A 57671-nucleotide genomic window follows, 5' to 3' on the forward strand; every position below is an offset into this window, starting at 1 on the left:
GGTGGAAGCGGCGCAAGTCGTGGAGCTGACCGGTACTAATAGGCCGAGGGCTTGACTCACACAACACCCAGCCCTTTCTGCTAGATGTCTCGCGTCCACTGTGTGGTTCTGAACGTACGGAACCCACCCCCCACTCACCCCACATGTTCGTCGTGGTGGTGAGGCCGGTCGGGGTGGGCCCGATAAGTTCACAGCGTTACGGCGGTCATGGCGAAAGGGAAACGCCCGGTCTCATTCCGAACCCGGAAGCTAAGCCTTTCAGCGCCGATGGTACTGCCCCGGGGACGGGGTGGGAGAGTAGGACGCCGCCGGACACAACTCAACGAAACGGGGGTCGGAGCTTAATGCTCCGGCTCCCGTTTCGTGCGTTTGTCCGCTCTCGTCGACCGACCAGCCCCCCGCGCAGCGGAGGTGGGCCGCGTGCGATGCCGTTCAGGTGCCCCCACCGGGCGTGCGCCGTTCATCAGTGAGGTACGTACACACCATGACTTCTCCCCGACGCGGGCCCGCGGGCTCCGATCGAGGCCGCGGCAACAGCGGCGGCGGGAGTGGCGCTCCCCGACAGGGTGGCGCCGGCCGTCCCGCACGTCCGGCCGGTCACCGCGGGTCCCGGCCCACCGGGTACGGCGCAGGCGCTGGTGGTGCCGGTGGCTCCAGTGGCGGCTCCGGTTCGTCACGTGACGATGCCTACCGTGCTCGCGGTGGTGCTGCCGGCGGCGAGTGGGGAGCCCGCCCCTCCGGTGGTCGTCCGCAGCGCGGCCGACCCCAGGGTGACGGTGCCCCCCGGCGCGACGCACAGGACCGCGGCCCGCGCACCGACCGCCCGGCTGGTGCCGGCCGCCCCCAGGGCGACCGGCCGTCGTACCAGGACCGCGCCCCCCGTGGGGAGCGATCCACGGGTGGCGGACGCCCCGCCGGTGGTGCCGGACGTCCCAGCGCTGGTGGTCGCCCGTCCGGTGACCGCCCGTCGTGGCAGGACCGCCGTCCGGCGGGCGCAGGCCGCCCGTCGGGTGACCGTCCCTCCTGGCAAGACCGCGCGCCCCGCGGTGACCGCCCCCAGGGTGGTGGCCGTCCCTCGGGTGACCGTCCCACCGGTGGCCGCCCGTCCGGTGACCGTCCCTCCTGGCAGGACCGCGCGCCCCGTGGTGACCGTCCCCAGGGTGGTGGCCGTCCCTCGGGTGACCGTCCCACCGGTGGGCGCCCGTCCGGTGACCGTCCCTCCTGGCAGGACCGTCGCCCGGGTCAGGACAGCCGGCCCGGTCAGGACCGCTCCGGTGGGAGCCGGCCCGCGTGGCAGGACCGTCGCCCCAGTGGCGACCGGCCTGCTGGTGGTCGTCCCTCGGGTGACCGCCCCGCGTGGCAGGACCGCCGTCCCGCTGGGGACCGTCCCAGCGGTGGCGGTCGCCCGTCCGGTGACCGCCCGGCGTGGCAGGACCGCCGCCCGGGTCAGGACAGCCGGCCCGGCCAGGACCGCCGTCCCGGTGGGGACCGCCCCGCGGGTGGTCGCCCGTCGGGTGACCGTCCCGCGTGGCAGGACCGCCGTCCCGGCGGGGACCGTCCCGCCGGTGGAGGTCGTCCCGCTGGGGACCGCCCCGCGTACCAGGACCGTGCGCCGCGCGGTGACCGGCCGCAGGGCGACCGGCCCTCGTGGCAGGACCGTCGTCCCGGGCAGGAGAGCCGACCGGGGCAGGACCGCCCGGCCGGCGGTCGTCCCTCCGGAGACCGCGCACCGCGCAGCGACCGTCCCTCGGGCGACCGCCCGACATGGCAGGACCGCCGTCCCGGCGGCGACCGGCCTGCCGGCGGTGACCGTCCGGCGGCCGGGGGGCGCCCCTCCGGCGACACCCCCTCGTGGCAGGACCGCCGTCCCGAGCGCCGTCCGGCTGCCGGACGTGACGAGGAGGGCGGCAGCCGGCCCGCCGGCCCGCCGATCCCGGAGTGGGCCGACCCCCGCGAGCTCGACCCGGTGGTCCGCTCCGCGCTGCGCAGCCTGGACTCCCGCAACGCCGAGCTGGTCGGCAAGCACCTCGCCGCCGCCGGTGGTCTCGTCGACGACGAGCCCGAGCTCGCCCTCCAGCACGCCCGGGCCGCCCGTGACCGCGCGTCGCGCATCGCCCCGGTGCGCGAGGCCGTGGGCGTCGCCGCTTACCTCGCGGGTGACTTCGCCGAGGCCGCCCGGGAGATCCGCGCCTACGCGCGGATGAGCGGCGACCAGAGCTACCGCGCCGTGCTCGCCGACTGCGAGCGCGCCCTGGGCCGACCGGAGAACGCGCTGCGGCTCGTGGCCGAGGCCTTCGAGGCACAGCCTGACGACGAGGAGCTCGTCGAGCTCCAGCTGGTCGAGGCCGGCGCCCGGCAGGACCTCGGTGAGCTCCCCGCCGCGGCCCTGATCCTGGAGGCCGCGCTCGGCGGCCGGCCGACCCCGGCCGGTCTCGGGCACCCCGACCTCGGCAAGCTCCGGCTGGCCACCGCCTACGCCGACCTGCTCGCCGCCCGCGGCGAGGAGGAGCTGGCCATGGAGTGGTACGGCGCCATCGCCGCAGCTGACCCCGACGACCTCACCGGCGTCTCCGACCACTTCCTCGACGACGAGGACGAGGAGGGCGACGAGCTCGACGGTGACGTGCTGGACGACGACGTGCTGGACGACGACGTGCTGGACGACGACGACGATGTCGAGGGCGACGACCTCCCCGGTGCCGACGCCGACGGGTCCTCGGCCGACGAGCCCGTCGTCGCGCCGGCCGTGGCGGCCGCGGTGGCCGACGCAGTCGACGCCGCTGAGGACGCCGATGACGAGGACGACGTCGACGAGGACGAACTCGACTTCGTCGCCGACGACGACATCGAGGCCGAGGTCGCGGAGCTGCTCGGGGAGGCGCCCCCGCCGCCGGTGGAGCGGGACCACAGCCGGCTCTTCCAGCAGGCGACGGAGCAGCAGCCGCCGACGAACTGACCCGCTCCGTCCACACCGGCCGGCGTCGTCCACAGAGTCGTGGCGACGCTGGCCGGTGGGGGAGCGGGCGGCCAGGCTCGAGACATGAGCCTGGCCGTCATCGATCGGAACGACGTCGTGCTGCGGGGGCGGCTGAGCGCGCCCCCGGAGCTGCGCCCCATGCCCAGCGGGGACACGCTGCTGCTGTTCAAGCTCGTCGTGCGACGGGAGAGCCCGCGGCCACGCGGCCCGAGGTCCGACGTGATCACCTGCGTCAGCTACGCACCCGCCCTGCAGCGCTACGCGGCGGCCTGGACCGTCGAGGACGTCGTCGAGGTCGAGGGGTCGCTGCAACGCCGGTTCTGGCGCACGCCCACCGGCACGGCCGTCGCCTACGAGGTCAACTGCCGCCGCGGCCGCAAGATCAGTCGCGGGACGCAGCGCGCTCCGGCTCGACCTGCCTGACGGTCAGTCCTCGTGCGGACGCAGCACCAGGCCGGTGCGGGGCTTGGGCACGAACAGCGTCGACTTGCGGGGCATGCGGGCCCCGGCCCGTGCCACCGCGGCCACGTCCGAGGGCGACGGCGAACGCAGCAGCAGCGCCACCCCGGCGCGCTCCTGCGCCGAGCGCAGCGCCTCGGCCACGTCGTGGCCGATCAGCACCGACCCCGGGTCGTCCGGCAGACCCCACAGCCGCGACAGCACCGCAGCGTGGGCCAGCACGACGTCCAGCCCGCGCCAGGCCGCCGGTGCCTCCGCCGGCACGGCCGCGAGCATCTCCGGGGCGGGGTCGGACAGCTCGGCGACGCGCACGCCGTCGGTGACCAGGAAGGCCGGCGCACCGCGATGCGCGGTCCAGTCCTCGACGACCCGGCGCAGGTCGCCGTCGGCGGGGGACAGGTCCTGCACCCGGAAGCCGGCGGCGGCCGAGGCCAGTGCGGCGTCGAGGCCCAGGTCGGGCACGACCCGGTGGATGGCCTGCAGGCGCAGCCCGCCGGCGCCCATGGGGGTCAGCAGTGCCAGCACGCTGCCGTGCCCGCCGACGGACTGCTGGTGGTCGCGGGCGGCGGCGAAGCGGTGGTGCCCGTCGGCGATCACCGCCCCGGTGCCGGCCAGTGCCCGGGTCAGCTGCGCGAGCACCTCGGGGTCGGTGACCCGCCACAGCCGGTGCACGACCCCGTCGGGGTCGCCGACCTCCAGGGTGGGCGGGCTGCCGGCGGCGACCCGGCGGGTCAGCTCGGCGACCTCGGCGTCCGGGTCGTGCGCCAGCACGATCGGCTCCAGGTCGGTGTGGGTGGCCGCGAGCAGGGCGGCGCGTCCGGCCACGGCGGGGGCGAAGGTGTCCTCGTGCGGCAGCACCGCCGCCGACCCGGGCGGGGGCACGGTGACCGCGCCCAGCCAGCCCGTCGTCGGCGCGCTGCCCGGGGCGCTCATCTCGTAGCGCCACAGCGCGGGCTCCTCGTCGCGCACCAGCACGCCGTCGGCCAGCCAGTTGCCCAGGGTGGTCGCCGCGACGGTGGCCGAGGCGCGGTCCCGGCCGGCACGGGTGCCCTCCGGGGTCTCCACCGGGTCGACGTCCGGCAGGATGAGGCGGACGATGTTGTGCGGATCGGCCGCGGCCAGTCGTTCGCGGCCCGCCGCGGTCACCAGGTCGTAGGCCGGCGAGCTCACCCTCGCCAGGTGCCCGGCGTCCTGGTCGCGGTAGAGCAGGGCACGGAACGGCCGGACGTCGAGGCCCGCTTCGTCAGGAGGCGGGGCGTCCGCCGACGTCGAGGGCACGTACTCGATCGTAGGAGCGCGTCGGCACACGGCCCGCAGCGGCGTCGGCCGTGGCGGGCACCTGCTGCCGGTGCACGCCAGGGAGGAGCGCGGTGGTCGACCCAGGACAGCCCGACGGCGGGGTCTACGAGTGGTACCAGCGTGGCCTGCAGCTGCTGGGGGACCGCAACCCGGCGGCGGCCGCGACCCTGCTCGAGCGCGCCGTCGCCGCCGAGCCCACCTCCCGGAGTGCGCGCGAGGCGCTGGCCCGGGCACAGTACGACGCCGGTCGCTACCGCGACGCGATCGACAGCTTCACCCACCTCATCGCCGCCAACCCCACCGACGACTACGCCCAGTTCGGGCTCGGCCTGGCCGCCAGCCGGGCCGGCGAGCTCGAGCTGGCCGCCGAGCACCTCGCCCTGGCCGTGGCCATGCGCCCCGACCTCGACCACTACGCCCGCGCGCTGCGCGGGGTCCGGGCCCGCCGTGGCCTGGCGGAGGAGCTCCCATGACCTGCACCCACATCTCCACCCGCACCCGGTGGTCCCGACGGTGAGCGGCGACCACGTCCCGCTGTCCGCTGGCACCGACGCGCCGCCCACCACCACGCACGACGTGGCGCTGCTCGACCTCGACGGGGTCGTCTACGTCGGGCCGGCCGCCGTCCCCGGGGTGCCCGAGGCGCTCACCGCCGCCCGCGCCGCCGGCATGCGCCTGGGGTTCGTCACCAACAACGCCGCGCGCACCCCCGAGCAGGTGGCCACCCACCTGACCGAGCTCGGCGTCCCGGCCGAGCCCGGCGACGTGATCACCAGCTCGCAGGCGGCCGCCACCGTGGTGGCCGGACTGGTCGGCGCGGGCGGCCGGGTGCTGGCCGTGGGCGGTCCGGGGGTCGCGACCGCGCTGACCGCCGCCGGGCTGACCGTCGTCGAGCGCGCCGAGGACTCCCCGGCCGCCGTCGTGCAGGGCTACGGCCCGGCGGTCGGGTGGGCGCAGCTGGCCGAGGCCGTCGTCGCCGTCCGCGGCGGGGCGCGGCACGTCGCGACCAACACCGACGCGACCATCCCCTCCCCGCGCGGCGTGCTGCCGGGCAACGGGGCGTTCGTCGGCGTGGTCAGCACGGTCACCGGGCAGCAGCCGCTGGTCACCGGCAAGCCGGACCCGGCCATGCACGCCGAGTGCGTGCGCCGCACCGGTGCCCGCCGGCCGCTGGTCGTGGGCGACCGGCTCGACACCGACATCGAGGGCGCGCGGCGGGCCGGCGCGGACAGCCTGCTGGTCCTCTCCGGTGTCGCCACCCCCGCGCACCTGCTGGCCGCCGGGCCCGACCACCGGCCCGACCTGCTCGCACCCGACGCCGCGGGGCTGCTCATCGGGCACCCGCCGGTGACGGGCGCCGGGGACGGCTGGGACTGCCGCGGGTGGCGGGCGGCGGCGACCGACGGGGTGCTCACCCTGCACGGGGCCGGCGCGGACGGCGGACCGACCGATGGGCTCGACGGGCTGCGGGCACTGGCCGTCGCCCACTGGGCGCAGCACCCGGACGCGGGCGCGCCCGCGGTGGTCCGCAGCGGCGACGCCGCGGCCGCCGAGGCACTCCGCGGCTGGGGGCTGGCCGGGGACTGACCGGCGGGCCGTGCGCAGGGCCCGCCGGCTCAGCAGCGGCCGGCGGGCCGCCGGGTGCTCAGAGCAGGGAGCGCAGCCGCAGCATGTCGCGCAGCCCGGCCTCCAGCTTGACCCGGCCGGCGGCCCAGGCCGGGGCGAAGGCGAGCTCGCCGGAGGTCAGCGCCAGCAGGTCGTCGCTGACCATCGTCAACCGGATGTCGGCCTTGGGCAGGGTCGGGGAGTCGGGCAGCGCGGTCATGTCGTGCACCTGACCGAGGGCCAGCCGACCCTGCACCACCTGGCCGAGGTCGGTGAGCCGGCAGGACACGGTGCGGTCGAGGTCCCGGGCGCCCTCGGCGGCGGCCAGCTTCCTGACGAAGCCGTCCAGGGCGGTCGTGCACTGCTCCAGCGTGGCCACGTGCGGCGTTCCTCCTCGAGCAGGGGACCGGGTCGACCCGCCGGAGGGCCCGGCGGTGCCGTCCGGCCGGGTGCCCGGCCGGGTGGTCCGGGGCGCGACGCTACCGGCGGTGCCCTCCCGCCGCCGAGGTCGGGAGGGCCGGGGCAGGTCTGTGTCCACCGTCCCGGCCGTGCACCGCCGCCCGTCGGTCCCGGCCGGTAACCTCGGGTCGCGCCGCCCCCCGGCGGCCGGCCCGCAGTGCCGCAGCAGGTGACCCGGCAGCGACGGACGACGGACGAGGAGGAGCGCGTGAGCCAGCCCGACCAGCCCCGACCGGTCCCCGGCCCGGCTGTCCCGCGCCCAGGCGCCGTCCCCGGCCCTGCCGTCCCGCGCCCAGGCGCCGTCCCCGGCCCGGCTGTCGCGCGACCTGGCGCCGTTCCGGGGTCGCCCGTCGCACCCACCGGTGCCGTGCCCCGTCCGGCCGTCCCGCGTCCGGGCGCCGTCCCGGGTCCGGGTGCGCCGCGTCCGGCCGCCGTCCCGGGTCCGGCGGTGGGCGTCCCGGCCGGCCCGTCGCCCTTCGCCGGGCTGACCGAGCGCCCGGTGTCCGAGCACGTCGCCGTGTTCGAGGCCGAGCACGACCGGCTGCAGCGCGAGCTGGCCACCATCGACCAGCTCTGATGGCCCGCCGCAGCCGGCTCGACGCCGAGCTCGTCCGCCGCGGACTGGCCCGCTCCCGCGAGCACGCCGTCACCCTCATCGCCGAGGGCCGGGTCACCGTGGGCGGGCAGGCCGCCACCAAGCCCGCCACTGGCGTGGAGGCCGGCGCCCCCGTCGTCGTCCGCACCGACCCCGACCAGCCCAGCTGGGTGTCCCGCGGGGCGCACAAGCTGCTCGGCGCCCTGGATGCCTTCCCGGTCGCCGTCGAGGGCCGGCGCGCGCTGGACGCCGGCGCCTCCACCGGCGGGTTCACCGAGGTGCTGCTGAGCCGCGGCGTCGGGGAGGTCGTCGCCGTCGACGTCGGCTACGGCGAGCTCGCCTGGTCGCTGCGCACCGACGAGCGGGTCGCGGTCCACGAGCGCACCAACGTGCGCGAGCTGACCCCGGAGACGATCGGCGGCCCGGTCGACCTGGTCGTCGCCGACCTCTCCTTCATCTCCCTGCGCCTGGTGCTGCCCGCCCTCACCGCCTGCGCGCGCCCGGACGCGGACCTGTTGCCCATGGTCAAGCCCCAGTTCGAGGTGGGGCGCGAGCGGATCGGCGCCGGCGGCGTCGTCCGCGACCTCGGGCACCGGGCCGACGCCGTGTTGACCGTGGCGCGCGCTGCAGCCGAGCTGGGCTGGGGCACCGCCGGTGTCGTGGCCAGCCCGCTGCCCGGCCCCGCCGGCAACGTGGAGTTCTTCTTGTGGCTGCGCCGCGACGCACCACCACCGGAGCAGGCCGACATCGACCGAGCAGTTCAGGAAGGACCACCGTGACCCAGAGCACCGTCGCTCCGGCCGGTCAGCCCACCCGCCGCGTGCTCCTGGCCGTGCACACCGGACGGGCCGACATCGTCGAGCTCGCCCGGGACACCGCGGCCCGGCTGACCCGGGCGGGCATCGTCGTCCGGCTGCTGGAGGACGAGGCCGAGGACCTGGCCGTGCCCGGTGCCGAGGTCTGCCCGTTCGGGCCCGGTGCCGCCGACGACGTGGAGCTCGTGCTGGTCCTGGGCGGTGACGGCACCTTCCTGCGCGCCGCGGAGCTCGCGCACAACAGCGACGCGGCCATCACCGGGGTCAACCTGGGCCGGGTCGGCTTCCTGGCCGAGACCGAGCCCGACGGCGTCGACGAGATGATCGGGGCCGTCGAGCGCCGCGAGTACCAGGTCGAGGAGCGGCTCACCCTCGACGCGACCGTCTTCGACGCGGCGGGCCGGCAGGTCGGCGACACCTGGGCGATGAACGAGGTGTCCATCGAGAAGGTGGAGCGAACCCGGGTGCTCGACGTGGTCCTGGAGGTCGACGGGCGGCCGCTGACCAGCTTCGGCTGCGACGGCGTGCTGTGCGCCACCCCGACCGGCTCCACCGCCTACGCGTTCTCCGCGGGCGGTCCGGTCGTGTGGCCCGACGTCGACGCCCTGCTCGTGGTGCCCACCAACGCCCACGCCCTCTTCGCCCGGCCGCTGGTGGCGTCCCCGTCCTCGGTGCTCACCGTCGCCATCCCGGCCGACGGCAACCGGGCCCGGGTGTCGGCCGACAGCCGCCGCGTCGTCGACGTCCCCGACGGCGGACGGGTCGAGGTCCGCCGCTCCGCCCGGCCCGTGCGCATCGCCCGGGTCAACCCGACGACGTTCAGCGACAAGCTGGTGGCCAAGTTCGGGCTGCCGGTGCGCGGGTTCCGTGACGCCCGCTCGCACGGCCCCGGCCACGAGGCCCCGGTCTTCACCCAGAACGTGCTCACCCGCGGCATCGCCACCGCCGGCACCGTGCTCCCCGGCACCGTGCCCGGCGCCGGTGCCCCGACCGAGGAGGCAGCCGGTGGCCACCCGCACCGCACGGCCTGACCGGACGACGGCCCGGAAGACGGCCGCCGCACCCGCCGGCACCACACCGGCCGACACCGCACCTGCGGACACCGCTCCCACCGGCGCGGCTCCGACCGGCGGCGCGCCCCGCAACGGCGCGCTGTCCGAGCTGCACCTGCACGGGCTCGGCTCGATCGACGACGTCACGCTGGAGCTGGGCCCGGGCCTGACCGTGGTGACCGGGGAGACCGGCGCCGGCAAGACCATGGTCGTCACCGGCCTGACCCTGCTGTTCGGTGGCCGCGCCGACCAGGGGCGCGTCCGCGCCGGGGTGCGTGCCGGGGTCGAGGGCCGGCTGGTGCTGCCCGCCGACTCCCCGGTGTGGGCCCGGGCGGCCGAGGCCGGTGCCGAGCCCGACGAGGACGGCAGCCTCATCCTGGCCCGCACGTTCAGCGCCGAGGGCCGCTCCCGGGCGCACCTGGGCGGACGCAGCGTGCCCGTCGGCGTGGTGTCCGAGCTGGCCGAGCAGCTGGTGGCCGTGCACGGCCAGACCGATCAGCTGCGGCTGACCCGCCCGGCCGAGCAGCGCCGCGCGCTGGACCGGTACGCCGGACCCGCGCACCTGGCCCTGCTGGAGCAGCACCGCGCCGCGCACGCCACCTGGCGCGCGCTGGCCGAGGACCTGGACCGCCGCCGCAGCCAGGCCCGTGAGCTGGCCCAGACCGCCGACGTCCTGCGGCACGGCCTGGAGGAGATCGCCGCCGTCGCGCCCGAGGAGGGTGAGGACGACGCGCTCGACGCCCAGGCCCGCCGGCTCGGTGACGCCGACGCGCTGCGGTCGGCCGCCGACGCGGCCCGGTTCGCGCTGGTCGGCGACGTCACCGGTGACCTGGGTGGGGGAGGGGACGCCGAGAGCGACGCCTCGACCGCCCTGGCGGTCGCCGAGCGGGCGCTGGCCGGTTCCGACGACCCGGCGCTGGTGCTGCTGGCCCGCGACCTGGCCGACGCCGTCGCCGTGGTCTCCGACGTGGCCGTCCAGCTGGCCGGCTACGTGGCCGACCTGGACGCCGACCCCGCACGGCTGGCCGAGGTGCTGGACCGGCGGGCGGTAATCACCGCGCTGGTCCGCAAGTACGCCGACGCGGGCGAGGGGCTGGCCGGGGTGCTGGCCTGGGCTGCCGACGCGGAGTCCCGGCTGTCCCAGCTCGACGTCTCCGACGAGGCGTTGGAGGCCCTGCAGGCCCAGCGCGACGCGGCCCGGGCCGAGCTCGACGCGCTCTCGGCGCAGGTGACCGCCGGCCGGCAGGCCGCCGCCACCGGGTTCGCCGCGGAGGTCGGTGCCGAGCTGGCGGGGCTGGCGATGAAGAACGCGCAGGTGTCCTTCCAGATCGACACCGACCCCACGCACCCCGGCCCTGAAGGTGTCGACGAGGTGCTGCTGCTGATGTCGCCGCACCCCGGCGCCCCGACCCGTCCGGTGCACAAGGGCGCCTCCGGCGGTGAGCTCTCCCGGGTGATGCTGGCCATCGAGGTGGTCTTCGCCGGTGCCGACCCGGTGCCGGTCATGGTCTTCGACGAGGTCGACGCCGGCGTCGGTGGCTCCGCGGCCGGGGAGATCGGTGCGCGGCTGGCCCGGCTGGCCGCCGAGCACCAGGTCGTGGTGGTCACCCACCTGGCCCAGGTCGCCGCCTTCGCCGACACCCACCTGGTGGTCGACAAGTCCCCGGACACCGCGCAGGGCGTCACCGCCACCGACATCCGCGCGGTGCGCGGGGAGGACCGGGTGCGCGAGCTGGCCCGGATGCTGTCCGGTCTGGCCGACAGCGACACCGGCCAGGCCCACGCCCGCGAACTGCTCGCCGTCGCCGCCGAGCGCCAGTAGGGACTCGGCCCCGAGGGGACGGCGCGGAGGGTGTGCGTCGTGGCCGCGCAGGGTGCCACGATGCCCGCGTGACCCATGACGCCCCGGCGGAGGTCAGCGCTCTGGCCATCAACGTGACCATCCCCGAGCAGCTCCGGTGGACCGACACGCGGCGCGGTGAGGAGTTCGTGCTCACCACGCTCAACGTCCGGCTGCTGCCGGACGGGCACCTGGCGGCCAAGGCCTACGGCCGGCCGGTCGCCGGTGGGCGGGGCGGCTACGTCTCCTTCCCCGTGCCCGACACCGAGGAGCTGGCGGCCCTGCTGTCGGAGGCTGCCGGCCAGGCCGGGGCGCTGTGGACGGCGCACCGCGGCCTCGGCTGACCGGCCCGCCCGTCCTCGGCAGCCCGCGGGCCCGGAAACAGCCCGCGCATCGGGACGCCGGCCCGACGACGGACGGGTCCGTCCTCAGCGGCGCTTGGCGTACCCCGCCAGGCCGAACTGCAGCAGCGACAGCCCGCGCTGACCACGGGTGCGCAGCTCGGCGACCAGCGCCGGCCCCGACGCCCCGGCCAGGATGCGGTCGCGGGCCAGCTCCAGCAGCGACGAGTACAGCCCCAGCACCGCGTTGGCGGCCAGCCACGGCTCCAGCTCACCGGGCGTGGCCCGGGTCTCCAGGATGATCTGCTCGGCCAGCGACTCGGTCAGCGTGCCGAGGATCTCCCGCTCGCGCGCCTGGAGGGTGCGACTGCCCCTGATCACCCGCGCCATCTCCGTCATGCCCTCGGCCGCGGCAGGGGAGCCCAGCTGGCTCACCGCGGCGACGACGAAGCCCCCGGCGGCCGCGGCCACGGACTCCCCGGCGGGCCGCCGGCGGACGGCGTCGAGCAGGGCGGCGCGCATCGGCGGGTCGGCCTCGAAGACCAGGCCCTCCTTGACCGGGAAGTGGTTGAACACCGTCTTCTCGACCACGCCCGCGCGCTGGGCGATCTCGCTCACGCTCACGGTGTCGAAGCCGCGCTCGACGAACAGCTCGGCGGCCGCGTCGACGATGGCCTCCCGGGTGCGCTGGCGGCGCTGCTCCCGCAGGTTGGGTCCCCGCCGGTCGCGGCGGCGCGCACGGCGTCCGGGGCCGGGGGCGTCGGCGGGCACCGCCTCACCCTCGGCGACCTCGGCGGGCACCGCCTCGCCCTCGTCGGCCTCGGCTGCGGCCGGGACGTCGTCCGGCTGGGGTGCGGTGGTGTTCGGCTCGATGCCGGCCTGCTCGATGCCGGCCTGCTCGGGGGCAACGGCCACCTCAGTGGTGAGCACGGCCGCGGGCGGCGCAGCGGTGGGGGGCACGGACGTGACCGCAGGCTCGGGCACCGGCGGGCGCGAGCGCAGCTCCACCACGGCCGCGGAGGTCTCGGGCTGCTCCTCCGGGGGCGCCGGCTGGACGGTCGTGGCGCCGTCCGGGGTCTCGGCGGGGTCGTCGAACACGACAGTCGCTGTACTCCGGCGCGCGGAGGCCCCTGCAGTCACAGCAGTCACGCTAGTGACGGGCCGGTCCCGTCCTGCTGCAGCGACGCGCACCCAGATCACGGGCGTGTCGCGGTCACACCGGTGTCGTCACTGTGCGTGGTCGATTGCTCGCTGATGCGCGTCGGGATCATGGCCAAGGGCGCCCGTGGGAGCATCCCGCCATGCGGATCGGCACGGTGCGGCGCGGACGAGTGCCCGACCCGGGACCGGGCGTGAGCGGTCCGGCGCGGCTGGACCGACGGACGAAGAACCTCACCAAGCGCCTGCGGCCCGGCGACATCGCCGTCATCGACCACCTCGACGTCGACCGGGTGGCCGCCGACGCCCTGGTGTCCTGCCAGGTCGCCGCCGTCGTCAACGCCGCGCCCAGCACGTCGGGCCGCTACCCCAACCTCGGCCCCGGCGTCCTGGTCGACGCGGGGATCCCGCTCATCGACGGGGTCGGCAAGGAGGTCTTCACCCGGGTCAAGGAGGGCGCACGGCTGCGGGTCGAGGGCGACCGGGTCTTCGCCGGGGACACGCTGGTCGCGCAGGGTGTCGAGCAGACCCCGGACAGCGTGGCCGAGGCCATGGTCGACGCCCGCGCCGGGCTGTCGGCGCAGCTGGAGGCCTTCGCGGCCAACACCATGGAGTACATGAAGCGCGAGCGCGCGCTGCTGCTCGACGGCGTGGGCGTGCCCGACGTGACCACCCGGATCGAGGGCCGGCACGTGCTGATCGTCGTCCGCGGCTACGACTACCGGGAGGACCTGCAGGCGCTGCGGCCGTACATCCGCGACTACCGGCCGGTGCTGATCGGCGTCGACGGCGGGGCCGACGCGCTCAAGGAGGCCGGCTACCAGCCGGACATGATCATCGGGGACATGGACTCGGTCAGTGACGCGGTGCTCCGCTGCGGCGCCGAGGTGGTCGTGCACGCCTACCCCGACGGCCAGGCGCCCGGCCTGAAGCGGGTCACCGACCTCGGCGTCCCCGCGATCACCTTCCCCGCCGCGGCCACCAGCGAGGACATCGCGATGCTGCTGGCCGACGAGAAGGGCGCCTCGCTCATCGTCGCCGTCGGCACGCACGCCACGCTCGTGGAGTTCCTGGACAAGGGCCGCGGCGGCATGGCCTCGACCTTCCTCACCCGGCTGCGGCTGGGCGGCAAGCTCGTCGACGCCAAGGGCGTGAGCCGGCTCTACCGCAGCCGCATCTCCACCCTCGCCCTGGTGTTCCTCGTGGTCGCCGCGCTCGCCTCGATCGCCGCGGCCCTGGCCGTGTCCACCGCCGGCCGGGTGTACTTCGACCTGTTGATCGACCAATGGGACAGCTTCGTGTTCTGGCTGGAGAACCTCTTCACGTGATCGACTTCCGCTACCACCTGGTCTCGCTGATCGCGGTCTTCCTGGCCGTGGCGCTCGGGATAGTCATCGGCACCACCCAGCTCAACGGGCCGGTGCTGACGAACCTGCAGGGCCAGGTCAGCGCGCTCCAGACGGACAAGCGGGCACTGGAGGACCAGAGCCGGGAGCTGCAGGCGCAATTGGACGACGTCGGCAGCTTCGACGAGGCCGTCGGCCCGGCGCTGGTCGAGGGCAGCCTGTCCGGGCGCAGCGTCGTCCTGGTGGTCGGCTCCGAGGACGTGGCCCCCGACGTGCTCGAGGGGCTCACCGCCCTGCTGGGCAGCGCGGGCGCGACCGTGACCGGCACCATCCGGCTCACCCCCGGGTACGGCGACCCGGCCAACGACGCCGCGGTGGAGGCCTACGTCTCCGGCCCCGGCCGGCCGGCCGGCCTGGACCCGGCGGACGCCGGCGACCCCGCGGGCCTGGCCGCCGACCTGCTCGCCGAGGTGCTGATGGTGCCCCCGGCCGACGCCGGCACCGCCGGGCCGGTCCCCGCCTCGGCCACCTCCTCGGTGCTGGCCGGGCTGGAGGAGCTGGGGGTGCTCAGCCGGGACACCTCCTCGGTGACGCCGGCCGACCACGCCGTGCTGCTGACCGCCGGGGTGCTCACCGACGAGAACGCCCTGCCCCGCACCGAGGCCCTGGTGCAGCTGGTCACCGCCCTGGACCGGCGCGGTTCCGGCGCCGTGGCCGCGGGCGACCCGACCACCGTCGACGACGGCGGCCTCCTGCGGGCCCTGCGCGCCGACACCTCGGTCTCGGCGGTGGTCTCCACCGTCGACAACGTGACCGTGCCCGCCGGCCGGATCAGCACCGTGCTGGCGCTGGCCGCCGAGAGCCGCGGCACGACCGGTGCCTACGGGAGCGGCGAGGACACCCAGCCCGTCCCGCCGGCGTCGTGACCGGCCGCCGGGGTCTGACGGCGGCCGCGGCCGGGGTGCTGGGCGCCCGGACCGGGCTGGCCGTGGCCGGGCGCGTCCCGGGTGCGCGCTGGCAGCGCACCAACTTCGCCGGCCGGCCGGTGAGCCTGCTCGGCGGACCGGTGCTGGCCGCCGCCGCGACCGGCGCCGCCGTGCTCGGCGCCCCGACCGGGCACCGGGCCGCCGCAGCGGTGGTGGGCACGGTCGCCGGGCTCGTGGGCAGCTACGACGACCTGGCCGGCGCCCGCCCCGAGCAGGCCCGGGACAAGGGGCTGGCCGGGCACCTGGCCGCGCTGCGGGATGGCCGGGTGTCCGCGGGCGCGGTCAAGGTCGTCGGGATCGGTGCCGCCGCATCCGTCGCCGCGGTCCTCACCCGGCGGGGGAGCGCGGCCGACGCCGTCCTCACCGTCGGGCTGGTCGCCGGGACGGCGAACCTGGTCAACCTGCTGGACCTGCGACCGGGGCGGGCCGGCAAGGCCGCCGTCCTGCTGGCCGGGGCGACCCTCGGCGGTCCGGCCGGTGGGCTGTCCGCCGGGGCGCTGGGCGCGACCGCCGGACTGCTGCCGGCCGACCTCGGCGAGCGGGTGATGCTCGGCGACTGCGGGGCCAACGCGCTGGGCGCGCTGCTGGGGCTGCGGCTGGCCGACCTGCCCGGGCGCCCGGGCCGGGCTGGCCTGCTCGCGGTCGTCACCGCGCTGACCCTGGCCAGCGAGAAGGTGAGCTTCACCCGGGTCATCGAGTCGACCCCCGGTCTGCGCGAGCTCGACCAGCTCGGCCGCCGCAGCACGTGACCCCCTCCACCCGGCGGGCCCTGGTGCAGGGGGCGGCCGGTGCGGCCCTGCTGATCTCGGTGCTCACCGTGCTGTCCCGGCTGGCCGGGTTCGGCCGCACCGTCGTGTTCACCAACACCGTGGGCGCCGGCAGCACCGGGGACACCTACCTGGCCGCCAACACCGTCCCCAACGTCGTCTTCGAGGTCGTCGCCGGCGGTGCGTTGGCGAGCCTGGTCGTGCCGATGCTGGCCGGGGGGATCGCCGCCGGGGACCGCGAGCAGGTGCGGCGCACCGCCTCGGCGCTGCTGGGCTGGACCCTCCTGCTGCTGGTCCCGCTCGCCCTGGGCGTGGCGCTGCTCGCCCGGCCGATCGCCGCCGGGCTGCTGGGCGGCGGCGACCCCGCGCAGGTCGACCTGGCGGCGCGGCTGCTGCTGGTCTTCGCGCCGCAGGTCGTGCTCTACGGCATCGGCATCGTGCTCACCGGCGTCCTGCAGGCCCATCGCCGGTTCGCCGGGCCGGCGCTGGCGCCGCTGCTGTCCTCGCTGGTCGTCGCCGGCGCCTACCTGGTGTTCGCCGCGATCGGCGGCAGCCGGGACGTCGCCGGCCTGGGCACCGCCGCCGAGCTCGTGCTGGGCATGGGGACGACGCTGGGCGTGGTCGCGCTGAGCCTGTCGCTGCTCGGCCCGCTGCGCCGGCTGCGGCTGGGCCTGCGCCCGGCGCTGCGGTTCCCGGTCGGGGCCGCACCCCGGGTGCGCCGGCTCGCGCTGGCCGGGGTGGTCACGCTGGCCGGGCAGCAGCTGGTCACCGTGGTGGCGATCCGGCTGGCCAACGACGGCGCCCCCGACGGCACCCAGGTCGTCCTCGTCGCGGCCATGACGCTCTTCCTGCTGCCCTGGGCGGCGCTGGCGGTGCCCCTGGCCACCTCGGTCTACCCGGCGCTGAGCGAGCGCGCGGCGGCCGGCGACGAGGCCGGCTACCGGCGGGCGCTGGCCCCGGCCGCGGTGCTCACCGTGGTCACCGCGGCGGTCGCCGCCGCCGGGCTGGTCGCGGTCGCGGGGCCGGTCGCCCGGGTCTTCCTCGCCTCGGCCACCGACGCCGCCGCAGCACCGGCGCTGCGGGCCGCCGTCCTCGGGTTCGCCCCCGGGCTGGTCGGCTACGCGCTGGTGGCGCTGCTGTCCCGGGCGCTGTACGCCCGCGGCACGTGGCGGGCACCGACGGTCTGCCTCACCGCCGGCTGGCTGGTCGCGGTCGCTGCCGACCTGGTGCTCGCCGCCGCCCTGCCGCCCGCGGACCGCGCGCTGGCCCTGGGTGCCGGGCACAGCATCGGGGTCACCGTGGCCGGGGCGTCGCTGCTGGCCGTCGTCGTGCGGGTCGCCGGGCCCGGTGCGCTCACCGGCGTGCTGCGCACCGGGGTGCCCGCCCTCGGCGCCGCGGTGCTCGCCGGGGCCGCCGGCCTGCTGACGTCCGCCGCGCTGGGCGCCGACCCGGTGCCGCGTGGCGGGGTGGCGTCGGCGGTCGGCGTCGGCGTGGTGAGCGGGGGAGTCGTCCTGCTCGTCGCGGCCGCCGTGCTGGCGGCCACCGCCCGCCGGCCGCTCACCGCGGCCCTGCGGGGGCTGCGCACACCGGAGGGGGAGACGAGTGGCTGAGCTGACCGACCGACGGGTCACCGAGGTGCTGGCCACCAGCACCGGCGGCGTCGGCACCCACCTGCGCTCGGTGCTGCCGGCCCTGGTCGCGGCCGGTGCGGACGTCCGGGTGTGCGGCCCGCGGGCCACCGAGGAGCTGTTCGGCTTCACCGCCACCGGCGCGGACTTCCGCGAGGTCGGCGTCTCCGCCGGGCTCGCCCCGGCCGCCGACCTGCGCGCGGTCCGGGCGCTGCGCCGGACGGCCGCCGGCAGCGACCTGGTGCACGCCCACGGGCTGCGCGCCGGGCTGGTCGCCGCGCTGGCCGGCCACCGGCCCCTGGTCCTGACGCTGCACAACGCCGCCCCGCCCGGGGGCGGGCTCCGGCGCCGGGTGCTGGACGCCGCCGAGCGGGCCACCGTCCGCGCCGCCGACGTGGTGCTGGCCGCCTCGGCCGACCTCGCCGCCAACGCCGTCCGGCTGGGTGCCCGCGACGTCCGGGCGGCGCCGGTGTCGGCGCCCCCGCTGCCGCCGCCCACCCGCCCGCGGGCGCAGGTGCGCGCCGAGCTGGGGCTGGACGACGCCCGGCCGCTGGTGCTGGCCGTGGGCCGGCTGCACCCGCAGAAGGGCTATGACGTGCTGCTGGACGTCCTGGCCGCAGGTGTCGCCGGTGACCCGCTGGTCGCCGTCGCCGGGGACGGGCCGCTGCACGACGCACTCGCCGCGCGCGTCACCGCCGGGGGGCTGCCGGTGACCCTGCTGGGCCGCCGCACCGACGTCGCCGACCTGCTCGCCGCCGCCGACGTCGTCGTCCTGCCCTCGGTGTGGGAGGCCCGCTCGCTCACCGCCCAGGAGGCGCTGCGCTCCGGCGTCCCGCTGGTGGCCACCGCGGTGGGCGGCGTCCCGGAGCTGGTCGGGGACGCCGCCGTGCTCGTCCCGGCCGGGGACGCCGGTGCGCTGGCCGCTGCGCTGGGCGGGCTGCTCACCGACCCGGCGCGGCGCGCGGAGCTGGCGGCGGCCGGACCGCGGCAGGCGGCGGGCTGGCCGGACGAGGCGGCGACCGCGGCCCAGTTGGTCACCGTGTACGCGGAGCTGCTGGCCCGGCGCTGAGAAGTGCGGGGGAGCCCGTGTTAACGTCGGCGTCCGTGGGTCGACAGGCAGAATCCGGCAACCGTTCGCTCCCCAACTCCCAGCCGACGAAGTTCGTCTTCGTCACCGGCGGCGTCGTGTCGTCCCTGGGCAAGGGCCTGACCGCGAGCTCCCTGGGGGCACTGCTCTCCAGCCGTGGGCTGCGGGTCACCATGCAGAAGCTGGACCCGTACCTCAACGTGGACCCCGGCACCATGAACCCGTTCCAGCACGGCGAGGTCTTCGTGACCGAGGACGGCGCCGAGACCGACCTGGACATCGGGCACTACGAGCGGTTCCTGGACACCGACCTCACCGGCCGGGCCAACGTGACCACCGGCCAGGTCTACTCCGACGTGATCGCCCGGGAGCGGCGCGGGGAGTACCTCGGCGACACCGTGCAGGTCATCCCGCACATCACCAACGAGATCAAGGCCCGGATGCTGGCCGGCGCCGACTCCGCCGAGCGGGTCGACGTGGTGATCACCGAGATCGGCGGCACGGTCGGCGACATCGAGTCGCTGCCGTTCCTGGAGGCCGCCCGCCAGGTGCGCCACGAGATCGGCCGGGACAACTGCTTCTTCCTGCACATCTCGCTGATCCCCTACATCGCGCCCTCCGGTGAGCTGAAGACCAAGCCGACCCAGCACTCGGTGGCCCAGCTGCGCAGCATCGGCATCCAGCCCGACGCGATCGTCTGCCGTTCCGACCGGCCGATCAGCGAGGGCCTCAAGCGCAAGATCAGCCTGATGTGCGACACCGACGCCGAGGGCGTGGTGTCCTGCCCGGACGCCCCCTCGATCTACGACATCCCGCGGGTGCTGCACCGGGAAGGCCTGGACGCCTACGTCGTCCGTCGCCTCGGCCTGCCCTTCCGGGACGTCGACTGGACCGTGTGGGGTGACCTGCTCGACCGGGTCCACGCCCCGAAGCAGACCGTCACCGTCGCCCTGGTCGGCAAGTACATCGACCTGCCCGACGCCTACCTGTCGGTGACCGAGGCGCTGCGGGCCGGCGGGTTCGCCCACCGCTCCCGGGTGCAGATCCGCTGGGTGCCCTCCGACGACTGCGAGACCCCCGAGGGCGCCCGGGCCGCGCTGGCCGGGGTGGACGGCGTCTGCATCCCCGGCGGCTTCGGTGTCCGCGGCATCGAGGGCAAGCTCGGCGCCATCACGCACGCCCGGGAGAACGGCATCCCGACCTTGGGGCTGTGCCTGGGCCTGCAGTGCATGGTCATCGAGACCGCGCGCAACCTGGCCGGCATCGCCGGGGCCAACTCCACCGAGTTCGACCCGGATACCCCCGACGCGGTCATCTCCACCATGGCCACCCAGCTCGACGTCGTCGCCGGGCGCGGGGACATGGGCGGCACCATGCGCCTGGGCAGCTACCCGGCGACGCTGGCCAAGGGCTCGGTCGCGGCCGCCGCCTACGGCGCCACGGAGATCACCGAGCGGCACCGGCACCGCTACGAGGTCGCCAACGCCTACCGCGACCGGCTCACCGAGGCCGGCCTGGTCTTCTCCGGCACCTCGCCCGACGGCCTGCTGGTCGAGTTCGCCGAGCTGCCCGCCGACGTCCACCCGTTCTTCGTCGGCACCCAGGCCCACCCCGAGCTCAAGAGCCGCCCGACCCGGCCGCACCCGCTGTTCGCCGCGTTCGTGGCCGCCGCGGCCTCCTTCCAGGACGCCGCCCGGCTGCCGGTGCCCGACGAGGAGCCGGTCGGGATCTGATGAGTCACGACTACGAGGTGCTGTCGACCGAGACGGTCTACGACGGGCGGGTCATCTCGCTGCGGAGGGACACCGTGGCCATGCCCGGCGGGGGCGAGAGCGTCCGCGAGGTCGTGCACCACGGCGGCGCGGTCGGCATCGTCGCCCTCGACGACGAGGACCGGGTCGTGATGCTGCGCCAGTACCGGCACCCGGTCGGGGAACACATGTGGGAGGTGCCGGCCGGCCTGCTGGACGTCGACGGCGAGGCCCCCGTCGACGCCGCCCGCCGCGAGCTGGCCGAGGAGGTGCAGCTGTCGGCGGAGCGCTGGTCGCTGCTGACCACGCACCACCCCTCGCCGGGCTTCTGCGACGAGAAGGTGCTGCTGTACCTGGCCGAGGGCCTGGCGTCGGTCGACCGGCCCGAGGGCTTCGTGGTCGAGCACGAGGAGCTGGACATGACCGTCGAGCGCGTGCCGCTGACGGAGGCCGTGCAGTGGGTGTTCGACGGCACGATCCGCAACTCCCTCGCCGCCATCGGGGTGCTCGCCGCCGCCCAGGTGCGGGCCACCGCGCCGCGGCTGCGCCCGCTCGACGCGGTCTGAGCCCTCGGTCCCAGCCGCCTGCACCGGCGGACGGCCGCGCCACAGCGCGGCCGTCCGTGCGCCGGCCCGTGCCGCCGCGCGGGTCGAGCCGCTCCACCTGACGTTGAGCCGCGCCACGGCCCGGCTCAACGTCAGCTGAGGCGGGTCAAGCCGGTCGGTGGTGGACCCGGTCGGTGGTGGGGCGCCCGGTCGGTGCGGGTCGACCTGCACCGGGCGGGGTCCAGCCGCGTGCGCACGCGGCTCCACACTGCGCCGCCCGGGTCAACCCGGCTGGGTCGCGGCGCCCTCGTCGGTCGGCAGCGTCAGCCCGAGTCGCTGCAGCTCCAGCCCGGCCAGGGCCCGGACGGCGGCCGGGTCGCCGGCCCGCCACCCGGCGCCGGTGCCGGGGGGCAGCGCGGCCAGCCGGCTCAGCGGTGCGGTCGCCATCGCCCGCGCCGCGAGCAGCTCGAGGTCGCCCACGCCCTGCGCGCCGTGCGCCAGCAGCCGGTCGGTGGCCCGGGCCTCGCGCAGCCAGCCCAGCCGCCACGGCAGCCAGCGCAGCAGCAACCAGCCCACCGGCAGCACCACCAGGACCACGGCCAGCACCGTGGCCAGCGTCGAGACGGCGTCCTGGGCGCCCTGCCCGGCCCCGGTGACCTGCGCCCCGGCGTCCCCGAGGGCGTCGAAGGGCGTGGCGAGCTCGTCGCCGACCACCGGGACGCCGTCGGCCGCGCCGGCGGCGCTGCCCATGGTGTCCGAGATCGACCGGCCCAGGTCCGACAGCGCGCGGCCGGGCTCGGCCAGGACCAGCACGGCCCGGTGCACCACCCGGGCGACCAGCAGCCACGCCACCAGCCAGACCACCAGGCCCAGGTCGGCGGCCACCTGCCGGGCGCGGCGGTCGGGTCGGTCGGCGTACAGGCGCATCAGCGGGGCTCCCGGGAACGGGCGGGTGGGTCCCCGGCATGGTGCGGCACCCCGGCCCGGGACGGCGATCCGGGTGCGCAAGAACGGTCGGGCGCCGGGACCGCCGCGCGCGACAGACTGCCCGCATGCCCGAGGACACCCCGGCCGCCGGACGTGACCGGCTGCGCGAGCTGCTGGACGCCGTCCTGGACGAGGACAACCGCACGCTGACCGAGATGGCCGGCGACGCCTTCGCCTCACCGTGGCACTTCGCCCGGCAGGTGAGCCGCGGCGCGGGGGAGGCGCCGGTCGCACTGCGCCGCCGGGTGGTGCTGGAGCGCGCGGCCTGGCAGCTGCGCGAGGGCCGCAGCGTCACCGACGTCGCCTTCGCCGCCGGCTACGAGTCGGTGGAGGGCTTCAGCCGCGCGTTCAGCCGGGCCTACGGCTGCTCCCCCGGGCAGGCGGGGACGGCGCCCGGGCGGGACGCGCACTGGCTGCCGGCGCCCAACGGCATCCACTTCCACCCGCCGGCCTCGCTGTGGGTCACCGGCCGGCCGGGGCAGCGCGGTGGCGACGAGGTGACCGCACTGCTCGTGCACCACGACCTCGAGGACACCCGCGCCCTGCTGGAGATCGCGAAGGGCTGTCCGGAGGCGGAGTACCGGCGGGTGCGCGTCCCCGGCCAGCAGGTGCTGCCTTGGGACGGTCCGGAGGAGTCGCTGGCCGCGGTGCTGGAGCACCAGGTCTGGACGACCGAGGTGTGGCTGGCCGCCGTGGAGGGCGCCGACCACCCGGCCCGCGGCCGCGACGACCCGGCGGCCCTGCTGGCCCGGCACGACGCGGCCGCCCCCCGCTGGCTGGCGTTCGTCCGGGAGGTCTCCCGCCGCGGCGCGTGGGGCGACCGGCTGGTCGACGCCCTCTGTGACCCGCCGGAGTCGTTCGTGCTCGGCAGCGTCGTCGCGCACGTGCTCACCTACGGCGCCCACCGCCGGCAGCTGGCCCGGCACTGGTTCCGCGCAGCCGGCCTCGACGTGGACGCCGGCGACCCGATCGACTGGCTGAGCAGGAGGACCTCGTGACCCGCACCGTGTACTACACCGCCACGTCCCTGGACGGCTTCATCGCCACCGCCGACCACTCCCTGGACTGGCTGCTCACCCGGGACAACGACCCGGCCGGGCCGATGGGCTACGACGGCTTCATCGCCGGGGTCGGCGCGGTGGCCATGGGGGCGACCACCTACCGGTGGGTGCGGGAGAACGACCCGGGCTGGGTGCCCGAGCGGCCGACGTGGGTGTTCACCCACCGGGAGCTCGACCTCGTCCCGGGAGCGGACCTGCGGCCCACCGCCGACGACCCGGCCCGGGTGCACGCCGCGATGGTCGAGGCGGCCGCGGGCCGGGACGTGTACGTGGTCGGCGGTGGGGACCTGGCCGGCCAGTTCGCCGACCGCGGCCTGCTCGACGAGGTCGTGGTGGCCATCGCCCCGGTCACCCTCGGCGCCGGCGCCCCACTGCTGCCACGGCGGGTGGAGCTGGCGGTGCAGGAGGTCGACCGCAACGGCGAGTTCGTCGTCGTCCGGTACGCCGTCGTCCGGCCGGCCTGAGCTGCTGACCCACACGAACGACGTCCTGGCCGCCCGGACCGAGCACGACTCTCGCGACCGGCCGGAGAGTGCTCCCTGACACACCCGGGACACCCGCCGTGCCTAGACTCCGCCCGAGGCAGGCCCCGACCGGGCCGCCCGGACACGGTGGCGCCACCGACACCCTGGTGGTCGCGCACCGGGACAGTGGAGAGCTGCGATGCGCGTCGGGGTCGCCCGAGAGGTCAAGAACCGTGAGTACCGGGTCGCGCTGACCCCCTCCGGGGTCACCGAGCTGGTCGCCGCCGGGCACGAGGTGCTGGTCGAGACCGACGCCGGCGCGGGGTCCTCCATCCCGGACGCCGACTACGTCGCCGCCGGCGCGCGGATCGTGCCGACCGCCGACGACGTGTGGGGCGCGGCCGACCTGCTGCTGAAGGTCAAGGAGCCGATCGCCGAGGAGTTCGGCCGGCTGCGGGCCGGGCAGACGCTGTTCACCTACCTGCACCTGGCCGCGTCGCGGGAGTGCACCGACGCGCTGCTGGCCTCGGGCACCACCGCGATCGCCTACGAGACCGTGCAGACCGACGGCGGGGCGCTGCCGCTGCTGGCCCCGATGTCCGAGGTCGCCGGCCGGATGGCCCCGCAGGTGGGCGCGCACACCCTGGAGCGCGCCTCCGGCGGCCGCGGCGTCCTGCTCGGTGGGGTGTCCGGGGTGCATGCGGCCAAGGTCGTCGTCCTGGGTGCGGGGGTGTCGGGGATGAACGCGGCCACCATCGCCCTGGGCATGCAGGCACAGGTGACCGTGCTGGACCGGGACCTGGAGAAGCTGCGCGCCGCCGACCGGCTCTACCGCGGCCACCTGCAGACCGTGGCGTCCAACGCCCTGGAGGTCGAGCGTGCCGTGCTGGACGCCGACCTGGTCATCGGCGCCGTCCTCGTCGCCGGGGCCAAGGCGCCGGTGCTGGTCAGCGATGAGCTGGTGTCCCGGATGAAGCCCGGCTCGGTGCTGGTGGACATCGCCGTGGACCAGGGCGGCTGCTTCGAGTCGACCCGGCCCACCACCCACGACGACCCGACCTTCGGCGTCGCCGACTCCGTCTTCTACTGCGTGGCCAACATGCCCGGCGCGGTGCCGCACACCTCGACCTACGCGCTGACCAACGTCACGCTGCCCTACGTCATGGCGCTGGCCAACCGGGGCACCGCGGCCGCGCTGGCCGCCGACCCGGCGCTGGCCCGCGGGGTCAACGTCGCCGCCGGACGGCTGGTGCACGCCGGGGTGGCGGATGCGCACGCACTGCCGTCGGTGCCGTGGCAGGAGGTCCTGTCCTGACCGGCGCGACCCTGAGCAGTGCGACGTCGGCCGGCCCCGACGTCGCCCGCACCGTCACCGGCTACCTCGACCACCTCACCGTCGAGCGCGGGCTGGCGGCCAACACGATCAGCTCCTACCGCCGGGACCTGCGCCGCTACGCGGAGTTCCTCACCGCCGCCGGGGTGCGCGGGCTCGGCGAGGTGGGGGAGTCCGACGTGGCCGCGTTCCTCGTCGCCCTGCGCACCGGGGACGACGACCACCCACCGCTGTCGGCCACCTCGGCCGCGCGTGCGGTGGTCGCCGTCCGCGGGCTGCACCGGTTCGCCCTGCTCGACGGGCTGATCACCGACGACGTCGCCGCGGAGGTCAAGCCCCCGGCCCCGGCCCGGCGGCTGCCCAAGGCCATCCCGGTCGAGCAGGTGGTGGCGCTGCTGGAGGCCGCCGCCTCCGTCGAGGGCCCCCGCGGGCTGCGCGACCGGGCGCTGCTGGAGCTGTTGTACGGCACCGGCGCCCGCATCTCCGAGGCCGTGGGGCTGGCCGTCGACGACCTGGCGCTGGGCGCGGACCCCAGCACCGCGGCGGTGCGGCTGGCCGGCAAGGGCGGGAAGGAGCGCGTCGTCCCGGTGGGCAGCTACGCCGTCCGGGCCGTGCAGGACTACCTGGTGCGCGCGCGACCGGCGCTGGTGGCCAAGGCCCGCACCGGGGTGCGCGGGGGAGCGCTGTTCCTCAACGCCCGCGGCGGCCCGCTGTCCCGGCAGAGCGCCTGGACGATCCTGCGCGAGGCCGCCGAGCGGGCCGGGATCGGCGCCGAGCTGTCCCCGCACACCCTGCGGCACTCCTTCGCCACCCACCTGCTCGACGGCGGCGCCGACGTCCGCGTCGTGCAGGAGCTGCTCGGCCACGCCTCGGTGACCACCACCCAGGTCTACACGCTGGTCACCGTCGAGCGGCTGCGCGAGGTCTACGCCACCAGCCACCCCCGCGCGCTGCGCTGAGCCCACCGCCGGGCGGGCGGGGCAACTTGTCGACAAGTCGTCCCGCGTTCGGGTCACGGTCACCGCCCACCCTGCCGATGAGGGACGCAGGAGAACGGACCGGCGGCTTCCCCCCGCCGGGGACAGCGTCCTCCTCCCGCGACCGCCAGCCGGCGGACGCGGCAGCGACGGTCCAGGGAAGAGGCAGAAGCGATGTCGACACGAGCCGAGGCGGCGGCGTCCGCCGTCGGGCTCCCGTACGACGGGGGCCTGTCCGGCGGTGCCGAGATGGGTGCCCCGACGAGCCGGGTCGACCCTGCCCGGGCCCGGCAGCGGAAGCTGACCGAGCCCAAGCGCCTGACCTCCCACGGTCCGGCGCAGGTCATCGCCATGTGCAACCAGAAGGGCGGGGTCGGCAAGACGACCTCGACCATCAACCTCGGGGCCGCGCTGGCCGAGCACGGCCGCAAGGTCCTGCTCGTCGACCTGGACCCGCAGGGTGCGCTCTCGGTCGGCCTGGGCATCCCCTCGCAGGGCCTGGACCGCACCATCTACAACGCGCTCATGGAGCCGGCCACCACCCTGGCCGACGTCCGGGTCGCCACCGGCATCCCCGGCCTGGACCTGGTGCCCAGCAACATCGACCTGTCCGCCGCCGAGGTGCAGCTGGTCAGCGAGGTCGCCCGTGAGCAGACCCTGCTGCGGGTGCTGGCGCCGATCCGGGCCGAGTACGACTACGTGCTCATCGACTGCCAGCCCTCCCTGGGGCTGCTGACGGTCAACGCGCTCACCGCCGCCCAGGGCGTGATCATCCCGCTGGAGTGCGAGTTCTTCTCCCTCCGCGGCGTCGCGCTGCTGGTCGACACCATCGACAAGGTCAAGGAGCGGCTCAACCCGTCGCTGGAGATCTCCGGCATCCTCGCCACGATGTACGACACGCGGACCGTGCACTGCCGCGAGGTGTTCAGCCGGGTCGTCGAGGCCTTCGGCGACACCGTGTTCCAGACCGTCATCTCCCGCACCGTGCGCTTCCCGGAGACCACGGTCGCCGGGCAGCCGATCACGCAGTGGGCCCCGACGTCCGGTGGCGCTGCCGCCTACCGCGACCTGGCCAAGGAGGTCCTCGCCCTGTGAACGAGCGAGCGAGTTCACCGATGGGCACAGCACCCGTCACGCCGACGACGAGCGCCAGCGAGGAGGACGCGTGACCCGCCGTCCTGTGCTCCCCGGTGCGTCCGAGCTGTTCCGCCGGACCGACACCCCGGCAACACCGCCGCCGGCCCCGGTCACCGAGCTGCCGAACCTGGCCGCCACGACCTCCTCGCCTGCGCTGCGCGGGTCCTCCGCCGCGCGCGAGGCCGAGGCCGGTGCCCCGCCGCTGACGCTGGTGCCCGACGTCGCCGGTGGTGCCCCGCGCATCGTCGTCGACGAGCTGGCCGCGCACCGGTCCACGCTGCCGGCCGCGCCGGCCCAGCGGACCCGCGGTGCCGCGGACAAGAACCGCACCCGGCACGAGGAGAAGATCACCGTCTACTGCTCGGCCGACGAGCTGCTGGCCCTGGAGACCGCGCGGCTGACCCTGCGCGGGCAGCACGGCGTGGCCGCCGACCGCGGCCGGATCGTCCGCGAGGCGATCAACGTCCTGCTGGCCGACCTCGAGGTGCACGGCGAGGACTCCGTCCTCGTCCGCCGCCTGCGCAAGCACTGAGGACAGGCGGGACCTGTCAGGGGTCCCGCTTAGGCTGGTGCGGTGACGACGGTGGCGGTCCCGGAGGCGGGCACCGGGCGGTTCACCGTCCGGCTGACCAACTTCGAGGGCCCGTTCGACCTGCTGCTGCAGCTGATCGGCAAGCACAAGCTCGACGTCACCGAGATCGCCCTGTCGGTGGTCACCGACGAGTTCATCGCCCACCTGCGCGACCTCTCCGACGAGCTGCACCTGGACCAGGCCAGCGAGTTCCTGGTCGTCGCCGCCACGCTGCTGGACCTCAAGGCCGCCCGGTTGCTGCCCGCCGCCGACGTCGAGGACCCCGACGACCTCGACGTCCTGGAGGCCCGCGACCTGCTGTTCGCCCGGCTGCTGCAGTACCGGGCCTACAAGCAGGCCGCCGCCTTCCTGCGCACCCGCGAGTCCGAGGCCGCCCGCCGGTACGCCCGCGACGCCGGCCTCGAGCCGCAGTTCGCCCAGCTGCTGCCCGAGGTGCTCCTCGGGGTGACGCCCGAGCAGTTCGCCGCCCTGGCGTTCGAGGCGCTCACGCCCAAGCCCCCGCCCACGGTCAGCGTCACCCACCTGCACGCCCCGGCGGTCAGCGTCACCGAGCAGCTGGTCCTCGTCCGCAGCCGGGTCGCCGAGGCCGGGACGGCGACCTTCCGGTCGTTGAGCCGCGACTGCGCGCACACCCTCGAGGTGGTCGCCCGGTTCCTCGCGCTGCTGGAGCTGTACCGCCAGCAGCTGGTGACCTTCGACCAGGCGGTGCCGCTGGGGGAGCTGCACGTGCGCTGGACCGGCCCGGCCCTGGTCGACGGCCGGCTGCCCGCCGACCTGTCGCTGCCCGCGGACCTGGACCTGGACGCGGACCTGCCCGAGGACGATCGATGACCGACGAGCCGGAGGCCCCGCGCCCGTTCTCCTGGGACGCCGTCGTCGCCGAGGTCGCCGCCGGCCTGGCCGAGGGCGAGGAGCGGGGCACCGCCCGGGACCAGGGCTGGGACGCCGTCGCCGCCCGGCTGGCCGCCGAGTTCGGCCGGCCCGAGGCGCGCAGCGACCCCGCCGACGCCCCGTCCTCCCGCGGGCTGGGCCGGGCACCCGCCGATCCGCCGGTGGAGCTGGTCGTCGTCCCCGAGCCGGAGGCGCCGGTCGAGGAGACCGTCGCCGCGGTGCCGGACGAGCTCCCGCTCGACCTCACCCCGCTGGACGACGTCGCACTGCACGGCGGACTGGAGGCGCTGCTGTTCGTCACCGACACCCCGCTGGACGAGCCCTCGCTGGCCGCGGCGCTGCAGGTGCCGGTCCACCGGGTGCGCGCCGCGCTGGTGGCACTGGCCGCCGCGTACGACGAGCGCCGGGCCGGCACCACGCTGCGCCGGGTGGGGGAGGGGTGGCGGCTCTACACCCGGGAGGAGCACGCCGCGGTGGTGGAGCGGCACCTGTTGGAGGGGCAGCGCAGCCGGCTGACCCAGGCGGCGCTGGAGACGCTGGCGGTGATCGCCTACCGGCAGCCGGTCACCCGCGCCCGCATCTCGGCGATCCGCGGGGTCGGGGTGGACGCCGTCGTCCGCACGCTCACCGCCCGCGGGCTGATCCGCGAGGCCGGCGCCGACCCCGACACCGGCGGCGGGCTGTACGTGACCACCCCGCTGTTCCTCGAGCGGCTCGGGCTCACCGGCCTCGACGAGCTGCCCGAGCTCGCCCCGCTGCTGCCCGACACCCGCACCCTGCTCGACGAGCACCCCGACAGCTGACGTCTGCCGACCGGTAGGAGCACCGGCGCGCAGGTGGGAGACTGGAGGGGATGGACACGACTGCAGACGACACTCCCACCACCTCCGGCGGTGAGGGCTGGTCCGAGGACATGGAGCTCGCACCGATCCGCCCCGGTGACGTCGAGGAGCCCCAGCACGACGACGACAGCCCCGGCGAGCGGCTGCAGAAGGTGCTCGCCCGCGCGGGTGTCGGCTCCCGGCGCGTCTCCGAGGACATGATCGACGCCGGCCGGATCAGCGTGAACGGCCAGGTCGTGCGGGTGCAGGGCATGCGCGTGGACCCCGACACCGCGGTCATCGCTGTCGACGGGCGGCGGATCGACATCCGCAACGACAAGGTCACCTACGCGATGAACAAGCCCGTCGGGATCATCACCTCGATGAGCGACGACCGGGGCCGCCCCACCGTCGGGGACATGATCGGCGACCTCGCCGTCGGGCTGACCCACGTGGGCCGCCTCGACCAGGACACCGAGGGCCTGCTGCTGCTCACCACCGACGGCGAGCTCGCCCACCGGCTGGCGCACCCCTCCTACCTGGTGTCCAAGACCTACCTCGCCCAGGTCACCGGCTCGGTGCCGCGCGACCTGCACCGCACGCTGCGCAAGGGCATCGAGCTCGAGGACGGCCCGGTCAAGGTGGACTCCTTCCACGTCGTGGACGCCCACGCCGGCCAGTCGGTCGTCGAGGTGGTCCTGCACGAGGGGCGCAAGCACATCGTCCGCCGGCTGCTGGCCGAGGTCGGGCTGCCCGTCACCCGGCTCACCCGCACCGCCGTCGGCCCGATCGAGCTGGCCCGGATGCGCACCGGCACCATCCGCAAGCTCACCCGCACCGAGGTCGGCGCCCTCCACGAGCTCGTCGGCATGTAGAAGGACCCCCTTGCAGGGCCCCACCGCTCGCGAGCTCGCGGCGGGGCCCTGCAAGGGGGCCGGAACGCACACCGGCCGGCGTCCCCTCTCGGGGACGCCGGCCGGTGTGCGTTGCGGGTGTTGATTACAGGGCGGTGATCTCCACCGGGGTGGTGAGCACGCGGTCGACGCCGACGACGCGGTCCGGGCCGGTGACCCGGACGGTGGTCTCCAACGGCAGGTCGGTGCTCGACGTGCCGACCTTGAGCACCAGGTCGCCGGACTCCACGATGCGGGTCAGCTCCCGGCCGGTGAACGACGTCCGGTCGGCGTGCAGGGTGAACGACACGCGCGCGCCCGCACCCGCGGCCAGCTCGACCCGGGCGAAGCCGGCGAGCTGAGTGACCGGGCGGACCACGCTGGCGACCGGGTCGTGCAGGTAGAGCTGCACGACCTGGGCGCCGTCCCGCTCACCGGTGTTGCGCACCGTCGCGGAGACCGTCACCGAGCCGTCGGTGGCCAGCTCCTCCGTCGCCGCGCCGTCGACACCGGCGACCTGCAGGTCGGCGAGGTCGAAGGTGGTGTACGACAGGCCGTGCCCGAAGGGGAAGGCCGGCGTGGGGTCGGCGGAGCTGATGCCGCTCTGCGCGCCGAGGATCGGGTGCAGGTAGGTGGCCGGCGACCCGCCCGGGGTGGCCGGCACCGAGACCGGCAGCCGACCGGAGGGGTTGACCCGGCCGCTCAGCACACCGGCGACCGCGCCGGCGCCCTCCTCGCCCGGGAAGAACGCCTGGACGATCGCGGCGGCCCGGTCGACGACGGCGCCCAGGGCGTAGGGCCGCCCGGTGAGCAGCACGACCACGACCGGCTTGCCGGTCTCCAGCAGCGCGTCCAGCAGCTCGCCCTGCAGGCCGGGCAGGCGCAGGTCGTCGGCGTCGCAGCCCTCACCGGAGGTGCCGCGGCCGAACAGCCCGGCGACGTCACCGAGGACGGCGAGGACGACGTCGGACTCACCGGCCACCCGCACCGCCTCGTCGATGCCGCTGCGGTCGAGCTCCTGCACCGGGACGCCGCGGGCGGTGGTGACCTCGGCGTCGGGGAACTCGGTGCGCACCGCATCGAGCAGCGTCGGCAGCTCGATGCCCAGCGGCATGTCCGGGTGCTGCACGCCCACGTGGTTGGGGAAGGCGTAGCAGCCCATCAGCGACAGCACCTCGTCGGCGGCGGGGCCGACGACGGCGAGCTTCGCCGGGGCCTGCAGCGGCAGCGCCGAGGTGCGGTTGTCCAGCAGGACGACGGACCGCTCGGCGAGCGTGCGGGCCAGCGCCCGCATGTACGGCGGGTCGAAGTCCAGGGTCTCCGCGCCCTCGCGCAGCACCGCGGGCTCGGGGTCCCAGCCGGCGTCGAGCAGGCCGAGCTCGCCCTTCTGCAGCAGCACCCGCTCCAGCGCGCGGTCGATGACGTCCATGCCGACCTCACCGGAGCGGATGCGCTCCAGCAGCGGCTCGCCGTAGCAGCGCACCGTGGGCAGCTCGACGTCGATGCCGGCCCGCAGCGCCTGCGCGGCGGCGTCACCGGGGGAGGAGGCCACGCCCTGGGTGGTCTCGAGCATGGAGACGGCGAAGTAGTCGGCGACCACGACGCCGTCGAAGCCCAGGGTCTCCCGCAGCAGGCCGGTCATCAGCGCGGGGTCCGCGGCCGGGGGCAGGCCGTCGACGGCGGCGTAGGAGTTCATCACCGAGCGGGCACCGCCCTCGCGCAGCGCGGTCTCGAACGGGGGCAGCACGATGTCGGCGAAGTCGCGGGGGCCCAGCCGCACCGGGGCGTGGTTGCGGCCCGAGCCGGAGCCCGAGTAGCCGGCGAAGTGCTTGAGGGTCGCGACGATGCCCGAGCTCTCCAGCCCGCGGGTGTAGGCCGAGCCCAGGACGGCGACGAGGTAGGGGTCCTCGCTGATGGTCTCCTCGGTGCGGCCCCAGCGGTGGTCGAAGCTCACGTCCAGCACCGGGGACAGGCCCTGGTGCACACCGACGGAGCGCATGAGCTCACCGATGCCGGCGGCCATGGTCTCGACCGAGGCGGTGTCGAAGGAGGCGCCCCAGGCCAGCGGGGTGGGGAAGACGGTGGCCTGCCAGGCGGTGAAGCCGGTCAGGCACTCCTCGTGGGCCACGGCCGGGATGCCGAGGCGGGAGTTGGCGACCAGGTCGCGCTGGGTCTGGGCGAGCACCCGGGCGCCGGTGAGCGGCTCCACCGGGCCGGTGCCGAAGACGCGGGTCAGCTGGCCGAGGCCCGGCTTGGTCAGCTCCTCCCACGGCGGGAGCGGCTCGGAGAACTCGTGCTGGTTGGGGGCCACCTCCTCGCCGTCGGAGATCGTCGTCCAGATGCCGTAGAGCTGGGCGACCTTCTCCTCGAGGGTCATCACGTCCATCAGGGCGCGGACGCGCTCGGGCAGCGGGCGCGCGGGGTCGCTCCACACGTCGGCGGCGGGGGCGCCCGAGTCGAGGTCGGACGGGGACGGTGACGAGGTCACGGGACGGGCTCCTGGGGTCGGTTCGGGCGCCGGAGGAGGCGCTGACTGGTCGCCGGTGTCGGCGCCGGAGGGCAGGGGAGGGGAGGTGGTCATGGGGTCAGCGGCGCGGGGGAGCGGTGGAGGCGCGGGTGACCAGGTGGGTGGCCAGCTCCATGCGCTGGCTGCCGAGCACCCGGCCGTTGACCAGGTCGTGCAGCATCCGCCCGGCCATCCGCCCCATGTCGGCCAGCGGCTGGCACACGGTGGTCAGGGGCGGGGAGGACCAGCGGGCCATCGGCAGGTCGTCGAAGCCGACCACGCTCAGGTCGTCGGGCACGGAGAGCCCGGCCTGGCGGGCGGCCTCCATGACGCCGAAGGCCTGCTCGTCGCTGCCGGCGAAGATCGCCGTCGGCGGGTCGGGCAGGGCCAGCAGCGCCTGCGCCTGGTCGTAGCCGCCCTGGTGGCGGAAGGTGCCGTGCACCACCAGCGTGGGGTCGACCGCGATGCCGGCCCGCTCCAGCGCTGCCCGGTACCCGTCGATGCGGGCCCGGCTGCACAGGTAGGCCTGCGGCCCGCCGACCACGGCGATCCGCCGGTGGCCCAGCTCGACCAGGTGCTCGGTGGCCGCCAGCCCGCCGGCCCAGTTGGTCGCCCCGACACTGGGGACGTCCTGGCCGGGCATGTCGACCGGGTCGATGACGACGACCGGCAGCTTGGACCGGCCCAGCCGGCGCTGGTCGGCCGCGGTGAGCCGGGAGGTGACGACCAGCGCGCCGCGCCGTCCGCCGGCGACCAGGGCCTGCACCCAGTCGACGTCCGACGTACGGGACTGGGAGGAGACCACGACCTCCAGGCCGCTCTCGGTGACCCCGCGGAGGATCTCCACGGCCCAGGGGCTGTCCAGTGCGGTGAAGACGACGTCGACCAGCAGGTCCTCGGCCGGGCGGCGGGTGACCGGCACGTAGTTGTGCGCGTCCAGCAGCTGCTGGACGTGGGCGCGGGTGGCCGGGGCGACGTCGGCCTTGCCGTTGACGACCTTGGACACGGTGGGCAGCGAGACCCCGGCAGCTGCGGCGATGGAGGCCAAGGTCGGTCGGCCCAGCTGGTGCGGTGGCACTGGACGGCCTCCCGGTCCGTTTGCGGTGGCGGCTCGGCACGGAGCCTGCCCCCGGCAGGACCGGTGCGGTCAGGCCGGCGTCGCTGTCGGCGTGACGCGCACGTTATCGAAACTTTCGGTACTTGGATAGCCATCACACCCGGAATCCGGCTGATCTGCGGGCTGACGTGGCGGCGGAGAGGTCACGGTTCGGACACGTCGACGTATGCCTGGCGGGACCGTTGACAGGTGCCGGTGACGTGGCTTACGTTCTCGCAACTGCTCGAAACTTTCGGTTTTCAACGACGAAACAGGAAGGTGGCGGTGGGATGTCCCCCCGGCGTCTGACCAAGGTGGCCGTGTCGGCCACCACCCTTGCTCTGCTCGGCTCGATGGCAGCCTGTGGCTCCGACAACACCGCCGGTGGTTCCGGTGGCGGTGAAGGCGGCGGCACGGCTGACGTGTGGGCCCTGCAGGACACGACCCTCAACCCGATCGAGGAAGCCTCGATCCAGCGCTACAACGACGGCGACGGTCCGGGCTCGGTGAAGCTCTCGACCTTCGGCAACGACCCGTACAAGCAGCGGCTCCGCACGGCGATCAACTCGCCCCAGGCGCCCGACGTCTTCTTCAACTGGGGCGGCGGCTCCCTCAAGGAGTACGTCGACGCCGGCAAGATCGAGGACCTGACCCCGATCCTGGACGCCGACCCCGCGCTGCGCGACGCGTTCCTGCCCAGCGTGCTGGCCGGTGCCGAGATCGACGGAAAGCAGTACGGCCTGCCGATGCGCGGTGTCCAGCCGGTGCTGATGTACGGCAACAAGGAGGTCCTGACGGCCAACGGCATCGACGGGATGCCCGCCACCTGGGACGAGCTCCTCGCCGACGTCGCGACCCTCAAGGCCGCCGGGCTCACCACGCCCATCGCGCTCGCCGGTTCGCAGTCGTGGACCGAGCTCATGTGGGCGGAGTACCTGCTCGACCGCGTCGCCGGCCCGGAGGTCTTCCAGGCCATCCGTGACGGCGAGGGCCAGGGCTGGAACGACCCGGCCGTGCTCGAGGCGATGACCATGCTCAAGCAGCTCATCGACGCCGGCGCGTTCGGCACGGCGAACGACTTCTCCGCGACCGAGTACGACGCGGGTGGCACCACGCAGCTGCTGGCCAACGGCGACGCGGCCTTCCACCTCATGGGCTCCTGGGAGTTCACGAACCAGAAGGGCACCAACCCGGACTTCGTGTCGGCCGGCAACCTGCTCTACGCGCCGTTCCCGGCCGTCGAGGGTGGCGCGGGCGACCCGAGCAACCTGGTCGGCAACGTGTCGAACTTCTACTCGGTGACCAGCGCGTCCCCGAACAAGCAGGCGGCGCTGGAGTACGTCAAGACCCAGCTCAACAACCCCGACTACGTCTCCGAGCTGATCGCGGCCGGCGACGTGATGCCGATCGCGGGGGCCCGCGAGCAGCTGGCCGCCACGGAGGACGGTGACTACCTCACCACCGTCTACGACCTCACGGAGAACGCGAGCAACTTCCAGCTCTCGTGGGACCAGGACCTGAGCGCCGACGAGGCGACCAAGATGCTGACCGAGCTGAGCAACCTGTTCCTGGGTGTGCAGACGCCGGAGGGCTTCGTCGCAGCCATGGCTGGCTGACGCACACCCTCCCGACCGCACCGCTGACTACACAGAGGACCTGATCTTGGCTGTCACGGGACGAGAGCGTCCTTCCGGCTGGTACATGGCACCGGTGTTGACCTTCTTCGGGGTCTTCGCCGTCCTGCCCATGGTGCTGGTCGTCTACCTCAGCTTCACCGACTGGGACGGCTTCGGCTTCCCCTCGCTCTCGGGCGGGGGGAACTGGAGCCGGGCCCTGCAGGACCCCGAGGTGGGGCGCTCACTGGTGCTGACGCTGGTGTTCATGGTCCTCGGCTGGGTCGTCCAGACCCCGATCGCGATGATGATCGGGGTCTGGGCGGCCGGGCGGCAGCGCAACCGTGCCGTCCTCAGCTCGATCTTCTTCCTGCCGGTGCTGCTGTCCACCGCTGCCATCGCGCTGCTGTGGAGCGCCGTGCTCGACGGCAACTTCGGGCTCACCCAGCAGCTGCCCTTCCTGGACCGGTTCAGCTTCCTGGGTGACCAGAGCCTGGTCATCTACACGGTCGCCTGGGTCCTGACCTGGCAGTACGTGCCCTTCCACACGCTGCTGTACCAAAGCGCGGCGCGCGGCATCCCGGTCTCGATCTACGAGGCCGCGACCATCGACGGCGCCGGTCGGTACAAGCAGTTCTTCCGGATCACGCTGCCGCTGCTGCGGTACACGCTGATCACCTCGACCGTGCTGATGCTGGTCGGCTCGGTCACCACGTTCGACACCATCCTGCTGCTCACCAACGGTGGGCCCGGCACGTCGACCCGGATCGCGCCGCTGTACATGTACATCACCGGCTTCGGCGCCTTCGAGTTCGGCTACGCCAGTGCGATCGCGGTCATCCTGCTGGTGCTCGGCGCCGGCCTGTCCCTGGCGGTCACCCGGCTCACCGGCTTCCGCAAGATGTCCAGCCAGCAGGAGGGCTCGTGAGCATCACCCAGTCCGGCACCCCGATGGCCAGGCCGCCGGCCTCCGCCGGCCCCTCCGCCTCGGTCATCGGGCCCAAGCGGCGCAAGGTCGGCCGCGAGAAGCCGAACTACCTGGCCGGAGTGCTGTCGGCGATCTGGCTCGTCCTGGTCGTCGTGCCGCTGTACTTCATGATCAGCAGCAGCTTCCGCACCCGGCAGGACTACCTGCGCGACAACCCGCTGAAACTGCCCTCCAGCCCGACGTTCGAGAACTACCAGTCGGTGTTCACCGGCGGGTTCGGCCGGTACTTCCTCAACAACATCATCGTCACGGTGGGCACGGTCGCCATCGTGGTCGCGCTGGTGGTGCCGGCGGCCTACGCGGTGGCCCGCAACCCCTCGCCGATGGTGCAGCGCGGCTTCTCGCTGATGCTGGTCGGCCTGGCCGTGCCCGCGCAGGCCGTGATCATCCCGGTGTACCTGCTGATCAACCAGATGCAGCTCTACGACACCCTGCTGGCCATCATCCTGCCGACGGCGGCGTTCGCGTTGCCGGTGGCGATGCTGGTGATGACCAACAGCCTGCGCGACATCCCCAACGAGCTCTACGAGGCACAGACCCTCGACGGCGCGGGTGCGCTGCAGACGCTGCGCAACCTCGTCCTGCCGCTGGCGAAGCCGGCGATCACGACGGTGACGGTGTTCACCGCCATGAGCGCCTGGAACGGCTTCCTGTTCCCCCTGGTGCTGACCCAGTCGGCCGAGCAGCGCACGCTGACCCTGGGGCTGCAGACGTTCTCGAGCCAGTTCGGCACCAACGTGCCGGGACTGCTCGCGGCCATCACGCTGTCCCTGCTGCCGATCTTCTTCGTCTACCTCTTCGGACGGCGGTACCTGCTGGGCGGCCTGACGGCCGGTTTCGGCAAGTAGCGTCGCCCGCCCACCCGGCCCGTCGGATCAGCTGATCCGGCGGGCCGGGTGCGTGAGGACGTCCTCCAGCACCTGCAGGGCGGCGCCGCTGGCACCGGCCGCGGGCGGTCCGGGCACGCTGACCACCCGCGGCCGGCGCCAGCGGGCGGAGAGCACTCGCGCGGCCAGGTGCTCCTCCAGTGTCGGGCGCAGCAGGTCGGCCAGTTCCGCGAGGTGCCCGCCCAGCACGACGGTCGGGATGCCGACCACGTTCACCACCCCGGCCAGGGCCACGCCGAGGGCCCAGGCGCTGGCGTCCAGCGCCGCCACCGCGGCCGGCTCGCCGGCCGCCGCCAGCCGGGCGAGGTCACCGGCAGGGGTGTCCAGGGGCAGACCGGCGGCCCGCAGCAGTGCGTGCCGGCCCGCGAAGAGCTCCAGGCACCCGGTCGAGCCGCAGCTGCAGGCCGGACCGTCGGGGTCGACGCACACGTGGCCCACCTCCCCGGCCCACCCGGAGCTGCCGGTGACCCGGCCGCCGAGGACGACCGCGCCGCCGATGCCGATCTGGCCGGAGAGGTACACGAAGTCGCGGTGCGGGCCGGGGCGGCCCGGTGCCTCCTCGGCGACGGTCCGGGCGGCGAGGTCGGCCTCGTTGCCGAGGACGACGTCGAGCCCGGCCGGGAGGTGGCCGGCCAGCAGGGCCGCGGGCCGGAGGTCCGACCAGCCCAGGTTGGGAGCACGCAACAGCACCCCGGCCTCGGCGTCGACCACGCCGGGCAGCGCCAGGCCGGCCCCGACCAGCAGGGAGTCGGAGGGCAGCTCGGTGAGGACGCCGGCGGTCAGCGCACCGAGGGCGGCCAGCGTCTCGGCCGGGTCGCTGCCGCGCAGGTCGCCGGGCTCGACGCGCTCGGCCACCACCCGGCCCCGCAGGTCGACCACCCGGGCGGCGAGCAAGCCGGCGTCGGACTGCAGGCCCAGCGCGGTGAACCGGGCACCGGGCACCAGCGGGGTGGCCGGCCGGCCACGGCGGGGGACCGGCTCGCGCTCCAGCTCGTCCAGCAGCCCGCCGGCAACCAGCTCGTCGGCCAGCCGGGCGGCCGTGGCCCGGGTCATCCCCGTGACGCCGGCGATGTCGGCGCGGGAGAGCGGCCCGGTCGCGGCACACACCGTGCGGAGCACCAGGGCCAGGTTCGTCGTCCGGACGGTGGACTGGCGGGCACTGCTCGGCGCTCCCGCCAGTCGCTGCGTCACCGCTTGAGGTTAGCGGCTCCGTGCCTTATGTTTCAGGGCAGAACAAAAGACCGCCCGGGTGGGCGACACGCTTCGGCCCCCTCACCCGCGCTCCCGGCACCCCCCGCGAGAGGAACTCACTGATGAGCACCCCCCAGGCCACCCCCGAGGACAAGTTCACCTTCGGCCTCTGGACGATCGGCTGGACGGCCCGCGACCCCTTCGGTGACGCCACCCGCGACGCCGTCGACGTGGTCGAGTCCGTGCACAAGCTCGCCGGGATGGGCGCCTACGGCGTCACCTTCCACGACGACGACGTCATCCCCTTCGGCAGCGAGGCCGCGGCCCGCGACAAGGTGATCGCCCGCTTCAAGGGCGCCCTGGAGGAGACCGGCCTCAAGGTCCCCATGGTGACCACCAACCTGTTCACCCACCCGGTGTTCAAGGAGGGCGGGCTCACCGCCAACGACCGCGAGGTCCGCCGCTACGCCATGCGCAAGGTCATGCGCAACATGGACCTCGCCGCCGAGCTGGGTGCCGAGACCTACGTCCTGTGGGGTGGCCGCGAGGGCACCGAGGTCGACACCGCCAAGGACCTCATCGCCGCCCTGGACCGCTACGCCGAGTCCATCGACACCCTGGCCCAGTACTCCGAGGACAAGGGCTACGGCCTGAAGTTCGCCCTGGAGCCCAAGCCGAACGAGCCCCGCGGCGACATCTTCCTGCCCACCGTCGGGCACGCCATCGCCTTCATCTCCAAGCTGCAGCACGCCGACCTGGTCGGGATCAACCCCGAGGTCGGCCACGAGCAGATGGCGAACCTGAACTTCACCCACGGCATCGCCGAGGCGATCTGGCTGGGCAAGCTCTTCCACATCGACCTCAACGGCCAGCACGGGCCCAAGTTCGACCAGGACCTGGTCTTCGGCCACGGCGACCTGCTGCAGGCCTTCAGCACCGTCGACCTGCTGGAGAACGGCGGCCTGAACGGCGGCCCGTCCTACGACGGCCCCCGTCACTTCGACTACAAGCCGCTGCGCACCGAGGACATGGACGGTGTGTGGCGTTCGGCCCAGGCCAACATCACCACCTACCTCCTGCTCAAGGAGCGGGCCGCTGCGTTCCGCGCCGACCCGGAGGTCCAGGAGGCCATGGCCGCGGCCCGCGTCGCCGAGCTGCGCACGCCGACCATCGGTGAGGGTGGCTACCAGGAGCTGCTCGACGACCGCTCGGCGTTCGAGGACTTCGACGCCGACACCGTGGGCAAGCGCGGCGCCGGTGTGGTCCGCCTCGACCAGCTGATGATCGAGCACCTGCTCGGCGCTCGCTGATCAGGTCGGGTCGGGCTCGGGCGAGGAGAGGTCTGTCGTGACGCTGGTGGCCGGGGTCGATTCGTCGACCCAGTCGTGCAAGGTCGTGATCCGCGACGCCGAGAGCGGCGCCCTGGTCCGTGAGGGGCGGGCGTCGCACCCCGACGGCACGGAGGTCGACCCGGCCGCCTGGTCGGCTGCGCTGGAGACGGCGATCGAGGCGGCGGGCGGCCTGTCCGACGTCGCCGCGGTCGCCGTCGGCGGCCAGCAGCACGGCATGGTGTGCCTGGACGCCGAGGGCGAGGTGGTCCGTCCCGCGCTGCTGTGGAACGACACCCGCTCGGCCCAGGCGGCCACCGACCTCATCGCCGAGCTCGGCCCGGGTGAGACCGGCCGCCGTGCGTGGGCCGACGCGGTCGGCCTCGTGCCGGTCGCGTCGTTCACGGTGACCAAGCTGCGCTGGCTGGCCGAGCACGAGCCGGCCAACGCCGAGCGCACCGCGGCGGTGTGCCTGCCGCACGACTGGCTCACCTGGAAGCTGGCCGGGGCGTCGGGTCTCGACGCCCTGGTCACCGACCGCGGTGACGCCAGCGGCACCGGCTACTGGTCCACCCACACCAACGAGTACCGCCCCGACCTGCTCGAGCGCGCGTTCGGCCGCACCCCGGTGCTGCCGCGCGTGCTCGGGCCGGCCGAGCAGGCCGGCACGGTCGCCGGCGGCGCCCTCGGTGCCGCCGGTGGCGCGCTGCTGGGCCCGGGCACCGGCGACAACGCCGCGGCCGCGCTCGGGATCAACGCCGAGCCCGGCGACGTGGTGCTGTCCATCGGCACCTCCGGTGTGGTCTCCACGGTGTCGAGCACGCCCAGTGCCGACCCCTCGGGCACCGTCGCCGGCTTCGCCGACGCCACCGGCAACTACCTGCCGCTGGTGGTCACGCTGAACGCCGCCCGGGTGCTCGACGCCACCGCGCGGCTGCTCGGGGTCGACCACGAGGAGCTGTCCCGGCTGGCGCTCACCGCGCCGGCCGGCTCCGGCGGCCTCGTCGTCGTGCCCTACCTCGAGGGCGAGCGCACCCCGGACCGCCCGCAGTCCACCGGCGCGCTGCACGGCCTCACCCTCGCCACCTCCGACCCGGCGCACCTGGCACGCGCCGCGGTCGAGGGGCTGCTCTGCGGCCTGGCCGACGGACTGGAGGCCATCGCTGCGCTGGGCAACCCGGTCCGCCGGGTGTTCCTCGTCGGTGGCGGTGCCCGCTCGGAGGCGGTGCGCCGGCTGGCGCCGGCCGTCCTCGGCGTGCCCGTGCTCGTCCCGCCGCCGGGGGAGTACGTCGCCGACGGCGCCGCCCGCCAGGCGGCGTGGGTCCTGGCCGGGGGCAGCACGCCGCCGGTCTGGCCGGCCACCAGCACCGAGGTGTACGAGGCCGACCCGGTCCCGTTCGTCCGGGAGCGTTACGCCGAGGTCCGCGAGATGACCGCCGACCGGGTGTGACCTGCACTACCCCAACGGCTCGCGAGCGGGCATGATCTGCACTGCACCACCCCGTCCCACCCACTCGGATCGTCCGGCACGTTCCTGCCGGTAGGAGGACTTCACAATGGCGTCTGTCACCTACGACTCCGCAACTCGTCGCTACCCCGGGTCAGACCGGGCCGCCGTCGACGCGCTGAACCTGACCATCGAGGACGGCGAGTTCCTCGTCCTCGTCGGCCCCTCGGGCTGTGGCAAGTCCACGTCCCTGCGCATGCTCGCCGGCCTGGAGGACATCGACGAGGGCGCGATCCTCATCGGTGGGCGTGACGTCACCGACGTCGCCGCCAAGGACCGCGACATCGCGATGGTGTTCCAGAACTACGCGCTGTACCCGCACATGACCGTCGCCGACAACATGGGCTTCGGCCTGCGGATGGCCGGGGTCAACAAGAGCGAGATCAGCACCCGGGTCCGTGACGCGGCCAAGCTGCTGGACCTCGAGCCCTACCTGGACCGCAAGCCCAAGGCGCTCTCCGGTGGCCAGCGCCAGCGCGTGGCCATGGGCCGGGCGATCGTCCGCAGCCCGCAGGTGTTCCTCATGGACGAGCCGCTGTCGAACCTCGACGCCAAGCTGCGCGTGCAGACCCGCACCCAGATCGCCCAGCTGCAGCGCCGGCTGGCCGTCACCACCGTCTACGTCACCCACGACCAGGTCGAGGCCATGACCATGGGCGACCGGGTCGCGGTGCTCAAGGACGGGCTGCTGATGCAGGTCGGCAAGCCGCGCGAGCTCTACGACCACCCGAAGAACGTCTTCGTGGCCGGCTTCATCGGCTCGCCGGCGATGAACCTGTTCACCCTCGACCAGACCGACGGCGGCGTCTCCTTCGGCAACACCGTGCACCCGGTCGGCCGTGACGTGCTGGGCCAGGCCGCGGGCAAGGAGGTCGTCGTGGGCATCCGTCCCGAGGACCTCGACATCGCCGACAACGGTCTCCCGATCGAGGTCGACGTCGTCGAGGAGCTGGGCGCCGACGCCTACATCTACGGGCGCACCCTGGTCGGCAACGGCGAGCAGCAGATCATCGCCCGCGTCGACGGGCGTCGTCCCCCGGCCAAGGGCGACCGGCTGTCGGTCCTGCCCCGCTCGGGTCACGTGCACCTGTTCGACCAGGTCAGCGGCGAGCGCCTCGGGTGACGGTGCTGCCCACCGGCGAGCAGTACACGCTGCGTCAGGCCGGAGCTGAGGCCGTCGTCACCGAGGTCGGCGGCGGCCTGCGGAGCTACCGCGCCGGTGGGCGGCACCTGGTCGACGGGTTCGGCGAGCAGGACATGGCCCCCAACGCGCGGGGCCATGTCCTGGCGCCGTGGCCCAACCGGCTGCGCGACGGTCGCTACACCTGGGACGGCGAGGAGCACGAGACGCCGGTCTCGGAGCACGAGACCGGCAACGCCATCCACGGCCTCGTGCGGTTCGTGGCCTGGCAGGTGGTGGAGCGCACGAGCGAGCGGGTCGTGCTCGAGCACCTGCTCCACCCCCAGCCCGGATACCCGTTCACCCTCCGGCTGCGGATCGCCTACGAGCTGTCCGCCGCCGGGCTGCGGGTGCAGACCACGGCCACCAACGAGGGCGACCGCGCGCTGCCGTACGGGGAGGGGCACCACCCCTACCTGGCGGCCGGCGCCGGGCTGCACGTCGACGACTGCATGCTCGTCGCCCCCGGCCGGACCCGGCTGGAGACCGACGAGCGGGCCATCCCGACCGGGGCGGTCGACGTCGCCGGCACCCGTTACGACCTGCGGGCGGGGGAGAAGGTCGGTGACCTGCTCATCGACCACGCCTTCACCGACCTCGAGCGGGACGGCGACGGCCTGGCCTGGGTGCGGCTGACCGCTCCCGACGGCCGGGGCGTGGCGGTGTGGATGGACAGCGCCTACGGCTACCTGCAGCTGTTCACCGGCGATGTGGTGCCCGAGCCGCGGCGTCGCGAAGGGCTGGCCGTCGAGCCGATGACCTGCCCGCCGAACGCCCTGGCCACCGGCGAGGCCGTGCTGCGGCTCGAGCCGGGGGAGTCCACGACGGCCGCGTGGGGGATCGCCCCGCTGGGCTGACGCCCGCCGTCCCGGTGCCCGGGCCCGGCCTCCGCGAGGAGCCGGGACCCGGGCACCGTCGTGTCCGGTCCCGTGGCCCGTCGGGGTGCCCGGCCACCGGGTGCCCGACTGCTGGCGCGGCGGGGTGGCGCGGCCTCCTTAGACTCGACCGAGGTGCCCGGCGATCCGGGTACCGCATCGATCGAGGAGAGTGCTGTGGCCGTCCGAGCCATCCGGGGTGCGACGCAGGTGGCCGCCGACGACCGCGCCGAGGTGCTGGGCGCCACGCGGGAGCTGGTGAGCGCGGTGCTGGAGCGCAACCAGGTCGACCCCGCCGACCTGATCAGCATCCTGTTCACCGCGACCCCCGACCTGGTGTCGGAGTTCCCGGCGCTGGCCGCGCGCGAGCTGGGCCTGGGCGACGTGCCGCTGATGTGCGCGACCGAGATCGCCGTCCCGCACGCGCTGCCGCGGGTGCTGCGGCTGATGGCGCACGTGGACACGCCCCTGCCCCGCGCCGACGTCCAGCACGTCTACCTGCGCGGGGCCGTCGCCCTCCGCCGGGACATCGCGCAGTGAGCGAGCAACGAGTGAGCGCACCGAGAGCAGTGAGTGGAGTGGACGTCGTGAGTGCAGAGCAGTTCCGCGGTCAGGTGACCCTCGACGGGCCCTCGGGCACGGGCAAGTCCAGCGTCGCCCGCGACGTGGCGACCCGGCTGGGTGCGGCGTACCTGGACACCGGCGCGATGTACCGCGCCGCGACCGTCGCGGTCCTGGACGCCGGTGTCGACCTCGACGACCCCGAGGGCATCGCCCGCGCCGTCGGCGCCGCCGACATCCAGGTCGGGACGACGGCCGACGTTGAGACCGTGACCGTGGACGGCGTCGACGTGGCCGAGCGGATCCGCGGCGCCGAGGTCACCCGCACCGTCTCACCGGTCTCCGCCGTCCCGGCCGTGCGCCGGATGCTGGTGGACCGGCAGCGCTCGCTGGTCGCCGCCGCGGATGCGGTGGTCGTGGAGGGCCGGGACATCGGCACCGTGGTGCTGCCCGACGCGACCGTGAAGATCTACCTGACCGCCGCCCCCGAGGCGCGGGCGCAGCGGCGGGCCGGCCAGCTCGGCGTGACCGACGCGGCCCGGATCGCCGAGATCGCCGCGGACCTGCGCCGCCGGGACGAGTACGACAGCAGCCGGGCCGACAGCCCGCTGCGCCCAGCTGCCGACGCCGTGGTCGTCGACAGCACCGGGCTGGACCGCGACGCCGTCGTCGAGCGTGTGCTCGACCTGGCGCGCACTGCAGTGGGAGAACTGGCATGAGCACCGACAACGACGCGCCCTTCGGCGGCGGCGACGAGCCCACCGGCCCGCTGCCGGTGGTGGCCATCGTGGGGCGGCCCAACGTGGGCAAGTCCACGCTGGTCAACCGCTTCCTGGGCCGCCGCGCCGCGGTGGTGCAGGACGTCCCGGGCGTGACCCGCGACCGCATCCCGTACCAGGCGCTGTGGAACGGCAAGAACTTCACCGTCGTCGACACCGGCGGCTGGGAGCCCAAGGCGACCGGCATGGCCGCCTCGATCGCCCGGCAGGCCGAGTACGCGATGAAGACCGCCGACGTGATCGTGCTGGTCGTCGACGCCTCGGTGGGCGTCACCGAGACCGACCTGGCGGCTGCGCGCGTGCTGCGCCGCAGCACCACCCCGGTGATCGTGGTGGCCAACAAGGTCGACGACGAGCGCGGGGAGTCCAACGCCGCCGAGCTGTGGTCGCTGGGCCTGGGCGAGCCGTTCTCGGTCAGCGCGCTGCACGGCCGGGGGAGCGGTGACCTGCTCGACCTCGTGCTGGACGCCATGCCCGAGGCGCCCCGGGAGACCGAGGACCTGGGCGGCCCGCGCCGCGTCGCGCTGGTCGGGCGGCCCAACGTGGGCAAGTCCAGCCTGATCAACCGGCTGTCGAAGGAGGAGCGCTCGGTCGTCGACTCGGTGGCCGGCACCACCGTCGACCCGGTCGACTCCATCGTGACGCTCAACGGCGAGGACTGGCGCTTCGTCGACACCGCCGGCCTGCGCCGCCGGGTCAACACCGCCAGCGGCACCGAGTACTACGCCAGCCTGCGCACCGAGGCCGCGATCGAGGCCGCCGAGGTCGCCGTCGTCCTGCTCGCCGCCGACGAGGTGATCAGCGAGCAGGACCAGCGGGTGATCACCCAGGTCATCGAGGCCGGCCGCGCGCTGGTCATCGCCTTCAACAAGTGGGACAACGTCGACGAGGACCGGCACGCCCAGCTGGAGAAGGAGATCGACCGCGACCTGGCCCGGATCCAGTGGGCCAGCCGGATCAACATCTCCGCGACCACGGGCCGTGGCGTGAACAAGCTGGCCGGTCACCTGAAGTCGGCGCTGGCCGGCTGGGAGACCCGGGTGCCGACCGCGGAGCTGAACACCTTCATCCGCACGCTGGTGCAGGAGACCCCGCCGCCGGCCCGCGGTGGTCGTGCCCCGAAGATCAAGTACGTGACGCAGGCCGACATCCGGCCGCCGCGGTTCGTCGTGTTCTCCACCGGGTTCCTCGAGGCGGGGTACCGGCGGTTCCTGGAGCGCAAGCTGCGTGAGCAGTTCGGCTTCCACGGGACGCCGATCGACGTCTCGGTCAAGGTCCGCGAGGGCCGGGAGACCGGCCGGCGCAACTAGGGCCGGAGTCAGGCCGGGGGAGGGCGTGCGGTAATCTCTCCCGGCAGCGATCGAGCGCACCGGGGGGTCTCCCGCCGGGGGGTTCGGAGCTCGGGCTGTAGCGCAGCTTGGTAGCGCACTTGACTGGGGGTCAAGGGGTCGCAGGTTCAAATCCTGTCAGCCCGACCGAGAAGTTGCAGGTGAGAGGCGGGTCGCCCGGATCGGGCGGCCCGCCTCTCGCGTTCGGTGCAGCACCACGCCGCCCGACCACCCCGAGCGGGGGGCCGGTCCCCCGGCCGTGCCAGGCCGCCGGGCAGTCCGGCCGCGGTCCCCGACGACGAGGTCGCGGTCGCGCCGGCCCTCGCCACGGACTCCCGCTCCGGCAGCCCCGTCGGCTCACCGGCGGTGCCCGCCCGTGATGCGGGGGCAGCGCCGCCCTCACACAGCCCGACGGCGGAGCGTGCGTCCCGTTGCTCGGGGCCGTGCGCCGCGCGCGGGGGGCTGCGTCAACGTCCGCCCTTGCCGCGCACAGGTGAAGAGTGCTTCACTTGTCTCGTCGTGGAGGGGAGTACCCCGCGCCACCTCGTCGTCAGCACGGCCCTCGGGCCCGGCGGGGTGGGGTCCCTGGTCTCGGGCCAGGGACAGGGGAGACCTCCGGTCGCAACCTGACCGGGAGGTGCCCTGTGAACGTCCCCCTCTGGACCTGGCTGGCCGTGCTGGCGGTCATCCTCGTCATGCTCGCCGTCGACCTGTTCGCCCATCGCCGAGCGCACGTGATCGGCGTGCGCGAGGCCGCCGTGTGGTCGGCGGTCTGGGTGGCGCTCGGCGTCGGCTTCGGCGCCCTCGTGTGGTGGCAGGCCGGCGCCGACTTCGGCCAGCAGTACTTCGCCGGCTACCTGATCGAGAAGTCCCTGGCCGTGGACAACGTCTTCGTCTGGGCGATCGTGCTCACGTACTTCGCCGTCCCGCGGGAGTACCAGCACCGGGTGCTGTTCCTCGGCGTGCTGGGCGCACTGGTGTTCCGCGGGGTGTTCATCGCCGCCGGGTCGGTCCTGATCGCCAGCTTCAGCTGGGTGCTCTACGTCTTCGCCGCCGTCCTGCTGGTCACCGGGGTGAAGATGATCCGGGCGCGCGACGAGCACCTGGACCCCGAGCGGTCCCGGGCGCTGCGGCTGTTCCGCCGGTTCGTGCCGATGGCCGACGCGTACCACGGTCAGCGCCTGGTCGTGCGGGTCGCCGGGCGGCTGGTGGCCACCCCGCTGCTGGCGGTGCTGGTGGTCATCGAGGTGACCGACGTCGTGTTCGCCGTCGACTCGATCCCGGCGATCTTCGCCGTCACCGACGAGCCGTTCCTGGTCTTCACCGCCAACGCGTTCGCCGTCCTGGGGCTGCGGGCGATGTACTTCCTGCTCGCCGACCTGGTGCACCGGTTCGTCTACCTGAAGACCGGCCTGGCCCTGGTCCTGATCTGGGTGGGGGTCAAGATGCTGCTCAAGGTCGACGTCGTCTACGTCCCGACGACGGTCTCGCTGGCCGTGATCGCCACGATCATCGGGATCTCGGTCGCGCTGAGCCTGCGGGCCACCCGCGGCCAGGGGCGGACCCCGGTGACCGTGGCCGGCGCGGCGCCCTTCCGGGTCGCCACGGCCGAGGAGACCGCGCAGCTGGAGCCGGTGCTGCGGCGGCGCCGGGAGTCGACGAGTGAGCAGGTGCGGTGAGCGCTGACCGGCCGTGGACCTTCCTGACCAACCACGCGCACGTCCTGCTCGCCGTCGCCGGTGCCCCGGACGCCCGGGTGGTGGAGATCGCCGAGGTCGTGGGCGTCTCCACCCGCTCGGCCCTGTCGATCCTGGGCGACCTGGAGGAGGCGGGCTACGTGACCCGGGTGAAGGTGGGCCGGCGCACGCACTACGCCGTGCGACCGCACCAGCCCTTCCGGCACCCCGCGGACGCGGCCCACGAGGTGGACGAGCTGCTGGCGGTCTTCCGGCAGCCGCCGGGGTCCGGCTGACCTGCGAGCGGACGCCCGCTGACCACCGGGAGCGCGCGCGGAGAGGGCCGCCTGCCGCTCGGCGTCGCCGTCGGTGGGCGGGACGATCTCGTGTCGGTAGGCTGACCGGTACTTCCGGCGGCCAGGGGAGCGGTTGCATGCCCAGTGAGCGGTTCACCGGGCTGGTCGCCGTCCTCGACGCGATCCGCAGCGGGCCCGGCATCACCCAGCCGGAGCTGACCGAGCGGGTGGGGCTGGGCCGCAGCGTGGTCGCGCAGCGGGTGGGCGAGCTCGAGTCGGCCGGGCTGGTGGCCAACGACGGACTCGGGCCCTCCACCGGAGGTCGCGCGCCGCGCCGCCTGCGCCTGCGCGCCGAGGCCGGTCACGTCCTGGGTGTCGACATCGCGTCCAACGAGCTCGTGGTCGGCCTGGCCGACCTGGCCGGCGACATCGTCGCCGTGCGGCACGAGCACGTCGACGTCACCAGCGGCCCCGAGCTGACCCTGGCCGCGGCGGAGCGGATGGGGGACGCCCTCGTCCGGGAGGCCGGGCTCACCGGCGGGGTCTGGGCCGTCGGCGTCGGGACGCCGGGCCCGGTGGCCTTCGAGCGGGGCGACTTCCTGGCCGGGCCGCACATGCCCGGCTGGGCGCGGTACCCGCTCCGGGCCCGCCTGGCGCGGCACTGGTCGGCGCCCACCTGGATCGACGACCGGGTGAACCTGCTGGCCCTGGGCGAGATGTGGCGCAACCCCGCGGCCGCCGACGCCGCCCAGCTGCTCTACGTGGGCGGTGGCACGACGATCGCCGCCGCCGTGGTCGTCGACGGCCGGGTGTACCGGGGCGCCAACGGCCTGTCCGGGGCCATCGGGCACATCCCGGTCGCCGGGTCGGGCGACGTCGTCTGCGCCTGCGGCCAGACCGGCTGCCTCGAGGCGGTCGCCGGCGGCACGGCGCTGGCGCAGAACGCCCGGCTGCTGGCCGAGTGCGGGCAGAGCGACGCCCTGCTGGCCGTGCTCCGCGAGAGCGGCCGGATCCGGCCGGTCGACATCACGATGGCCGCCGAGGCCGGCGACCAGGCCGCGCGCGCCCTGCTGCACCGCACCGGTCTGCTGCTCGGGGACAGCCTGGCGACGCTGGTGAGCCTGTTCGACCCGGAGCTGCTCGTCATCGGCGGTGGCATGGCCCGGGCCGGGGCGCACGTCCTGCCCTCGATCGGGGAGGCGGTGCGTGCCCGGGTGTCCTCGACGACCGGGCAGCGCCTGCGCATCGAGCTGTCCGCGGTCGACGAGGAGGTGGCCGGCGTGACCGGCGCCGTGCAGCTGGCGGTGGGGGAGCTCTTCTCCCGCGACCAGCTCTCCTCGTGGCTCGACGACCGGTCACCCGCCGGCCGGCCCGAGCTCGCCGGCGTCGACGCCGAGGACCTCTCCGCCTGACCCGCCGGCTGGGGTGTCACGGGGCGGCCTGGGCATCGACCGTTGCTGTGTGGGAGCAGTGTCCATCAGCGGTGCTGATGACGACCATCAGGAGGTCGGCGGCAGCGGTCCATTGACTTCTTCCGGTGGTAGGCAGAAGGCTGTGGTGGTCATCACGTAGTCCTGCACCGCAACGCCGCGGTGCACCACGAGAGGTCCCCCCATGACACAGCGAGGCCCCTGGCGTCTCCGCCGCGTGAGCGTCCTGCTGGCTGCACCGGCGGTCGGCGCCCTCACCCTCACCGGGTGCGGCGGCAGCGAGTCCGGCGGCGAGGCCGGCGGCTCGGCCGCAGCCGCTGACGGCTTCACCTTCACCTTCGAGAACGCCAGCGGTGGCGAGAGCCCGTGGCAGCTCCTGGCCGACGAGTACACCGCGGCCACCGGTGTCGAGATCGAGACCCAGGGGCTGCCGCCGGACAGCTACGGGCTGACCGTGCGCACCCAGCTCCAGGGCGGCAACGCCTCGGACCTGATGATGTTCTCCCCGGGTGCGGGCAACTCCAACGCGGTGATGCCGCTGGCCGAGGCCGGCTACATCGAGCCGCTGGGCGAGAGCTCCACCGAGCTCATCCCCGAGGGCAACGAGGACCTGTTCGTCCTCGACGGCAAGACCTACGCCCAGCCCACGGACCTCGTCCCGGTCGGCATGGTGTGGAACGCCGGCGCGGCGACCGAGGCCGGGGTCGAGGTGCCCGGCGACTTCGACGCCATGATCGAGGCCTGCAAGGCAGTCGGCGAGGGCAAGTCGCTGTTCGCCCTGGCCGGGTCGGTGCCGCAGAACGCCGGCCTGATGACCATGTCGATCTCGGCGACCCGGGTCTACGCCGAGGATCCCGACTGGAACAGCAAGCGCGCCGAGGGCTCGGTGTCCTTCGCCGACAGCAAGGGCTGGCAGGACACCCTGCAGACGGTCGTGGACATGAACGAGGCCGGCTGCTTCCAGGACGGCGCCGCCGGTGGCGGGTTCGACGCCATCACCCAGGGGCTGACCCAGGGCAGCGCACTGGGTGCCTTCGTGCCCGGCGCCGCCGCCACCGAGCTCGCCAAGGCCACCCCGGGTGCGAAGTTCGAGGTCGAGCCGTTCCCGGCGCCGACGGGTGCGGACCCCTACATGTTCGCCAGCCCGAACTACGCGCTGGCGGTCAACGCCAAGGCCGAGCCCGGGGCCAAGCAGGCGGCCATCGACTTCCTCGCCTGGGCCGCGCAGCCGGAGAACTCCAGGACCTTCACCGAGCTGCAGGGCGGCGTCGCGATCACCGGCCCGGACGAGAACCTCGCCCCGGTGTACGCCCCGGTGGCCGACCTGCTCGAGGCCGGCGACTACTCGCCGCTGCCGCTGCTGTCCTGGCCGAACCCGGGCGTCTACGACGCGCTGTCCACCGGTGTGCAGGGGCTGCTGACCGGTCAGGGCGACATCCCGTCCGCGCTCGCCGCCGTCGACGCCGCGTGGGACCAGTAGGACCCGACGTCCGACCGACCCGAGGGACTGACTGACGATGACTGCGACGATCCGGAAAGGCCCCGTCGTGGGAGAGGGCAGTTCGGCCGCCGGGGGTGGGGCAGTGTCCCGCTCCCGGCGCGCCCGGCCGCTCATCACCTACGGCCGGTGGTGGTGGGCGCTCCCGGCGATCGCGATGGTGGCGTTGGTCCACTACGCGGCGACCGCGGGTGGCGCGGTGTACGCGTTCACCGACTGGACCGGCATCGGGGACTTCGACTTCATCGGGCTGGACAACTTCCGGCGGATCTTCGACGACCCCAAGCTGATCGGCTCGCTGAAGAACACGCTCTTCCTGGCGTTCGGCTTCCTGGTGCTGACCAACGTGGTGGGGCTGTGTCTGGCCCTGGCCCTCAACCGCACGCTGAAGAGCCGCTACCTGCTCCGAGTGCTGTTCTTCATGCCGGTGGTGCTCAGCCCGCTGGCGGTCTCCTACGTCTGGAAGTTCATCTTCGACTTCAAGGGCCCGCTCAACGGCGTCCTCGGCTGGGTGGGCATGGAGCCGCGGACCTGGCTGGCCGACCCGACCCTCGCGCTGTGGGCGGTGCTGCTGGTGATGGCCTGGCAGACCACCGGCATGGTGATGGTGATCTTCCTCGCCGGCCTGGCCACCGTGCCGATCGAGATCGAGGAGGCCGCCGCGATCGACGGGGCCGGCACCTGGCGACGGTTCCGGCACATCACGATCCCCTCGATCCGGCCCTCGATCGCCATCGCCTCGACCCTGATGCTCATCCAGGGCCTGCGCGTGTTCGACCAGGTCATGGCGCTGACCGGCGGTGGCCCGGCCGGGGCCACCGAGACGCTGGCCACGCAGGTCTACAAGCAGACGTTCGCGCTGAGCAACTTCGGCTTCGGCGCGGCGCTGGCCCTGCTCCTCACCCTCATCATGCTCGTGTTCTCGGTGCTGCAGCAGGTGGCCACCCGAGACCGCTCACAGGGAGCGTGACCGCTGTGTTCCGTTACTCGCCGGCCACGGCCGTGCGCGAGGGCGTCGTCTGGGTCTTCGCGCTGCTGACCCTGCTGCCGTTCTACTTCCTGGTCGTCACCGCGCTCAAGCCCAGCGAGGAGCTGCTCACCACGAGCACCTCCGCGCCGCCGAGCCGCCCCACCCTGGAGAACTTCACCGAGGTGCTCAGCGGTGGCGGGGACAACAACATCCTGCTGGCCCTGGGGCACAGCGTGGTCATCACCGCGGCCAGCATCGTCGGGCTGGTGGCCTTCGGCTCGCTGGCGGCCTACGTGCTGTCCCGGACCACCCGGCGCTGGGGCACGATCACCTTCTACGGGTTCCTCATCGCCATCCTGCTGCCCACCCAGCTGGGTCTGGTGCCGCTCTACATCGGCGCCCGGCAGATCGGGCTGGTCGGGACGATGTGGGGGATGGTCGTCCTCTACGTCGGCACGCTGATGCCGCTGGCGGTCTTCCTCTACGCCGGCTTCTTCCGCAACCTGCCGCGCGACTACGAGGAGGCGGCGTCGCTGGACGGCGCCAGCCCGGGGCGGGTGTTCCTGCGGGTCGTGTTCCCGCTGATGTCGCCGGCGACCGGCACCGTGGCCATCCTGGCCGGGCTCATCGTGTGGAACGACTTCTTCTCCGCGCTGATCTTCCTGGGCGGCTCGGACAACCAGACCCTGCCGGTGTCGATGTACTACTACGTCGGCTCGCTGGTCTCGGCGTGGAACAAGATCTTCGCGATCGTGCTGATCTCGATGGTCCCGATCCTGGCCTTCTACCTCTTCGCGCAGAAGAAGTTCATCCAGGGCTTCGCCGGCGGGATCAAGTAGCCCGCACGACCGCCGCCGGGCCGCTGCCGCCGGTCCGCCACCGCCATCAGTCGCCCTGATGCCGGTCATCGACGGTGTGACGACGCGCGTCCTCGACTTCCTCCGAGTGTCGGCAGAAGAATGGGGACGTCGTCCCGTCTGAGGCGACGGGTGCCTCCCGCCGTCCGCCCACCACCCCCGGCCCGTCCTCCGGACAGGCCGTCACCCCCACCGCCCGGCAGCTCGCCGGCGCGGCAGCCTGAGACGAGGCCCCCATGACCACGCCCGCCCACCGCATCCAGCGGGGCGTCAGCCTGTACTCCTACCAGGAGGAGTTCTTCCTCCGGACCATGACGCTCGAGGACTGTGTCCGCGCCGCCGCGGAGTGCGGTGCCCTCGGGATCGAGATCATCCCCGAGCAGTCGATCCCCGGGTACCCGCAGCTGACCGAGGAGTTCCTGCAGACCTGGCACGGGTGGATGGCGCAGTACGGCACCCACCCGGCCGCGACCGACCTCTTCCTGGACACCAAGCGCCACCCGGGCCGCTGGCTGACCCTCGAGGAGCAGGTCGCCTCGGTCCGCCAGGACGTCGACATCGCCGTCCGGCTGGGGGCGCCGGTGGTGCGCGCCATCATCAACACCCCGCCGGAGGTGATGGAGGCGGCCGCGCCGTACGCCGAGGAGGCCGGGGTGCGGCTGCTGCTGGAGGTGCACGCCCCCTTCCACTACGAGCACCCGTGGGTCCTCCAGCACCTGGAGGTCATGTACCGCACCGGGTCGCCGGCGCTGGGCCTGATGCCGGACATGGGCACCTACGTGCGGCGGTTCCCCCGCGTGGTCAGCGACCGTGCCCTGCGCGACGGCGCCAAGCCCGAGCTGGTCGACCTGATCGTGTCCACCTACGACGACCACGGCGACACCCACGCCCTGATGGACGTCGTCAACTACCGCGGCGGGGGGCCGGTCGAGTTTGGCCTGGCCCGCCAGGCCACGCACTACATCTGGTCCGAGCCCAAGGCGATGCTCGAGCACATGGGGCTCATCGGCCACGTGCAGGCGAAGTTCTACGAGATGACCGACGAGGGCGTCGAGTACTCGATCCCCTATGACGAGATCGTCCCGGTCCTGATCGAGGGCGGGTTCGCCGGCCACCTGTCCAGCGAGTACGAGGGCAACCGGCACGTCCAGGACGCCTTCCCGGTGGACAGCGTCGAGCAGGTCCGCCGTCAGCACGCCATGTTCGCCCGCCTGCTGGGCGAGACCACCGGAGAGGACGCCTGATGTTCGACCAGTACATCGTCTGCGAGGAGGGCTTCCGGGCCCACGAGGACGGCCGCCCCGGTGGGGTCGTCGAGGTGCGGATGCCCTACTACCGGGGCCTGGCCCTGTCGATGGTCGAGGCCGTCGACCTGGTCCTGGACGGCCGCCCGGTGCCGGCGGACCGGACCACCTTCACCGTGCACGGCCACACCTACGGCTTCGACCAGCTGCCGCACACCACCGACGACCGGTGGGAGATGGGGGAGCGGGCGCAGCTGGCGTTCACCACCGACGAGCCGCTGGCGCCCGGTGAGCACGACGTGGCCGTCTCGGTGCGGCTGCGGATCTCCTACATGCCGGTGCCGGGCGGGGGTCGCGACAGCAAGCGGCTCACCCTCGCCGGCGCCTGACCCGGACCAGGGGACCGACGATGAGCGAGTCGGAGGGACGGGGCGTGGCGACCGAGGCCTACGACGTGGTGGTCGTCGGCTCCGGGCCGGTGGGCACCGCGGTGGCCCGCGAGCTGGCCGACCTGGACCCGGGGCTGCGGCTGCTGGTGCTCGAGGCCGGCGGGGTGCTCGGCGAGACGCCGGGCGGGCACGTGAAGAACATCGCCGACGCCGGTGCCCGCGAGGCGGCGCTGGCGGCGCTCCCGCCCAGCCGGGACGCCCTGCCCGGTGGGCGGCCGGCGCGGCCGGGGACGGCCCTGGTCGGCGCCCCGGACATGCCGAACGCGGCCATCTCCACCAACGTCGGCGGCATGGGCGCGCACTGGACGGCGGCCTGCCCGCTGCCCGGTGACGACGAGGTGCCGGACTTCCTGGACCGGGACTCCTTCGACGACGCCCTGGCCCGCGCCGCCGACCTGCTCGCGGTGACCACGCACGCCTTCGACGGCGCACCGCTGACCCCGGCGGTGCTCCGCGTGCTCGGCGAGGTCTTCGACGGGCCCGGCCGCCGTCCGGTCGGGCCGATGCCGGTCGCGGTGCGCCGCGAGGCCGACGGCCAGCTGCACTGGACCGGGCCCGCGGTCGTCGCCGGCGACCTGTGGGAGCGGCCGCAGGTGACCCTGCGGGCCGGCACGCTGGCCCGGCGGGTGCGGATCGAGGGCCCGACGGTCACCGGGGTCGAGGTGGTGGACGTGGCCACGGGCCGGTCCGAGGTGCTCGCCGCCCGGGCCGTGCTGGTCGCCGCGGACGCCTTCCGGACCCCGCAGCTGCTCTGGACGTCAGGCATCCGGCCGGCGGCCCTGGGCCGCTACCTCAACGACCAGCCGCAGGTCATGCTGGCCTCCCTGGTGGCCGAGGAGCACGTGCCCGCCGACGCGGTGGGTCTGGGCGCGGTGCCCACGTCGGTGGCCACGACGCCGGGGGGCGGGGCGATCGTGCCGCTGTCCGGGGTGTCCTGGGTGCCCTACGCCGCCGACCGGCCCTTCCACGGCCAGGTCATGCAGCTGGACGCCTCGCCGGTGCCGCTGGAGCCCGACGTCACGGTCCGGCCGGGCCAGGTGGTGGGGCTGGGCTGGTTCTGCCGCAAGCAGCTGTCGGCCCAGGACCGGGTGTGGTTCGACGAGCGCGAGCTCGACGAGCACGGGATGCCGGCGATCCGGATCGACTACACGCTCACCGCGGCCGACGAGGAGTCGATCGCCGCGGCGACGGCGGAGATCCGCCGGGCCGCCGCGGCGCTGGGGCGGACGCTGGGGGAGCCGTTCACCATGCCGGCCGGCACCTCGCTGCACTACCAGGGCACGACCCGGATGGGCCCGGTCGACGACGGCACCAGCGTCTGCGACACCACCGGCCGGGTCTGGGGCACCGAGAACCTCTACGTCGGCGGCAACAACGTCATCCCGACCTCCACGGCCTGCAACCCGACGGTCACCGCCGTCGCGCTCGGCGTGCTCTCCGCCCGGGCACTGCTGGGCCGGCTGGCGGGGGTGGAGGGGGACGCGGTCGCCGCCCGCGCCGTGCCCGAGGGCGCGCAGGCCTGACGTCCGGACCGCGGGCGCAAGGGCCGGCGGGCGGCGCGGCCCGCCGGTCCGTCGGGGGAGCTCGCGCCCCGGCGGACGAGCGGTCCCGGGACGACGCCGGTGGTCGGCCACGGACGCCGCCGGGCTGTGCCGTCCGCCGCGCCCTCCCGCCCGCCGTCCGGCCCAGCGCCGCACCGACGGGGCCGCTGAGGGCACCGCAGTCGCTCGTTGACGTGTGGCGCAGCGCACTCTACCGTCAGAACCCGAACCAACATTCTGATTCACCAACGATCGACGAGGAGGCCGGGATGTCCGGGAACGCACCGCTCGCCACTGCGCCGGCAGGGTTCCGCCGGGCGCTGGGCCACTACCCGACCGGGGTCTCGCTCATCACCGCCCGGCAGGCCGACGGGACGCCGGTGGCGATGGTCGTGGGCACCTTCACCTCCGTCTCGCTGGACCCCCCGCTGGTGGGCTTCCTGCCCGACCGCGCCAGCACGTCCTGGCCGCTGATCCGGGAGGCGGGGCGCTTCTGCGTCAACGTGCTCGCCGCCGACCAGGAACAGGTCTGCCGGGCGTTCGTGTCCAAGGACCCCGACCGGTTCGAGCGCTGGACCAGCGTCGGCGACGTGCACCGCCCGCCGCTGCTGCGGGGTGCGGTGCTGCAGGTCGACTGCGACCTCGCCGACGTGCTGCCCGCCGGTGACCACGACGTGGTGCTGGGCCGGGTGACCGGCATCTCCGTGTCCGAGGAGGCCGGTCTGCCCCTGCTGTTCCTGCGGGGCGGCTACGGGTCTCCGTCGCTGCCCTCGGTCCAGGCCGAGGGCCCCGGCCTCGCCGACCAGCTGCGGCTGGCCGACCTGATCCGCCCCGAGGCCGAGGCGCTGTCCGCCGAGCTCGGGCTGGTGTGCCTGGTCAGCGCCGCCGTGGGCGACGCCGTCGTCTCCCTCGTGGCGGCCGGCATCGGCTCGGCGCCCGGCGGGAGCGACACCCGGGTGGGCACCACCTTCCCGCTGGCGGCCCCGATCGCGCCGCTGTTCCTCGCCTGGGCCCCGGCCGCCGACCAGCAGGCCTGGCTGGCCCGGGGCGCCCGGCTCACCGGGAGCGACACGGCCGGGTGCGCCGCGGACCTGGCGGCGGTGCGGGCGCTCGGCCACACGGTCACCACCGGCCGCGCCAGCGCCGACCGGTTCGAGCGCTCCCTGTTCGACCGCGACGCCCCCGGCGGTGTGGCCGGGGTGCTCGGGGAGCTGCTGCAGCGCGGGCCCGAGCCCGGGTTGCGCCGGCCGCTGGCCGAGCTCACCGACGTCACCTCGATCGCCGCGCCTGTCCGCGACCGCGACGGGCAGGTCGTCCTGGCGCTGCACCTCATGGGCTTCACCGGCCAGGAGACCCCCGACCGGCTCACGACCTGCCTGGACCGGCTGCTCGTCGCAGCCCGCCGGGCGACCGACCGCACCGCTGCCTGACCCCGCCCGTCCCGCCCCGACCAGGAGGTCGTCGTGCACTTCTCCGCATTCCTCACCAGCCGCTCCATGGCCCCCGAGCAGGACCGGGCGGTGACCCTGGCGATGGTCCAGCACGCCACGGACGCCGAGCGGCTCGGCTTCGACGCCGTCTTCCTGCCCGACCACCACTTCACCGGCTACACCCCGCCGGCCAGCGACCCGATGATGTTCGCCGCCTACCTGACGGCCAAGCTGCCGCGGCTGCACCTCGGCTTCTCCGTGCAGACCATCCCGCTGCACCACCCGGTGCGCTTCGCCGAGCGGCTGAACATCATCGACCAGCTGACCGAGGGCAAGGTGCTGGTCGGGGTGGGCAGCGGCACCACCCCGGAGGAGATGATCGGCCTCGGGGTCAACTACAAGGACGCCGCGGACCTGGCGATCAGCAACCTGGAGATCGTCGAGCGGCTGTGGGCGAAGAAGCCCACCGACGAGCCCGTCGTCTTCGACAACGGCCGTTACCAGGGCGCGGTCGTCTCCCGCATCGCACCGGCGGCCTACTCGCCCGACGGCCCGCAGGTCATGTCCGTGGCGCT

The 57671-nt window shown here is 74.6% G+C and carries 53 protein-coding genes, 1 tRNA gene and 1 rRNA gene (1 of these 55 running past the window's edge); 48 read left to right on the forward strand and 7 right to left on the reverse strand.

The genetic code is table 11. From position 1 onward, the window contains the following. Positions 1 to 197 precede the first annotated feature (197 nt). The 3 genes from rrf (at position 198) to O2W14_RS07965 (ending at position 3400) form a co-directional block, all read left to right on the forward strand. Positions 198 to 314: ribosomal RNA gene (gene rrf, locus O2W14_RS07955) — 5S ribosomal RNA — on the forward strand. A 1652-nt stretch (positions 315 to 1966) separates the two neighbouring features. Continuing rightward, entirely contained in the window at positions 1967 to 2956 is a 990-nt protein-coding gene (locus O2W14_RS07960; protein ID WP_269175543.1) for a hypothetical protein, read from the forward strand. Between the two features lie 84 nt (positions 2957 to 3040). Further along, the gene (locus O2W14_RS07965; RefSeq protein ID WP_269175544.1) at positions 3041 to 3400 is read left to right on the forward strand and encodes a single-stranded DNA-binding protein; all 360 of its coding nucleotides are present in this window, start codon (positions 3041 to 3043) and stop codon (positions 3398 to 3400) included. A gap of 3 nt (positions 3401 to 3403) precedes the next feature. Here the strand turns inward: O2W14_RS07965 and O2W14_RS07970 are convergent, their stop codons facing one another. Then, positions 3404 to 4714: a DUF1015 domain-containing protein gene (locus O2W14_RS07970; protein WP_269175545.1), complete on the reverse strand. Its 1311-nt coding sequence runs from the start codon at positions 4712 to 4714 to the stop codon at positions 3404 to 3406. A gap of 92 nt (positions 4715 to 4806) precedes the next feature. On the opposite strand from O2W14_RS07970, the gene O2W14_RS07975 reads away from it, so the two are divergent. Together O2W14_RS07975 and O2W14_RS07980 are read left to right on the forward strand one after the other, a co-directional pair. Next, entirely contained in the window at positions 4807 to 5208 is a 402-nt protein-coding gene (locus tag O2W14_RS07975) for a tetratricopeptide repeat protein (protein WP_269175546.1), read from the forward strand. A gap of 40 nt (positions 5209 to 5248) precedes the next feature. After that, positions 5249 to 6322: an HAD-IIA family hydrolase gene (locus tag O2W14_RS07980; RefSeq protein WP_269175547.1), complete on the forward strand. Its 1074-nt coding sequence runs from the start codon at positions 5249 to 5251 to the stop codon at positions 6320 to 6322. A 58-nt stretch (positions 6323 to 6380) separates the two neighbouring features. Here O2W14_RS07980 and O2W14_RS07985 read toward each other — a convergent pair whose 3' ends face one another. Next, positions 6381 to 6719 carry a sterol-binding protein gene (locus tag O2W14_RS07985; protein WP_269175548.1) on the reverse strand — a complete coding sequence of 113 codons (339 nt, stop codon included), beginning with the start codon at positions 6717 to 6719 and terminating at the stop codon, positions 6381 to 6383. Between the two features lie 528 nt (positions 6720 to 7247). Here O2W14_RS07985 and O2W14_RS07990 point away from each other — a divergent pair. The 5 genes from O2W14_RS07990 (at position 7248) to O2W14_RS08010 (ending at position 11445) form a co-directional block, all read left to right on the forward strand. Continuing rightward, positions 7248 to 7376, forward strand: coding sequence for a hypothetical protein (locus O2W14_RS07990; protein WP_269175549.1), 129 nt, complete (start codon positions 7248 to 7250; stop codon positions 7374 to 7376). Continuing rightward, entirely contained in the window at positions 7376 to 8173 is a 798-nt protein-coding gene (locus O2W14_RS07995; protein ID WP_269175550.1) for a TlyA family RNA methyltransferase, read from the forward strand. The genes O2W14_RS07990 and O2W14_RS07995 overlap by 1 nt, the downstream gene beginning before the upstream one ends. Next, positions 8170 to 9240, forward strand: a complete 1071-nt coding sequence (locus tag O2W14_RS08000) for an NAD kinase (protein ID WP_269175551.1) — start codon at positions 8170 to 8172, stop codon at positions 9238 to 9240. Before O2W14_RS07995 ends, O2W14_RS08000 begins: the two co-directional genes overlap by 4 nt. Beyond that, a complete protein-coding gene (recN, locus tag O2W14_RS08005) occupies positions 9215 to 11083 on the forward strand; it encodes a DNA repair protein RecN (protein WP_269175552.1) in 1869 nt (622 codons plus the stop codon). The genes O2W14_RS08000 and recN overlap by 26 nt, the downstream gene beginning before the upstream one ends. A 68-nt stretch (positions 11084 to 11151) precedes the next feature. Beyond that, complete coding sequence (locus tag O2W14_RS08010) at positions 11152 to 11445, forward strand: hypothetical protein (protein WP_269175553.1); 294 nt, start codon at positions 11152 to 11154, stop codon at positions 11443 to 11445. Positions 11446 to 11529: 84 nt separating this feature from the next. On the opposite strand, the gene O2W14_RS08015 is transcribed toward O2W14_RS08010, so the two are convergent. Then, on the reverse strand, positions 11530 to 12540 hold the full coding sequence (locus O2W14_RS08015; RefSeq protein ID WP_269175554.1) for a TetR/AcrR family transcriptional regulator: 1011 nt from the start codon (positions 12538 to 12540) through the stop codon (positions 11530 to 11532). Positions 12541 to 12794: 254 nt separating this feature from the next. On the opposite strand from O2W14_RS08015, the gene steA reads away from it, so the two are divergent. The 7 genes from steA to O2W14_RS08050 are packed head-to-tail and all read left to right on the forward strand — an operon-like array spanning position 12795 to position 20731. Continuing rightward, on the forward strand, positions 12795 to 13928 hold the full coding sequence (gene steA, locus O2W14_RS08020) for a putative cytokinetic ring protein SteA (RefSeq protein ID WP_269175555.1): 1134 nt from the start codon (positions 12795 to 12797) through the stop codon (positions 13926 to 13928). After that, positions 13925 to 14872 carry a copper transporter gene (locus tag O2W14_RS08025; RefSeq protein WP_269175556.1) on the forward strand — a complete coding sequence of 316 codons (948 nt, stop codon included), beginning with the start codon at positions 13925 to 13927 and terminating at the stop codon, positions 14870 to 14872. The genes steA and O2W14_RS08025 overlap by 4 nt, the downstream gene beginning before the upstream one ends. Then, positions 14869 to 15681, forward strand: a complete 813-nt coding sequence (locus tag O2W14_RS08030; protein WP_269175557.1) for a hypothetical protein — start codon at positions 14869 to 14871, stop codon at positions 15679 to 15681. Before O2W14_RS08025 ends, O2W14_RS08030 begins: the two co-directional genes overlap by 4 nt. Continuing rightward, positions 15678 to 17309 (forward strand): murein biosynthesis integral membrane protein MurJ, encoded by a 1632-nt coding sequence (murJ, locus tag O2W14_RS08035; RefSeq protein ID WP_269175558.1) that lies wholly within the window; start codon positions 15678 to 15680, stop codon positions 17307 to 17309. Before O2W14_RS08030 ends, murJ begins: the two co-directional genes overlap by 4 nt. Next, positions 17302 to 18396 carry a glycosyltransferase family 4 protein gene (locus tag O2W14_RS08040; protein WP_269175559.1) on the forward strand — a complete coding sequence of 365 codons (1095 nt, stop codon included), beginning with the start codon at positions 17302 to 17304 and terminating at the stop codon, positions 18394 to 18396. The genes murJ and O2W14_RS08040 overlap by 8 nt, the downstream gene beginning before the upstream one ends. A gap of 35 nt (positions 18397 to 18431) precedes the next feature. Further along, positions 18432 to 20147, forward strand: a complete 1716-nt coding sequence (locus tag O2W14_RS08045) for a CTP synthase (RefSeq protein ID WP_269175560.1) — start codon at positions 18432 to 18434, stop codon at positions 20145 to 20147. Then, on the forward strand, positions 20147 to 20731 hold the full coding sequence (locus O2W14_RS08050; protein WP_269175561.1) for an NUDIX domain-containing protein: 585 nt from the start codon (positions 20147 to 20149) through the stop codon (positions 20729 to 20731). Before O2W14_RS08045 ends, O2W14_RS08050 begins: the two co-directional genes overlap by 1 nt. Positions 20732 to 20992: 261 nt before the next feature. Here O2W14_RS08050 and O2W14_RS08055 read toward each other — a convergent pair whose 3' ends face one another. Continuing rightward, positions 20993 to 21637: a hypothetical protein gene (locus O2W14_RS08055; protein WP_269175562.1), complete on the reverse strand. Its 645-nt coding sequence runs from the start codon at positions 21635 to 21637 to the stop codon at positions 20993 to 20995. A 125-nt stretch (positions 21638 to 21762) separates the two neighbouring features. Between O2W14_RS08055 and O2W14_RS08060 the strand changes: the two genes are divergently transcribed. From O2W14_RS08060 to O2W14_RS08100, 9 genes are all read left to right on the forward strand, one after another. Continuing rightward, positions 21763 to 22695 carry a helix-turn-helix domain-containing protein gene (locus O2W14_RS08060; protein ID WP_269175563.1) on the forward strand — a complete coding sequence of 311 codons (933 nt, stop codon included), beginning with the start codon at positions 21763 to 21765 and terminating at the stop codon, positions 22693 to 22695. After that, on the forward strand, positions 22692 to 23222 hold the full coding sequence (locus O2W14_RS08065; RefSeq protein WP_269175564.1) for a dihydrofolate reductase family protein: 531 nt from the start codon (positions 22692 to 22694) through the stop codon (positions 23220 to 23222). The genes O2W14_RS08060 and O2W14_RS08065 overlap by 4 nt, the downstream gene beginning before the upstream one ends. A gap of 199 nt (positions 23223 to 23421) precedes the next feature. After that, a complete protein-coding gene (ald, locus tag O2W14_RS08070; protein WP_269175565.1) occupies positions 23422 to 24537 on the forward strand; it encodes an alanine dehydrogenase in 1116 nt (371 codons plus the stop codon). After that, positions 24516 to 25514, forward strand: coding sequence for a site-specific tyrosine recombinase XerD (gene xerD, locus O2W14_RS08075; protein WP_269175566.1), 999 nt, complete (start codon positions 24516 to 24518; stop codon positions 25512 to 25514). Before ald ends, xerD begins: the two co-directional genes overlap by 22 nt. Positions 25515 to 25706: 192 nt before the next feature. Then, positions 25707 to 26627 (forward strand): ParA family protein, encoded by a 921-nt coding sequence (locus O2W14_RS08080; protein WP_269175567.1) that lies wholly within the window; start codon positions 25707 to 25709, stop codon positions 26625 to 26627. A gap of 70 nt (positions 26628 to 26697) precedes the next feature. Further along, positions 26698 to 27201, forward strand: coding sequence for a hypothetical protein (locus O2W14_RS08085; RefSeq protein ID WP_269175568.1), 504 nt, complete (start codon positions 26698 to 26700; stop codon positions 27199 to 27201). Between the two features lie 42 nt (positions 27202 to 27243). Continuing rightward, positions 27244 to 28092 (forward strand): segregation and condensation protein A, encoded by an 849-nt coding sequence (locus tag O2W14_RS08090; protein ID WP_269175569.1) that lies wholly within the window; start codon positions 27244 to 27246, stop codon positions 28090 to 28092. After that, complete coding sequence (gene scpB, locus O2W14_RS08095) at positions 28089 to 28955, forward strand: SMC-Scp complex subunit ScpB (protein WP_269175570.1); 867 nt, start codon at positions 28089 to 28091, stop codon at positions 28953 to 28955. Before O2W14_RS08090 ends, scpB begins: the two co-directional genes overlap by 4 nt. A 50-nt stretch (positions 28956 to 29005) precedes the next feature. Further along, complete coding sequence (locus O2W14_RS08100; protein WP_269175571.1) at positions 29006 to 29848, forward strand: pseudouridine synthase; 843 nt, start codon at positions 29006 to 29008, stop codon at positions 29846 to 29848. Positions 29849 to 29972: 124 nt separating this feature from the next. Here the strand turns inward: O2W14_RS08100 and O2W14_RS08105 are convergent, their stop codons facing one another. Together O2W14_RS08105 and O2W14_RS08110 are read right to left on the reverse strand one after the other, a co-directional pair. Further along, the gene (locus O2W14_RS08105) at positions 29973 to 32354 is read right to left on the reverse strand and encodes a glycoside hydrolase family 3 N-terminal domain-containing protein (protein ID WP_269175572.1); all 2382 of its coding nucleotides are present in this window, start codon (positions 32352 to 32354) and stop codon (positions 29973 to 29975) included. A 97-nt stretch (positions 32355 to 32451) separates the two neighbouring features. After that, on the reverse strand, positions 32452 to 33420 hold the full coding sequence (locus O2W14_RS08110; protein ID WP_269175573.1) for a LacI family DNA-binding transcriptional regulator: 969 nt from the start codon (positions 33418 to 33420) through the stop codon (positions 32452 to 32454). 338 nt (positions 33421 to 33758) lie between these two features. Between O2W14_RS08110 and O2W14_RS08115 the strand changes: the two genes are divergently transcribed. The 3 genes from O2W14_RS08115 to O2W14_RS08125 all read left to right on the forward strand — a co-directional run bounded on the left by O2W14_RS08115 (position 33759) and on the right by O2W14_RS08125 (position 36917). Further along, the gene (locus O2W14_RS08115) at positions 33759 to 35084 is read left to right on the forward strand and encodes an ABC transporter substrate-binding protein (protein WP_269175574.1); all 1326 of its coding nucleotides are present in this window, start codon (positions 33759 to 33761) and stop codon (positions 35082 to 35084) included. An 85-nt stretch (positions 35085 to 35169) separates the two neighbouring features. Beyond that, entirely contained in the window at positions 35170 to 36009 is an 840-nt protein-coding gene (locus O2W14_RS08120; protein ID WP_269175575.1) for a carbohydrate ABC transporter permease, read from the forward strand. Next, a complete protein-coding gene (locus tag O2W14_RS08125; protein ID WP_269175576.1) occupies positions 36006 to 36917 on the forward strand; it encodes a carbohydrate ABC transporter permease in 912 nt (303 codons plus the stop codon). Before O2W14_RS08120 ends, O2W14_RS08125 begins: the two co-directional genes overlap by 4 nt. 27 nt (positions 36918 to 36944) lie before the next feature. On the opposite strand, the gene O2W14_RS08130 is transcribed toward O2W14_RS08125, so the two are convergent. Beyond that, positions 36945 to 38147 (reverse strand): ROK family protein, encoded by a 1203-nt coding sequence (locus O2W14_RS08130; protein WP_269175577.1) that lies wholly within the window; start codon positions 38145 to 38147, stop codon positions 36945 to 36947. Positions 38148 to 38269: 122 nt separating this feature from the next. On the opposite strand from O2W14_RS08130, the gene xylA reads away from it, so the two are divergent. The 19 genes from xylA to O2W14_RS08225 form a co-directional block, all read left to right on the forward strand. Beyond that, on the forward strand, positions 38270 to 39457 hold the full coding sequence (gene xylA / locus O2W14_RS08135; protein ID WP_269175578.1) for a xylose isomerase: 1188 nt from the start codon (positions 38270 to 38272) through the stop codon (positions 39455 to 39457). 37 nt (positions 39458 to 39494) lie between these two features. After that, the gene (gene xylB, locus O2W14_RS08140) at positions 39495 to 40925 is read left to right on the forward strand and encodes a xylulokinase (protein WP_269175579.1); all 1431 of its coding nucleotides are present in this window, start codon (positions 39495 to 39497) and stop codon (positions 40923 to 40925) included. A gap of 106 nt (positions 40926 to 41031) precedes the next feature. Next, the gene (locus O2W14_RS08145) at positions 41032 to 42105 is read left to right on the forward strand and encodes an ABC transporter ATP-binding protein (RefSeq protein WP_269175580.1); all 1074 of its coding nucleotides are present in this window, start codon (positions 41032 to 41034) and stop codon (positions 42103 to 42105) included. After that, positions 42102 to 43019 carry an aldose 1-epimerase family protein gene (locus O2W14_RS08150; RefSeq protein WP_269175581.1) on the forward strand — a complete coding sequence of 306 codons (918 nt, stop codon included), beginning with the start codon at positions 42102 to 42104 and terminating at the stop codon, positions 43017 to 43019. The genes O2W14_RS08145 and O2W14_RS08150 overlap by 4 nt, the downstream gene beginning before the upstream one ends. A gap of 195 nt (positions 43020 to 43214) precedes the next feature. Continuing rightward, positions 43215 to 43577, forward strand: coding sequence for a chorismate mutase (gene aroH, locus O2W14_RS08155; protein ID WP_269175582.1), 363 nt, complete (start codon positions 43215 to 43217; stop codon positions 43575 to 43577). A 47-nt stretch (positions 43578 to 43624) separates the two neighbouring features. Continuing rightward, a complete protein-coding gene (gene cmk / locus O2W14_RS08160; protein ID WP_269175583.1) occupies positions 43625 to 44317 on the forward strand; it encodes a (d)CMP kinase in 693 nt (230 codons plus the stop codon). Further along, complete coding sequence (der, locus tag O2W14_RS08165) at positions 44314 to 45687, forward strand: ribosome biogenesis GTPase Der (protein WP_269175584.1); 1374 nt, start codon at positions 44314 to 44316, stop codon at positions 45685 to 45687. Before cmk ends, der begins: the two co-directional genes overlap by 4 nt. A gap of 91 nt (positions 45688 to 45778) precedes the next feature. Next, positions 45779 to 45852 (forward strand) — tRNA-Pro (locus tag O2W14_RS08170). Between the two features lie 497 nt (positions 45853 to 46349). Next, entirely contained in the window at positions 46350 to 47384 is a 1035-nt protein-coding gene (locus O2W14_RS08175; RefSeq protein WP_269175585.1) for a TerC family protein, read from the forward strand. Beyond that, positions 47381 to 47677 carry a helix-turn-helix transcriptional regulator gene (locus tag O2W14_RS08180; protein WP_269175586.1) on the forward strand — a complete coding sequence of 99 codons (297 nt, stop codon included), beginning with the start codon at positions 47381 to 47383 and terminating at the stop codon, positions 47675 to 47677. The genes O2W14_RS08175 and O2W14_RS08180 overlap by 4 nt, the downstream gene beginning before the upstream one ends. Positions 47678 to 47814: 137 nt before the next feature. After that, entirely contained in the window at positions 47815 to 49089 is a 1275-nt protein-coding gene (locus O2W14_RS08185) for an ROK family transcriptional regulator (protein WP_269175587.1), read from the forward strand. Positions 49090 to 49324: 235 nt separating this feature from the next. After that, the gene (locus O2W14_RS08190) at positions 49325 to 50587 is read left to right on the forward strand and encodes an ABC transporter substrate-binding protein (protein WP_269175588.1); all 1263 of its coding nucleotides are present in this window, start codon (positions 49325 to 49327) and stop codon (positions 50585 to 50587) included. Positions 50588 to 50690: 103 nt separating this feature from the next. Next, positions 50691 to 51575, forward strand: a complete 885-nt coding sequence (locus O2W14_RS08195; RefSeq protein WP_269175589.1) for a carbohydrate ABC transporter permease — start codon at positions 50691 to 50693, stop codon at positions 51573 to 51575. Positions 51576 to 51580: 5 nt separating this feature from the next. Continuing rightward, positions 51581 to 52414 (forward strand): carbohydrate ABC transporter permease, encoded by an 834-nt coding sequence (locus tag O2W14_RS08200; protein ID WP_269175590.1) that lies wholly within the window; start codon positions 51581 to 51583, stop codon positions 52412 to 52414. 254 nt (positions 52415 to 52668) lie between these two features. After that, the gene (locus O2W14_RS08205; protein ID WP_269175591.1) at positions 52669 to 53676 is read left to right on the forward strand and encodes a sugar phosphate isomerase/epimerase family protein; all 1008 of its coding nucleotides are present in this window, start codon (positions 52669 to 52671) and stop codon (positions 53674 to 53676) included. Continuing rightward, the gene (locus O2W14_RS08210; RefSeq protein ID WP_269175592.1) at positions 53676 to 54065 is read left to right on the forward strand and encodes a C-glycoside deglycosidase beta subunit domain-containing protein; all 390 of its coding nucleotides are present in this window, start codon (positions 53676 to 53678) and stop codon (positions 54063 to 54065) included. Before O2W14_RS08205 ends, O2W14_RS08210 begins: the two co-directional genes overlap by 1 nt. A gap of 20 nt (positions 54066 to 54085) precedes the next feature. Beyond that, positions 54086 to 55648: a GMC oxidoreductase gene (locus tag O2W14_RS08215; RefSeq protein WP_269175593.1), complete on the forward strand. Its 1563-nt coding sequence runs from the start codon at positions 54086 to 54088 to the stop codon at positions 55646 to 55648. A gap of 287 nt (positions 55649 to 55935) precedes the next feature. Continuing rightward, positions 55936 to 57096 carry a flavin reductase gene (locus O2W14_RS08220; RefSeq protein WP_269175594.1) on the forward strand — a complete coding sequence of 387 codons (1161 nt, stop codon included), beginning with the start codon at positions 55936 to 55938 and terminating at the stop codon, positions 57094 to 57096. A gap of 33 nt (positions 57097 to 57129) precedes the next feature. Continuing rightward, on the forward strand, positions 57130 to 57671 hold the 5' end (the start) of the coding sequence (locus tag O2W14_RS08225; RefSeq protein WP_269175595.1) for an LLM class flavin-dependent oxidoreductase. Its footprint extends 556 nt past the window's final position; 542 of the gene's 1098 nt are visible here — the first part of the coding sequence; it begins with the start codon at positions 57130 to 57132; its stop codon lies off the right edge, out of view.

It is taken from the genome of Modestobacter sp. VKM Ac-2986, from assembly GCF_026967795.1.
Classification (GTDB): Bacteria; Actinomycetota; Actinomycetes; order Mycobacteriales; family Geodermatophilaceae; genus Modestobacter.

Bases quoted from the DNA above. Each gene is read 5' to 3' on its own strand.
- O2W14_RS08145 (WP_269175580.1), top strand. From the start codon at position 41,032: ATGGCGTCTGTCACCTACGACTCCGCAACTCGTCGCTACCCCGGGTCA.
- O2W14_RS08215 (WP_269175593.1), top strand. From the start codon at position 54,086: ATGAGCGAGTCGGAGGGACGGGGCGTGGCGACCGAGGCCTACGACGTG.
- ald (WP_269175565.1), top strand. From the start codon at position 23,422: ATGCGCGTCGGGGTCGCCCGAGAGGTCAAGAACCGTGAGTACCGGGTC.
- O2W14_RS08205 (WP_269175591.1), top strand. From the start codon at position 52,669: ATGACCACGCCCGCCCACCGCATCCAGCGGGGCGTCAGCCTGTACTCC.
- O2W14_RS07965 (WP_269175544.1), top strand. From the start codon at position 3,041: ATGAGCCTGGCCGTCATCGATCGGAACGACGTCGTGCTGCGGGGGCGG.
- O2W14_RS08120 (WP_269175575.1), top strand. From the start codon at position 35,170: ATGGCACCGGTGTTGACCTTCTTCGGGGTCTTCGCCGTCCTGCCCATG.
- O2W14_RS08185 (WP_269175587.1), top strand. From the start codon at position 47,815: ATGCCCAGTGAGCGGTTCACCGGGCTGGTCGCCGTCCTCGACGCGATC.
- O2W14_RS07995 (WP_269175550.1), top strand. From the start codon at position 7,376: ATGGCCCGCCGCAGCCGGCTCGACGCCGAGCTCGTCCGCCGCGGACTG.
- O2W14_RS08055 (WP_269175562.1), bottom strand. From the start codon at position 21,637: ATGCGCCTGTACGCCGACCGACCCGACCGCCGCGCCCGGCAGGTGGCC.
- O2W14_RS08100 (WP_269175571.1), top strand. From the start codon at position 29,006: ATGGACACGACTGCAGACGACACTCCCACCACCTCCGGCGGTGAGGGC.
- der (WP_269175584.1), top strand. From the start codon at position 44,314: ATGAGCACCGACAACGACGCGCCCTTCGGCGGCGGCGACGAGCCCACC.
- xylA (WP_269175578.1), top strand. From the start codon at position 38,270: ATGAGCACCCCCCAGGCCACCCCCGAGGACAAGTTCACCTTCGGCCTC.
- scpB (WP_269175570.1), top strand. From the start codon at position 28,089: ATGACCGACGAGCCGGAGGCCCCGCGCCCGTTCTCCTGGGACGCCGTC.
- O2W14_RS08050 (WP_269175561.1), top strand. From the start codon at position 20,147: ATGAGTCACGACTACGAGGTGCTGTCGACCGAGACGGTCTACGACGGG.
- O2W14_RS08115 (WP_269175574.1), top strand. From the start codon at position 33,759: ATGTCCCCCCGGCGTCTGACCAAGGTGGCCGTGTCGGCCACCACCCTT.
- O2W14_RS08080 (WP_269175567.1), top strand. From the start codon at position 25,707: ATGTCGACACGAGCCGAGGCGGCGGCGTCCGCCGTCGGGCTCCCGTAC.
- O2W14_RS08210 (WP_269175592.1), top strand. From the start codon at position 53,676: ATGTTCGACCAGTACATCGTCTGCGAGGAGGGCTTCCGGGCCCACGAG.
- O2W14_RS08220 (WP_269175594.1), top strand. From the start codon at position 55,936: ATGTCCGGGAACGCACCGCTCGCCACTGCGCCGGCAGGGTTCCGCCGG.
- O2W14_RS08060 (WP_269175563.1), top strand. From the start codon at position 21,763: ATGCCCGAGGACACCCCGGCCGCCGGACGTGACCGGCTGCGCGAGCTG.